Below are 51,747 nucleotides of genomic sequence, written 5' to 3' on the forward strand. Positions count from 1 at the left end.
CTTGTGCACCGTTTCGAGCGGTACAGCTTGTTTCGCTTCGTAGGCTGCCATCAGTGCAAAGACAGTGTTCATCGCGCCCGTTCCCTTACTTTACTGCTCGTCGTTTTCGGCTTCTGCTTTCGCGTCGTCGTAGCCCTGCTGCCACTGTGCCAGCAGTTCCGCGTCGTCCTTCACGTCAGGCGGGACTGCCGTGCGAGGCGAGTTGCGGCGGAACGCCGTTTTCCCGCGATTGTACGGGCTGCGCTTTTCGCTGGTGTCCGGCTTCTGCTCGGACTGGCCCTGCTCCTCCTGCTTGCCCTCGTCGCCGCCGTCAGCGCTGCCCTGAGCGTCCTTCTCGCCCTCGGTGGTGTTGGGCTGCTCCGGCTCCGACTTCGCGTCCTGAGCCTGCTTCTGCGAGGTCTGGGCCTTTTGGGTCTCTGCCTCGTGTTCCTGAGCCAGCTCCTCCAGTCGGGACGCGGTGCCGCGCGCAGCGTTGGCCGCTGCCTTGGCCGACTTCATCGGCGGGAAGAACTTTTCGAGCATCGACGGTGTGTCCTTCACCGTGTTGACGATGCCGCGCAGGAGCAGCAGTTCCTCCTCGGTCACCTCGTCAATGCTTTTGACTTCCAGCGAGGCGAAGATTTGGTCCTCGGTAACACCCATTCCAAGGAAGTACTTGATGGCGACTTCGCGGCGCTCGGTCAGCGTCTTGAGGTCGCCACGAGAGGCCGCGAGGGCGTTTTCGTAGGCAGTGTCCCAGAGTACCTTCGGAACGCCGGCGAAGATGGCATTGCGGAGTGCGATAGAACATGCTGCGTTGCCCGTCACGTTGATCATGTCCGCATTGAACACTTCACCGCGCTTATTGAGGATCGAACGCTTGGTGCGCTTCACGATCTGGACGTTGTTTTCGAGATCGTGGAACACACCCTCGGCTTCGACGAAGCCTTCGACGCGATCGACATGAACCACACGGGCGCCGACACGGGAGTTCGGGTAGTTCTGAACCACAATCTCTGCAAGGCGGACAGATGGGCCGAGGATCGGCTTGCCAGAGCGGGGCAGGGCATAAAACATCGTTTCGGCAGCTTTGTTGCTGAACGTGGCGAGCTCGGTGATGGCGTGCGCTGCGACTTTCAGCTTCCGAGGGAACTTGCGCGCTGTGGCGATGGCCTGATCAATTTCTGCGCGGTTGAGCTGGACCGCGAGGCTGCCGCCTGCGTCCATCTGGGTCAGGGTGTCGGTGTCCTCGCCCTCGTAAATATCGACGTTGGTGTTCATGTGGTTACGCCTTCAGTTCGACGGACTCGCTGGGGAGTACGCGTCCGTATTGGTGGGAGAATTTGTGGACGGTGCCGTGTTTGCTGAGTTCAGCCTTCAGCTCGTCCATCATCTGCGTCGCCTTCACCACCTGGTCGGTGCTGGAAGTGTCGAGCGCGATGGAGTGGCGCAGTTGCATCCGGCCCGAGGTGATGATCGTTTTGCAGTCAGCGCCGAACAGATCGGCCATGAAGGCCGATGCTGTCTCGGTGTTCGGGGTCCAGCTGATCCCGATGCGAACGCCGGAGGTGGTTTTCTCGGTCATGCCGCGTCTTTTCCTTTCGCGTAGTGGACTTTCGGGGGAAGCACGTTGCCGTCGCTGATGAGGATTTTCAGAAGCTCGGTTGCGGCTTCGGCATCAGCCATGGCGTCGTGCGGGTTGTCGTTAATGACGCCGTGGAACTCGCAGGCTGCGGCCAGCGAGATATACGTGCCGCGCTTCATCATGATGCCCTGCGACTCGTAGGCTTTCTGGGCGCGCATGATGCAGGTCTGCTTGGTCTGCTCGAACAGATCGTCGCGGCCGGCACGGCGGAACTCGGCCCGCATCATCTTTGCGTCGAACTGGGCGTTGAATGCGGCCATGTAGTGACCGTCGTTCACGTAGCCTTCGTAGAGGTCGAGGACTTCGGAGACAGGCACGCCGTTTTCGGCAAGGAACTCGTCGGTCAGACCGTTCACCGCACGCGCCTCGTCCGGCATCGTCCAGCCGTCAGGCTTGATGTAGAATTTGTGGCGGGTCACTTCCTGACCGCTGTCATCAAGGATAATGGCAGCGATGGAGGCAAGGCGGGGCTGGGACGGATCATCGGCGGGCAGCTTGTAGTTAAAAATGCCGGTGGTTTCGGTATCGAACGAGAAATAGGGCATGGGTCATCCTGATTGGGTTTGAGGGAAAAGCCCCGCCACCGAAGTGGCGGGTAGTCACAGGGAGGTCGCGGCGAAAACCCGCGCCGCTCGGGATCTGATCAGCCGCGGCGACGGACAGCGGTTGCGATGTCCTCGTAGAAGCGGACGCCCGGCCATTTGGCGTTGTTCTTCTGGGCCTTCACCATCACGCCCAGCGCCTTCTCGATAGCGGCGGATTCAAGGAAGCCGCCGAGTGCGCCGAGAGGAGCGATGCATGCCTGATAATCGGTGATGACGAACTTCCAGACTTTCTTCGAGGACAGGGAGCCGCTAGTGCCGGTGATCTTCGCCTTCGCTTCCGATGCGGTGGCCGTTGCGATGGCCGAGGTATCGGCCTGCGCTTCGTACTGCTCCGCACGGGCCGCGTGATTGGCTGCGGCCTGCGGCGTTTTCGCATTGGCCTCGCGCTCACGGGCGAGGCGGGCTTTCTCGTCGGCTTCCTGCTGAATGCGGCGCTGCTCGGCGGCTTTCTTGGCGGCCTGTTCGCGCATGAAGGCCCTAACTGCATTGTCATTGTCAGCGATAGGTCCATCCAGAAGGGACCCGCCGAGGGCTTTGAAGAAGCCGTCGACTGCACGCTTGGCGTCCAGCATGGGCTTGCCTTCGGTGCTGCGTACATTCTCGACCTTATTCGTCAGGCGACGGGCATCTGCGATGTAGTCGACGGCTTTGCTGGCCTGTTCTTCGGTGGTGATCTGCTTCGGCATCGCCTTGCCGCGCGCCTCCATCAGTTCGACTTCTTCTTTCAGCTTGGCGAAGTCGGCGTTCAGCACCACATCGACGGGGGCCTTGTTATCCCCGAAAATCTGGTCAGCGACCGGTTTGCGTTGTTCCATCCTCAGTTCTCCATTTTGGGAAGTCGAAGCACGCGGGAGTGTCCGTGTGCCGTTTTCTGCCTGCGCCAAGTGGCGCGGCGTCCGCCGGCCAGAATGGCTAAGGTTGCGTGACCGAGCTTGGCCTTGATGGCGGTCTCGGCGCGGAGCTTGTTGGCGGCTGCTTCCTTCGCGGCCGCGACAGCGTCGTGCCGCTGGCCGATTAGCTCCAAAATCTCGCCGTCTTGTGTGAGGTCGGCCACCTCCTCGTCGTCGCCGTGGCGGTAGATCGCGTCGACGGTTTCCGCGTCTGCGATCAGGTCCAGCTCGGGACGGGTTCCATCCTCGACGCCTTTCCAAAACGCGGCGGTGCGCTTGGTGATGTTGGCCCACAGGCCATCGTGCAGTTCGACCTCAAGCTCCGGCATGGTGAGGCCAAAGCCGACCACGAGGGGAGCGACTGCGGCCCATGATGCGCCGACCAGCTTCGCCTCGATGCTGGCCTGAATGGCGATCCAGAGCGGCGGCTCGACGGCATCCTCGGTGCACCATTTCGCGCGATACGCATCCTCCGCGACGCTCTTGATCTGGATGATGCCGACGCCACGGGTGGGGCAGTCAACGATCACGTCCGGGGTTGCGCCTATGCGATGCTCGGGGGAGCGGTAGTATCGGTTTTCGGCGGCGTTGTGTTCGATGGTCCATTCAGGGTGACGATCGCGGAGGATCTGAACCGCGACCGGTTCGAGGTAGCGCCCGCGCATCATCGCAGGGCTGTCTTGATCGAGGCGGGGTGGCAGCAGCTTGGACTTTTCCGCCCAGAGGCTTGCCAGTGTTGTGAAGGGATGCACCCCAAAGAGCGCACCAGCGACCGAGGCCGTGACGTCCTGACCGCGTAGCTTGTGCCATTGGCGGTCGTCGCGTGGGGTGATGACCTCGACCTTCATTCGTCGGTCAGCTCACGTAGCTCGGCAAGCTCGCGTGCCTCGGCCTCCAGGGTCGCCGCGTTGGCGAGAGACCGGACTGATTTATTGGTCATCGGGCCGGAGTTATGCAGCACGGCGACGATGGAGGCAGTCACCTCTTCGACGCCGTGGCGCTGGATCAGGTCCAGCAGTTTTACGGTGGCTGTAGCCATTACTCGTACCCCAAGCTGTAGACCGCTCGGTCGTATGCGGCCTGTTCGATGGCGCGGGTCAGACAGTGACCCGCGAGGATGAAGATGAAGATCATCAGGAAGGTTGCGGGGATGAAACGGAGGCGCATCACGCTGCGCCGCCGGTGTTCATCACGCTCCGCCAGTTGCGGATCGCGTCTCGCGACAGAGTGGCAATCGTGCGGCTCCCAAAGCCCGCACCCACCAGCACGGCCCGCGCTGTGTCATCCGTCGCATCATCCGTGAGTGGCGATTTGCTTAACGATGCGACCATCTGATTGATGACCAAGCGGGATACTGCGCTGACAGCGCGGGCCGACGAATTCTGAGTTTGCATTGTGTCTCGTTCCACCAAGTGAGAAATTGTTCCGTGAGGGAGGGGTGGGGCCAGCCGTTCTGGCTGGCCTCCTGCTCGATCAGGCAGCTACTTTGTCCAGCAGCTTGCGGGCCTGCATTTCCATTTCGAGACGGGTGTCGGTGTTCTCGGTTTTCCGAGCTACCGCCGTGATGCCCTGCGCCATGTCCCAGACAGTGCGGGCCTTGGTCTGCTCCTCACGCTCCACCGCTTCGAGGACCAGCGCCGCCTTTGCCTTGCTGAAGCTGCGCGCTTGCAGGAATGCGAGGGCGTCATCGTCGTCCGATGCGACCTTCGCGGCCTTGGCTTTCTGCACACCTTCGATGAGGGTCTGAGACGAGCCTTGCGCGTAGCTCTCCAGAGCGGGGCGTGCCTCTTCGAGGAAGCGGTCCGGTGCGTAGCGGCTGTGGCGCATCGCGACCTCTTGGAAATTCTCGACGCCCCAAAGGATGCGATTGCAGCACACGGCGCGGAGGTAGAACGCCGCGATCCGGAGGGAGCCGGAGCCGACCTCGGAGTTCGATACGTAGAAGCCACGGAACATCAGGTCCGGTGATCCATCGGGCAGCTTGCCGACCTCGATGGGATGCAGGTCGTCGACGAGGAACATGAACACGTCACGGTCCGAGGCGAAGAGCGTGGTGGTTTCAGCGGTGACTGGGGTATGCGGGTTGTAGGTCATGCTGGACCAGTCCAGCGTTCCCGGCACCTTCCAGTTCGAGTCGCCAGTGCCGTTCCCTGCGATGTTCTGCACCGCCTGCACCACATCTGCGTCGAAAATCCGTCCGTAGGTGGGGGAAGTGATTGCGCGCGCTGTGACGCCATCATCCAGCAGCATCATCTGCTCTCGGGGCGCGGTGAAGCGCAGCGAGTAGTTCAGCGCGTCCGCGCCGATTTGCGTGGGCAGTTGGCGCAGGTACTTGGTCGGTGCGCCTGCCTGCTGGCAGAGCTGGCCGAACGTCCAGTGCGAGGGCGAAACCTCGCGGCCATCGGGAAGGCCGAGGCTCAGTTTGTGGGTATCGTCTCGGGTCTGAATCTCGGGGGCGATGACCTCGACCGACTTCAGAGTGATGGTGCTTTCGATGGACTGTTCGCGGCGCGCGTTCACCGATTGGTGCAGGTCGTCCAGCGATAGGAACTTCTGGTCGGGTGTGCGGCTCAGCCACTGCTTCGACACGGTGGTCACGGTCTGCCCGTTACCGAAATTCCCGACTTTGTGGGGGCTCAAATCTAGCATACTTATCTCCAACAACAGCCGCAGCTTCTGTGCGGTCCTGTAGGAAATAATCCAACAATCGTATCCAATGCAATAGGAAATTTTCCAACAGTGTTGGCGACCCTATCCGTAGGTCTAGTTGTTGGTGCTCAAAAAATCCTCGCGCGTATAATATATATAATTAACCTATAATAAGGGACACATACCCCCCAAGGGTATGTGTCCCGTTATTTATTAACCCAAGGTTGAGAATCCTCAGAACACCCGGATGTTCCTTAGCGCGACTCCGAAAGATTCTTCGTTCGGGTCTGCCGGTGATTCTTCGTATCGCTTTAGCGCAAACTCGACCTTGTTCTGAAATTCGTTTTTCGTAACTGCAATGTCGCCTTGGCGCGGTTTTATCCCCTCAACCGCGATGACTATTGATCCGTCGAGAATGTCCAAGTGCTCAAACGAGTCGCCTCTTACGAGAAAAGCGCGTTGCATTTCGTAGGGGTAGCGTGGGTCGCTATGGACGTCTAAATCGGCTCCGACGTTGGGCTGCGCTTCGCGCCATGCGCCTCTTTCCAGCGTTCCAAATAGGGGCAGGGTCCGTGGGCGCAGCTCTTCACTGAGGTGGTCGTTCGAGCGGCCATTCAGCCAATCTACGGTTGTTTCTAAAACTTCGGCCACTTTGGCCTGGCGCTTCTCTGGAATGGATGCCTTCTTTCCTTGCACAAAGTCGTAGATGTAAAAACGGTTTAGTTCAGGGTCTCGCTCTGCGGCTGCTGTTGCAGAAATTCCTAGTGCAGATAGGCGCTCAATGATGCGCTGGCGCATGACCTCGGTCATCGTATTTTCTCCAATATCAACAAATTACAGTTTCACTCTGTACGCCCCTATTGGTCTATATTTAAGTCTAGGAAACAAGCGGCCCTATCCTTTTTTCCTAGACCGTTGGAAAATTTCCAACTAAGCATAGGGCATGGAAAATTCGCATACCCCTCACGAAACCCTTGAAAACAAGGTTCTAGGCTGGCTGGACACCCTTTTTGCCGTCGTTCGCGGCAGGCACGGTATTCCAGACAGTGCTATCAGCTCGATTGTTGCCAACGACCGCGCGTTTTTCAGCCGCATCAAGTCCAAGAAGTCGGGAATCACGGTTTCGACATTCGACGTTGTGGCTGGTCGATTCCGCAAAATCTGGCCCGAAGATGTGGCTTGGCCCGTGGGTGTTCCCAACGTGCCAGAGGTCGACCTGATGGAGTTTGGGCAAGTCGAGTTCCAGACCCGGATGGAAAAAGCCAAGGAGAAAGTCGATGGCTGACAAGCTGAAGCCGACCACGAAAACGAAGTTCGATGCGGCCGCCCTCAAGTCGGCGGTCGCGGCGGTCAATCGCAAGAAGGAAGAAGCCTCCGAGGCAAACGGCGAGGCCGGCAGCCTGACCAAGCAGTACTGCGACGACAACAACTACAACAAAAAGGCGTTCACCTTCGTCGCCACGCTCAAAAAGAAAGAGCCGCAGCAGCAGCAGGAAGTGATCGCCTCGCTCGTCACCTATGCCCACGCCCTCGGCATGTTCGACCAAATCGACATGTTCAACAACAGCATCGACGCCATGCGCCAGATCGTTGCCGATGCCGACAAAGGCCAGAGCGGCAAGAAGCCCAGCGCCACCATCAGCGGCATCGTTTCGGGGGAGGCTGTCACCGCTATGAACTAAGGGATTGCGCCTCGCTTTTTCTGGGGCTTGAGGCGCGATCGGTGTGGGCGACCTGCTCCGCCCACCCACGGGGGTCTGAGGTAACTCAGACCCCCAATTTATTGAGAGACCTTGTTTTTTGGAGTACCCCTGATGATCGTTAAAATCACGCAATCCATCTATGAGCCCGAGCGAACTCGGCAGATTTGGTATCTCTTCGAAACCAACGAGTTCGACAGCATTGACGACCTCTCAGCTGCGATGCGTAACGGACCCGTCGCCGGACTGCGGTACAACACCCAAGCCTACGGCCACACGAACCGCGAAGTCATCGACAGCGAGGCAGTTGCGGTCGGCGGTTCCAGCATCAACCGCGTCAGTGCCTTCGAGGGGATCATCTACACCGCGAACGGCACCATCCTGCGGGACTGCCGCGAATGAGCGCCGTCGGTCCCATCCTGTTCCTAGACCTCGCGACCACGACCGGATGGTGCGACGGTCTCCCAGTCAAAGGCGAGAAGCCGCAAAGCGGATCGGTCCGTCTGGCCTATCAGGGCGCTACGCCCGGTGAGAAGTACGATGCGCTGGTGCAGTTCATCGGGGCTCGGTTTGCGGTGACGCGGTACCAGTACCTCGTCTGGGAAGCTCCGCTCGATCCGCGTTCCATGGGCGGCAAGACGAACGTCAACACAGCGCGGACATTGATCACCCTCGCTGGAATTTGTGACCTGCTGGCGACGTCATACGGTGTACGTCCCTACGAGGTTCACGTCAGCACGGTCAAATCTTTCATTCTAAACGGTCGCCGTGTGACTGGCGCGCAGAAGAAAACGGCGATCATCGAAGCCGTGACCGCAGCGGGTTATTCCCCCAGCGACGACAACGAAGCTGACGCGATTGCGGGTTGGCTTTTCGCGGCCAATAAGCTGGCGGGTCGTCCTGTGGACGAGCTGTTGCCGCTCCTGCGTAAGTAGGTGGTGGCATGGCTGATGGAGGAAACCAATTTGCGGATATGGCCGAGGCCGTGGCGCGCGAACTTCTGGGCGAGCCGAACAAGCAGCTCAGCCAAGCCACCGAACTGCGGTGGGGCAAGCACGGCAGCATCTCGCTCGACCTGAAAAAGGGTACGTTCTACGACCATCAGGAAAGCGAAGGCGGCGGTGTTCTGTGGCTGGTGGAGCGCGAGACAGGCTACACGCAGCAGGGCGGGCAGGCCGTCGAGTATCTGAGAAACAAGGGCTTCGATGTAGAGGACAGCCGTCCGCCTCGCGACTACCAGAGCAGCGGGTCATCATCGGCTGGCGGATCTGGCAAGAAAGAATACCGCACCGACAAAGACGGGAACTGGTTGCCGGATCGCGTCCCGCCTCATGCCGAGCTGACAAAGACCTACGACTACACCGATGCCAGCGGCCAGCTGATGTATCAGGTGCTGCGCTACGACTGGACCGAGGACAATGCGAAGGGTCGCGGGAAGTCATTCGTGCAGCGCCGCCCCGATACCAGCAAAAAGGGCGGCTGGGCCTATAAGACGCAGGGCATCACCCGCTTTCCCTACCGACTTCCCGAGTTGCTGGACGACATTTCGCAGGGTCGGCAGGTGTTCATCGTCGAGGGCGAAAAGAAGGTCGACATGCTGCGCGAGATCGGCGTGCCTGCGACCTGCAACGCCGGAGGCGCTGGCAAGTTCGAGGCCGAACTGGTTCAGTGGTTCAAGGGAGCCGATGCTGTCATTCTGCCCGACAACGATCCGCAGGCGACGAAGCAGAACGGCGATCTGAAATTCCACGACAACGGCGATCCGGTCTATCCGGGCAAGGATCACGCTGCGCTAGTGGCGCGCAGCATCAAGGATGTGGCGAAGCGGGTCCGCATCCTCGAAATCCCCGACCTACCGCTAAAGGGTGGCGTCGATGACTGGCTTCCTGCTGGTGGCACGAACGAGAAGCTATACGACCTGACCGACGAAATCGCGGTCGACTTCAAAGACACGCCACCGGAGTTCCAGTCGTTCAAGTCCCGCTTCGGTGCGGTGGGATGGGCCGACTTCGATCAGCCCGGTCCGACCTATGAACACCTCATCAAAGGCGTGCTGACCGAGGGCGAGGTTTCGATGCTGCTCGGGGAAAGCCAGAGTGGCAAATCGTTCCTCGCCATCGACATTGCCATGTCGGTGGCGCGCGGCGTCCCGTTCTTCGGCCGGAAGGTCCACAAGGGCGGGGTGATCTATCAGGCAGGGGAAAGCGCGGTCGGCGTGCGCCGCCGTCGCTTTCCGGCCTACGCCACGCACCACGACTGCAAGAGCGAACCGCTCGACCTCGTGCTGCTGGAAAAGCCCGTCGACCTGTTCAACAGCGACGAGGACTGCGAGGCGTTCATCGCGGAGTGCCGCCACTGGAACAGCGTGTTCGACAACGATCTGAAGCTGATCATCATCGACACGTTTAACAAGGCAACCCCCGGCGCGAACGAGAACGACGGCAAGGATATGGGGAACGTGCTGAAGCGCTGTGACCGCATCCGCCGTGACACTGGCGCCCACGTCATGCTGGTCCATCACCTCAATGCCGGTGGCACCAAGGCACGCGGCCACACCAGCCTATTCGGCAACGTCGAAAACGTCGTCACTGTGCGGCGCAAGTTGGACAGCAGCGACAGTGATGGTCGTCAGGTGCGCGAGTGGATCATATCCAAGCAGAAGGACGGCGAGGATGGCATCCATCAGAATTTCGTTCTGGCGGGTGTCTATCTCGGCTCTGATGCAGACGGGGATCGGATCACGTCCTGCGTCGTGCAGCCTCCGGCTGGTGCTACCATCGACCAGCCCGAAAACGACAAGGGGATCACGGCCAGCGAGCCCGGTAAGCGCGTACTTCGTGACATGCTGCACCTGTTCGAGGAGAACGCCGTGCTGGCGCCAGCAGAGCTGAAGCTGCCGCAGGGGTCGATCGTCATCAACCGGAAAGACCTTTGGGAATATTCCAAGGCCACACACCTGACCTCGGAGGACATTACCCCGAAGGATGGGGAGGACGAGAAGCAGGCACTAGACCGCGCCACCGACACGCTCCGCAAGCAGATCAAGCGTGGCAGCGACGGACTCTACAACAAGGGTGTGATCCAGAAGCTCGACGACTGGATCTGGTTCACAGGCAAGCGGGTCAAAGGCTTCGGGCCTCTACCGACCCACCGTGAAGATCCCGCTTACGCTCCAGCGCCAACGGAGGTCGACACCTCAGGCGATGACATGCCGTTTGATATGGGAGACTACAGATGAGCGTCTGGACGATTAAGGTCGTCGAAGAAACCATTGTCGACGCCCTGCGCTACGCCAGCCGCCATGCCGGTCGAGTAGGTCCGCAGGGCATCAAATCGGGCGCGCTGCCGTTCGTGATCGGTTCTGTCGAAGAGTACATCGAAATCTGGGGGGAAATCCCCGAACGGGCGGGTGACGATGATGGTGATGAAATGCCTGTGGAGTACCTGCCGCCGTATCGCGTGACGCTCTACACGGAGGCGCTGCAATGGCAGTGTCGGTATCTGCCGGAGAAGGCGAGCCCGACCGAAATGCGGGTGTTCGCTGCCCATCTTGCGGCAGCGCTGCGAGGCACCCCCACGGATAAAGCTGCTCGCAGGCTGAACCTGACACGCCCCCGATTTTACCAGCTCAAGGACCGCGCCGCGGGCCGCATCGCGGTCGGGCTGATGCGCGATCGGATTGGATCAAACGGACTGCCGGAGGACGAGGACGATGAGTGACGAGGTGAACGCCAAGCCGACCCTGAGGGAGATGTCCGAGCTGGTCACAAACCTCCACATCAGCGCGACCAGGCAGATGTATGACGGACGGGAACCGAAAGAGATTTTCGTCAGGCTGGAGCCGCGTCAGGCGCGGGTGCTGGAGGGCATCTTCGGCCTGCTCGAACTGTGCATCGAGCATCGCGCCTTGGACTATCTGAGCAAGATGGCGAAGAAGGCGCGGCTGGAGCGCGAAAGGCGCTGATGTTGGATAATTTCCAACAGTAGGTGTTGCAGAATTGGAAAATCTCCTATAAGGAAAAAGGGCGGACTTCGGTTCGCCCTTGTTTGTTGTTGGAGATGAAAGATGGCGCACCGTACTGCCAGCCCTCAGATCGCGACCCACACGGGAACCCCCGACGATCAATCGACGAACCACCTTAAAATCATGAACGAAATGACGGCCAGCACCGCGCTGTGCCGGACGGAGACCTACGCGTAATGGCCGGATCGGTAAACAAAGTCATCCTGATCGGGAACCTCGGGAGAGACCCTGAGGTTCGCAATTTCAACAACGGCGGGAAGGTTGTGAACCTCCGCATCGCGACCTCGGAAAATTGGAAAGACCGCAACACGGGCGAGCGCCGTGAGCGCACCGAATGGCACTCGGTCGCCATCTTTAACGAAGCGTTGGGCCGCATAGCAGAGCAGTTCCTCCGCAAAGGCTCGACGGTCTACGTCGAAGGCCAGTTGGAGACCCGCAAGTGGCAGGACCAGTCGGGTCAGGACCGCTACACCACCGAAGTCGTTCTTCGCCCATTCAGCGGCAACCTAACCATGCTGGGCGGTCGCGGTGATGGCGGGCAGGGCGGCAACTCCGGCGGTGGATATGGCGGCGGCAACTCCGGTGGCAACTCAGGCGGTGGCTACGGAAACAGCGGCAACTCGGGCGGATCGGGTGGCGGCGGTTACAGCGGTGGCTCCTCCAACGAAATCGACGACGAAATTCCGTTCTGATGGCTGGTGGCATGAAACTCGGACCCCAGCAGAAAGACGCCCGCGATGCCGTGATGGCGTGGCGAAAGAAGGCGGTGCAGGGCGATGCCGCCCCGTTCTTCTATCTCGCTGGATACGCAGGCACGGGCAAAACCTTCCTTGCCCGAGATTTGGCGAAAGGGCTGAAGGCGGAGTTCGCCGCCTTCACCGGCAAGGCCGCGCTCCAGATGAGCCGTGCGGGCTGCTCCGGCGCCAGCACCATTCACTCCGCGATCTACAACGTGGAGGAAAAGAACGGGCAGACGCGGTTCAAACTGAACCCGCAGTCCGCCTTCGCCTCCGCTGACCTCATCGTCATCGACGAGGTGTCGATGGTAGGCACAGAACTGGGGCAAGACGTTCTGAGCTTCGGCGTCCCTGTCCTCGTCCTCGGTGATCCGGCACAGCTGCCGCCCGTGGGGCAGGACACGGGCTTTTTCACCAAGGGCAAGCCCGACTTTTTCCTCTCCGAAATCCGGCGTCAGGCGCTGGACAATCCCATCATCCAGATGGCGACGGAGGTACGCCAGCAGCGCAGTCTGAAGCTGGGGCAGTACGGCGAGAGCCGCGTGGTGCGCGATGGTGTCCTCACGCAAGGGGAGTTCAAGGCCGCTGATCAGGTGCTGTGCGGAACGCACCGCACCCGCCGCAATGTGAACCGCAAATTCCGCCGCATCCTCGGCTACGACAAGTGGCACTTGCCGCAGGTCGGTGAGCGGCTGGTGTGCACGAAGAACTGCAAGCTGACCCGCATTTTTAACGGCGGAATGTTCGAGGTCGTGGAAGCCGAATACGGCTCCGGCGACGAGTTTTCCATGATCGTGCAGTCGCTCGACTTCACCAACCGAAAGCCGATCGAAGTCAAGAGCCTGACGGGTCTCTACACCGGCGAGTTTTCCAACCTCAACGACCAAGAGCTGTACCGCAAAACTCGCGGCACCCAGTCGTTCGACTTCGGCTACGCGCTGACCTGCCACAAGGCGCAGGGCAGCCAGTGGGACAACGTCATCACCTTCGACGAGAGCCGTTCGTTCACCGACTGGCACCGCTGGCTCTACACCGCGATCACCCGCGCCGCCGAAACCACATCCATCATCAATTTCTGACAGGAAGATAGCCCCAGAATGCTCCAATCCTCCCCACCAAAACACAGGGTCATCGAGTTCACCGCAGCGGAAATGGCAGCGATCCGGCTGGTGTCCAAGCCCTACAAAATCGCGGCCCATCAACTCGGCATCAGCGAGGCAGCATTCAAGCTCCGCATCAAGAATGCCCGCGCCAAATGCGGCGCAGCATCGGCGGTCGATCTGGCCGTCATCGCAACCCGCTCCGGCATCCTCATCGACCTGCCCGACAACATGCTGGCGATGCGGTGCAAACAGAAAACCAAGGCGAAAAGGAAGTCCAAATGAACGCCATTGTTCAAACACCTCTGGGTCGGCTCACGCTGTCACCCATCAATCCGCGCCAGACCGCCGCAGAGGACGGCATTGCCACGCTGGCAGCGTCCATCAAGGTCTGCGGCCTGATCCAGTCGCTCGGCGGCTATAAGCCCGCCGATGCGGCTGAGGACGAGCCTGTGCAGATCGTGGCCGGTGGTCGCCGGCTACGCGCTCTGCAAAGCCTGGTCGAGAGCGGCGACTACACCGACGCCATTCTGGTGCCGGTCATGATCACGGACGACGAGGCCACGGCGCGCCAGTGGTCCATCGCGGAAAACGAAATCCGCGAGGGCGTCGACCTCGCCCATCAGGTCCGCGCCTATCAACGGCAGTACGAGCTGACCCCCAATATCGAGGCCATCGCGGAGGCGTTTGGCGTATCGAAGCGGAAGGTGAAGCAGCGGCTCAAGTTGGCCGACCTCGGGGACATGGCACTGACCGCGTGGGCCGAGGGAAAGATCGACGATGAAACCGCTGGAGCGCTCACTTTGTGTGAGGCAGGGGAGCGTCAGGACGAGCTCGTGACCGGCCTTCTGAACAAAGACTTCAATGGTTGGGAGCTTCGTCGCAAAATCACGAACCAGAGCATCGACGGCACCGAACGCATCGGAAAGCTGGTGCTGGAACAGTACCGAGCGCGCGGCGGCGCTGAGACGGCCGACCTGTTCAGTGATGAAATTTGGCTCCACGACACCGAGCTTGCCTTCGATATTGCGAAGGAAATTCTGGTGGCGAAGGCGGACGAACTTCTGGCTGAAGGTTGGGCCAGCGTCGAGGTCGCATCCCTCGAAGTCTCTAGCCGGTGGCAACTACAAGACGGCACCATTTTCGTCCGAGGTGATACATCGCCCCTCACCGAAGAGGAGCAGGACGAGCTCGCGAGCCTCAAAGCCGCCGTCGCTGAAAATGACGGTCCTATCTCCGATGAAATTCGGGAAATGACGAACCAGATTTGGAAGCTCGAAAATAAGCCTCCGGCGTACAGCGATGAGCTGAAGTCGCAGACGAACGCCACGATCTACATAGGCTATAAGGGCGTCGAACTGTACCCGTGGGTCGCGCCCAAAGGCGGCGGCGAAACTATCTCCCAGAGCAGCGCAGCGACACAGGAACAGGCCGCCGGTCCTGTCTACTCTCAGGCGGTGGTAAATGACCTCCGCGCAGTGCGCCTCGCAGCGATGCAGCACGCGTTGATGAAGAACCCGAACCTCGGCTTGGAACTGCTCGCGCTCCTGATCGGCGGCGACACATACGGTGCAGCTGTCACCATTAACAGCCAGACCAACACGCCTAGCACCAAGGATGACGGATGGGTCCAGCCCGATATTAAACGCAGCCTCGACAGCGCTTCGCATCGGCTCAAGGACAAGGTCGCGGCCTTCACCGAGAACAACACGCAAGAACGCCACATCGAGCTACTGCTGTCGGCCCTGCTGCCCGCGCTGCAATACGCCCTCTGTCACACCTTGGGGGAGACGGAGGAGCGTCAGAAGCTCTGGAACCTCTACGGGCGTCAGGCGGGGATGAACCTGCGCGAGTTCTGGACCCCGACCGACACCAATTTCTTCAAACGGATCACCGCCGACCAGCTCCACGGGATCTGGTCCGAACTGGTCGGGTGCAAGCCCGGAGAGCCGAAGCAGCTCGCCTTCGAGAGCCAGAAGAAGGGCGCGAAGGTGAAGCAGCTTCACGCGCTGTTCCACGACGAAGCCACCCGCAAAAACCTCACCAAAGCGCAGCTCAAGCGCGTCGAAGCATGGGAGCCTGAAATTGTCTGAACAGTCCACAAGTCCGCTCGGTGCGGAATGGTTCGATCACGTCAACGGCTCAAAGCTGAAAGCGGCGAAAGAGGAGGGCTTCGCCATTGGCATCGGCATCGCGGTGATGCTGCTCCAGCATTGCCGGACCACCTACGCCAACACCGCAGCGTCCAAGGGGATCGACCCCCGTCTGATCGAACACGCCACGGCCATTCTGGCCGATGCGGAGGCCGGGGTCGCGGCGCTCAAGCTGTCGAATGACGCCCCTGCGGCGATCCGGACCGACAGCCCAGTTCTCGAGGTCCACAATGGGTAACGTTGCCGAAGTCGTAGCGTTCTGCTCCTCGCTATCGGCATTCATTCTGGTGCTGTGGTTCTTCTGCTCCTCGCGCTCGTTCGGCCTGCCGCGCGAGGACGCAATGCTGGTGCTGCTGCTGATCGTCAGCATCATCGCTGTCATCGCCAATGCGCGGCTGCTGGTCGCGCATCAATGCGCGCCCAGAGCCTGTGAAATGCCCCTGATCATGGAGCGGTGGTCATGAGCAGGGGAAAGGGCGAAGGCGAGGGCAAGCTGAACCGAGACCGGCGCCACATGCCGCCGCCCCACGTTCATCGCCGCACCGTCAACACACGGTCAATCAAGGCCCGTCAGGACGCGGCGATCTACGGCATCATCCATGGCCGTGGGCCGCGCCCTGTCTCCCTCTCTCGCCCGCCATGGGTCAAGGACGAGGAGAGCGACAAGTGAGCAGTCGGAGCGGCATCACACCACGCAACTCCATCGCCACCATGTCTCGTCGGCACGAGGCGCTGGACTCGCTGGATGACTTCCCAACGCCGCCGTGGGCCACACGCGCTGTCATCGACCACCTCAAGCGCCGAGGTGTTCCGGTCGGCGGTGTCGTGGCCGAGCCTTGCGCCAATCGCGGCTACATGGTGCGCCCGCTCTGGGAGGCATTCGACACGGTGATCGCCTCGGACGTCCACGACTACGGGATGGGCTACGAGGTCCGGGACTACCTCGACGGAAAGCCGAAGCCGCCAGTCGATTGGACCTTCATCAACCCGCCGTTCAACGAGGCGCTGGCGTTCATTCAGGAGGCTCTGCTCACCAGCACGGTCGGCGTAGCTGCCTTCCTCCGCCTCAGCTTCCTTGAAACGCAGGAACGCTACCGCGACTTGTACGCGGCCAATGCCCCGAGCCGCGTGATCATCCATTCGGATCGCGTCGTGATCCACAAGGGCCGTGTCCCGAGCCCCAACGTCAAAGAAGCCGTGATCGACCCCAAAACCGGCCAGACCGTCATGCGCGCCCCGACGACTGCCACGGCCTACTGCTGGCTGATCTTCGAGCGCGGCAACACCCGACACACCACCCTCGAATGGCTGCCGCCCTCACGGCGGCTGTTTGAGCAACCCGACGACTACACCCCTCACGGAGAACAATGAAATGAATAAGCCACTCAAACTCGACGCCCAAATGACCGAGGTGACGCAGCGCAACGCGCTGCTGGTGGAAACCCTTGAAACTGACATGGCGACCTCGAATGCACTCGGCGCTGTCCTCGAAACTCTGCGCGGGTATCAGGAGAAGGCCAACATCGAGATCGAGAACGTGTACGGCTACGCGGTTATGGTGAAGTTCACTTTCCGTGGCACAATGCCGGATGTAGAGGACGACGGCCCGTTCCTGATCGAAGATGAGGTCGAGGACAACATCCCGACCGAGCCGCCTCTTGCCATCGAGACGCTGAAACAGAGCGTCACCGACTGCCGCGAGACGTCCAGCCAGTTCATCGCGACCCAGAATGATCCGGTCGAGGCCGAGGCCCAGCTTGAGGCCGAAGCGCCGAAAGCCGAAGATCCCGCTCCAGCGGAACTCAAACGGGGGCCGTACACCGAGGACGAGGACATTGCCGTGCTGGACCTCACCGACGAAGGGCTGTCGGTCAAGGAAATCGGCGCGAAGCTCAATCGCCACCCCTCCGGCGTGGCGAGCCGCCTGCGCCTGCTCCAGAAGGTCGCTGCGGCGGATCGCGCCGAAGAGGAGGAAATCGAGACCGCGCCGCAACTGCCGCCCGCAAAGCCCACTAAGCCCACGGCTGGGTCGTACCAGATGCCGGAAACCGGCTCGATCACTCTGGCCGAGGCCAAGCTGCACTACGAGGCTCTGGAGCCTGACCCGAATTGGACCGTGAAGGATGACTTCATCCTCCTCGGTCGCCACTGCCGCGGCGAGTCTATGGGCAACATCGCGAACGACCTCAGTAAGACGAAGCAGGAGGCGGTGAACCGGTTCCGCAAGATCATGCCGAACACCAGCAACCCCCATAACCCCGGAAAACTCTACGCGGTCCTCAAGGCCATGCCCGAGGCGCTGTGACCTACTCCCGTCGTCCCTCAGCGATGGGAGGGAAAGAGCTGCCTGACGACTACGTGGTTCTCGCCGCAGGGCGTCCCATAGGTCGCACGTACCTCAACACCACCATCGCTGCGGATCGCCCGTATCGCTGGTTCTGGCGCATGGACGCCGGAACCCACCGAGAGGGCCAAGCGGACGGCCTCGCCACCGCGCTCAAGTCCATCACCGCCGCATTCGAGGAGAAGTGAATGCCCCGCAAACATCCCCGCCCGAAGGCCCGCAAGATGCTGGCTCAGAAGCGTGACCGCATCGCCCGCAAAACCGCCAAGCAGATCGCTAAGACACCGCGTTATGTGGTGGTTGTGCCAAACGACAGAGTTCCTCAGGTGACGGCCTTCGTGGCCGCTGCTCTGGGGAAGTTCAGCAAGAGGCGCTGAGCCATGCGCAAGCCTAAGGCCCGCCGTCTGAAATGCGGCTCCATCGTGCACAGCCGGAGCATTCACAGCCAACAGGGCGTCCTGCCCGGTGATGGGATCACGACCGAGGAGTACCAGCGCATTTCGGCACAGCTGGCCGAGGAGCGCAGCGCGATCCGCCGCAAAGGATACCTGCTGTGTGAGGTCGCCACGAGCGACCTCACCGCTGAGGAGTTCAACGAGCTCGCCGCCGCAGAGCGGCGCGAGGCAAAGACCAACACGAAAGCAAAGCCATGATCGAACAACCGGATTGGAAGCCAGAAAACCTCGACTGCAAATGCCTGCTCTGTGGCGAGAACGAGGCGGTCGGCAAATTCAACGGCGAAGAGGTCTGCACCTATTGCAGCAACGACCGCTTCGCCACTCATTGGGAGGAGCAGGCCCGCTGGCACGACGAGCGCGCCGACAAGGCGCAGCAGAAGCTCGATGCGATCAACGCCCCGAGCGAGGCATCGCTCCGCGTCATCACTGACATCAGCAACAAGCGGAACAGCTTCCTGACTGGTGGCTTCTGGGGTCGGATGAGCGGCAACAGATTCGATAATGGGGAACTGAGCAAAGCGGCGGCGTGCTATGCGCTGCAAGCCGCTGAGGGGCACTATGATCGGGCGCAATGGGCGATGCCGATTTTCTGGCCCTTCCACCCGACACAATGGAGGCCCGAAACCCGCCGCAATGACCTCCTGACTGCGGCTGCTCTGCTGGTCTGGGAAATCGAGCGCGCGGACACGACCCCAGCAAACGAAATCAAGTTCAAGGCGCTTTCCTGATGGGGCGGCACCTCAGCGAACGCTCCCGTCAGATCCGCGAGCTGCACCAGAAAGGTCTCAAGCGCCGCGAGATCGCGGCCCAACTGTCGGTCAGCGTCAACGTCATCCGTCAGGCAGTAGAGCAGGGGAGGGAGGTCGGCGCCCTCGAACCATTCCGCCCGAAAATCAAAGAGCGGTGTCAGGAGTATATCCGACGCCGAAACTTGCGGCTCGGGAGCGTCAATGACGTGCTTTCGGCACTCAGCGAAAACCAAATCCTTTGGCTGATCAACAAGACCCAAAAGGCCGAGGAGGAGACGATCGCCGGATACCTGCTCGAACTGGTCCGTGACGCCCACGCCAGCGCCACCGGCGCTGCAAAATCCAACATCAAACACTGAGGCTAAGATAAAAATGGCTGAGAACAGCAATATCGAATGGACCGACCACACGTTCAACCCGTGGATCGGTTGCCAGAAAGTCGGGCCGGGCTGCGACAACTGCTATGCTGAAACGTGGGACGCGCGGGGCTTGCAGCAGAGCGAAAGCCGCTGGGGGCCACATGCGATCCGCACCCGTACCAGCGCCGCGAATTGGCGTAAGCCGCTGGCGTGGGACCGTGCCGCCGCCGCTGAAGGCATCCGCAAGCGCGTGTTCTGCGCCAGCTTGGCCGACGTGTTCGACAACCATCCGTCAATCCAGCAGGAGTGGCGGGACGACCTATGGGCGCTGATCGAGGCGACCCCGCACCTCGACTGGATGCTGCTGACCAAGCGCCCGTCGAATATCGCCAACATGCTGCCCGTGCCGTTTGACTTCGATAAGCAATATCCGAACGTCTGGCTGGGCTGCACCGTGGTCAATCAGGCAGAGGCTGACCGCGATATTCCCAAGCTGCTGGCCGTGGATGCGGCGGTGCGGTTCTTGTCGATGGAGCCGCTGCAAGGGCCGGTGGATTTGACGCAATCGGTGCGTGGCATCCTGCGTTACCCCGAATACGTGAACATCAAGCTGCAATTGGTGATCGTCGGCGGAGAGAGCGGCCCAAAAGCCCGTCCGATGCACCCTGATTGGGTGCGCGGCCTGCGCGACCAGTGCAGCAAGTACCATGTCGCGTTCCACTTCAAGCAGTGGGGGGAGTGGGGTCCGTGTGACCACATGGGCGACGAAATCGATGGCGCGCCCTTCGGGTGCTTCAATGATGCAGGGGAATGGTGCGGCAAGGTCAGCGAGGATTTTGCTAACGCTGGCCGTCAGATCATGTTCCGCGTCGGAAAGAAGGCCGCTGGCCGGACGCTCGACGGCAGGACGTGGGATGAAACGCCCACCCATCTCTCCACATCTGAGGCCGAACTGTTGGGTGACGAAAAATGACCGACAATCTTGATGACCCCCACGGCTGCCCAGATCCGCATTGCGCCTGCGAAGGCGCGACTGCGGCCAGCCTCATCGCGAAGCTGGAGCAGAAGGTTGAGACCCGCAGCCAGTTCGACAACGACGAATGGCATGTGATCGACGGTGCCGATCACCCGTGGGAGGAATGGGTGTTCCTTTACGCCGAGTGGCGGAAGCCATGCGGTGATCATGCCAGCCTGGTCTGGGCCGACTGCTTCTACGAGGGCAGGTGGCAGGTTTGGAATCAGCAGGACGAAGCCGCCATCACTCGAATGATGTACCGCCGCATCCCGTCCGACTTTTTCCCGCAACCGTTGCACGCGTCGACTGAGACCACGAAGGAAGGAACCGCCAATGACTGATCAGACAGTGAAGGGCTCACTACGGGATCACGACGTGCAGCAAGGCGACGTCGTGCGCGGGAACAACTGCCAGTTCACCGTCAGCAGCGTCAACGAGTCTGTGGATAAGGCGTTCGGTCGGACTGACTACGATGATGGCACCACCGTCGAAGATGACTGGTGGCATTACGATGACGATCCAGATTGGGTCATGGTTTCTTGCGCCACTCCGAAGGCTTGGTATCAGATGACCGACATAGAAAGGCGCGACATATCGTTTGCCGCTATGTCGGGACAGACCATCGAGCTGCTTGCTGAGGTGCCGGGGCACAGCGCTTGGCTTGTGTGGGATGGTAAGACGCCGCTTTGCGAAGTTGAGCAGAAAGTCCGCATAAAGGCCGCCCCTAGGATCGAGGTGGTGAAAATGTTCGGCAACTACCACAATGGCGTGTGGGCCTTTGATAGCGCGAGGTGCATTCCCGCACATACTCACTTCCTGACCATTACTACCCGTGACGGTAATCCCATCGCCGGCACGTTCCGCGATGAGGACGGCAACGAAATCACTCTGGGCCTTGTGGAGCATGCCGACGCGCCGCAGCCGGAGAAGGTCAGTGGCGATAACGTCGAGGCGCTTGTCTGTTGCGGCTGTGGGAAGCCCTCCACGCACGGATGCATGGCGGACTGCGGCATCGCCCTCTGCGGCGCACCCCTCTGCGACGAGTGTGTCCACATCGACGAAAAAGTCGGCTGGCGGCACGGGCGGCGCGAGCAGTCGTCCATCACCACCGGCAGTGGGGGTGAGAAATGACGGACAGCAAGCACATTACTGACGCCATATTTCAAGCGCCACGCAAGCGGCACTTCGAAATCAAGTGCCTACCGAATACAGCGGAGAGGCGGAGGCAGAAGCTCTGCGAAGCCTTTTCCGCGCTGAACTACAACGATGTGATGATGCTCGTGCATGACATCAATCTCGCCCGCGAGGATCGGTCGAAGGAGCACGCCAACCCGTTGCTGGCTATGGCTGAGGCGCTGAACGACGTACTGCTCGTAGAGGAACACCGGGGGGGATGAGGAATGATGCGCGTCGTCGACACCTTATTGCTGCTGACCTGCGTCTTGATCTTCCTCGTGTTCGTCATCGTCATCGAGCCGATCCGGTGGGTTGCTCGGGCCTTTGGCAAGAGTGCGAAGTCTGACCGACCATCCAAGCGGTCCAGATAGGAAAGCGGGGGCGGGGCTTCGGCCCCGCTCCACACCGATAACGATAAAAAATGCTGTTCATCGAATTTTCTGCAACCAAGGGTGTTGCAAAATTAAACTAAAAGTCTAATTTGAGCAATGTAGCCGGAGGGATTGGCCCACCGCGCAGGTAAGAAAGACCTTAGACATGAACACCACCGCAGTTAAAGAAACCCTCGCAACCCTGCTGAAGCTCGACACGCTCGAAACGTGGCGCACGATGCTGGCATCGACGGATTGGTCCGCATCCGTTGAGGAGCTGGCGCCGGATCAGTTCCCCAACCTGTCCACCGAAGAAAAGGGCAACGTGCTGGGGGTATTCTTTGTCGAGCTTTCCAACGCATACGACCGCACCAAAGCATCGGCTGACTATCGCATTGAGAACCGGTTCGGCACCGTGAAGTTCTTCAATCGCCGCGACGAGGCATTCGCCACCTTCAACTCCACCTCCAAGAAGGAAGTGAACATGCTCCTCGAAGCCCTCCAGAACGCGGGCAACACGGTATTCGACCAGACCGAACATCGCTGGCTCTAATCAATCACAGGCGGCCCGATCCAGCGCCGCCACCCCACCACCAACGCTCAGAAGGATAAAGACAGATGACTACCGCAAATGACCTTATCGCACAGCTCACCGCCCGCGCCGCAGAGGTGGACGACTGGGACTTCTCCGTAGATCACCAGATCGACGAAGATGGCGACGGATACATCACCCTGAGCGTGAAATATGAGGAGAAGCCCGAAGGCTTCGACCCGTCCGAGCCTTGGGAGGCTTTCGCCATGGATCATCTGATCGACGCTCACAAATTCGAGGCGAGTCCGGGTAACGATCATCAGGGCCATGTCCACGACTGTATCTCGTTCTCCGTCGTAGACGGTTCGGTCGAGTGACGGGCATGACCACCTTCAAAGCAGCACTCGGCATCTGCGGCCTCTCGCAACAGGAGGCCGCGGACTTTCTCGACGTCTCGGTCCAGACGGTCAAGAACTGGTCTCGTGGCAAGGGCGATCCGTCGCTCGGTGTCTGGATATCCCTCGCTGACCTCTACGCCGGCATCGAGGACGAGGCCGAAGACGGCGCCAAGGCGATCGACATAGACGGCATGGACCGTGCCGCACTCAACACCCCAGCGGTGCAGTATCACCACCACACGGGCGGTGTGGACGCCTCCGCGTCCGCGTCCGCCATGGCGCTGCTGATCGCGATCCGGAACAGAGATATGGGAGCAGAGAAATGACCGAGGCACACCCAGCCGCGCCCAAGGAAATGATGGAATACACCAAGGGCTATCGTGACGCCTTGTCCACGCTCCAGAACATCATCAAGCAGGGCGGCGACCCGTCGGCCTACGTCGACTTCGCCCTGTCGTCCATAGAGCCGGAGGAGAGCGGCTGGTACCGCATGGACGATCCGAACAACCCCCCGCCGAAGGATGGGACGCCTATCTTGTCTTATTCTGATGGATGCGACGACAAGCGCGAAGCGTTCTTAGTGGTCTGGTACTGCAAGGACAAGGTCGAGCGGTCCGGCTTTGGGTGGGCGGCATATGAAGTTTCACACATGCTTTCTCCGAATTTATGGGCACCCCTTCCCCCGCCACCTACTGAGGACTGAGATATGACGAAGCTCACCACCAAGGCCCGTAAGGAAGCACAGGAAACCGCATGGAGTATGACCGGGATCGGGGCCGAAATGTTCGCCCTCTCCATCATGCTCGGCGCTGGCTTTCTCATGCAGTGGGCGTTCTGGTTCATCATCGTGGGCTGGCTAATTTCCTCGGTGGTGAACGGCACAACGGGTTTAGTCGACAAGGCGGCTGACGGGGCCTCGCGGTTCAAGTCAGCCGTTCTGCGAAACCCATTTAGGAAGGATTGAGCTATGCGAAAGAAGGTCGTGGGCCGCAACGGTGATCCGGCGGTCGTGGTATCTTGGCCCTCCCAAATCATCCCGGATGCGGGCTTCGTGGATATGAAAGTCGAAGGCTCGCCAGCCGTGGTTCTGACCCGTGCCCAGCTCGTCAATCTGCGGCAGGCGCTAAGTGTAGCGATCCGAGAACTGTCGGTGCCGGATAAGCGCAAGTGAACCGTGGGACCGTCGGTCGATCTGGCGGTGCCACCTTTCTACCGTCACGTGTTGCATATATGAACTAAAAGTCTATATTCATCTCAAGCCGGAGGGATTGGCCCACCGCGCAGGTAAATTGGAGACCTAGAGATGAAAGACCTCATCGCAGAATTCGAAGCCCTGAACTTTGACATCACGAGCCGCGCAACCGGAATGGTTGCTGATGCAGAACGCGGCTTCGACCTCTTCGACAAGAACGTCACCCCCGAGGTCATCGAAGCTCAGAAGGAACTGCTGGCAGCTCTCGAAAAGGTCCGCGACATGGCGGCAGACATCAACCTCAAATTCCGCAAGTAACACGAAGCCCCGCTGGTCCATCCGGCGGGGCTTTTTCGTTTGCGCGCAACCCTCGACTTGATGTAGGAACGAGGTGAGCGTGGCGGGCCCCGTCCTGACCCACTAGCCTACGGGTGAAAGATGGTCGCGTATAACGCGCCTCGCTCGATCCGCTTTCATGCAGGTGCAGACCGGTGCAGCACATAAGACCCGCTGCGCGTTGGGCTGGGGGATTGATCACCTTCACTGCATCTTCATGAGCGCGGAACGGTCGAGGCACTGTCCGGTGTGCCAGCGAGAGCGAACAATACCGGCTATGTGGTCCACCGTCCGCGTACCGCGCTCAGCCCCTCACTCCCCTCGCAGGTATGCGCCCAGCCCAGCGCAAGCGGCCTCGTTGTCCGCGCCGTATGTGCCTACGCGGATCCGCTCGATGTGGTCCCGAGCACGATCCATCGCCCGATCGGTACCAGGCGCATTGATGAACATCGAGGAGGTCTGGAGCAGGGACAGGGGGAGGCCCGACGGGTTGCAGTTCACGACGGTCCATTCCACCGCAGCCACGACTTCGGCGTTGATCTCGGTCTGCGACTTATCCTCTGCCGCAGCCGCTCCGGCGATCACGATCAGTGCCGCCGCTGTGATTCTCCGAATGGTCATACTCATCCCCCATCAGCGTATCGGACACACCTGTCCGATCAGTTTGTCCGATTTGTCCGAATAGGGGCGATGCTGGCAGTATAGCCCGTTTCGGACACACCACATAAAAGCGTAAAACTGTGCAAAATCAATCGGCGGATGTGGAGTTTCGGACGCTTTGTCCGAACGGACAGCCTCTCGTCCCATGAAAATGTCCAAATTTCAGAGTGTAAGTTAGGATTTTCCAACAGGCATTTTTTTTGACCCGCTGCCGCGCTCCACCGCTGCGCCCAACAAAATAACGGCCTCCAAAGCCGAAAAAGCACTCCAAAACGCGCCAATCCTCGCGTCTGCTCGCAAACTTGTGATTGGAGATTTTCCACGAAATCGGCCCAAACCTTGTGCACGGCCCACTCGTGCGCGTATCTCCCAGACCTTCTACGTTGATTAGAGACCTGACCCCCTCAAGGGGTCAGGGTCTCTGAGATCATACGTTAGATCATCTGTTTCCCTTCATCTCTCTATCTCTGACAGGACGTTCCAATGGCGCGCGATCAAGTGCTCTACACCAAGACGCTCGACCCGACGCTCTACGACCTGTCCAACTCGCTGGCGATGCTGGGTGAAAAACAGGGAAAGCTCGCTATGGCCCGAGCGTTGAACCACGAGGGCAAGAAGGCCATGACCGCAGTGGTCCGGCATCTGGCAAAATCCACGTCGGTGAAACAATCCACCATCCGAAAGGGCCTACGGCTCCGGCAGGCATGGACCGAGGAAGGGCGGGACGACTACCTGAACGTCCAGATCATTGCCCGAGGTAAGCACCTATCCCTCAGCGAGTTCAAACCTCGCCAGCTCAAGAAGGGCGTATCCGCTACCGTCTGGGGCAAGCGCCAACGCTTCGATGGTGCATTCATGCTGAAGAAAGCGGGCAGCACCGTGTTCAAGAACACTGGGGAGTGGAACCCACGCTCCGGCCGAAACAACAACATCGAGAAGCTATGGGGTCCGTCCCTGCCGGTGGAGTTGCAGGACGAGGAAACCCGCAAGGTGTTCGAGGACCACTTCGACAACCTCCACTACCGCGTCACCCATGAAGTCAACCGGTTGATGCCTCCAGACATGGGCTTCGAGTAGGTCCAGCAGGGTAGGGGAACGGGCCGTCTCAGCCCCCCCCCTCCCCCCTAAAGGATCGTCCTCAGGACCACCCCTTCGCGGGCACGCAGCACCCCGGGCTTTTCGCGTTTTTTTAGTGCCGATTTTACCGTTTTGATTTTGGAAAATGCCCCCGTTTTCGTGCCTGACAGCCGCGACCTGATGCGGCCCCAATCTCAAAAACGGAAAAATCTACATGACCGCCAAAACTGGTGGCGTAGCGGTGCGCCTTCGCGACTTTCGCGAACTCCAACCGTACAAGAATAACGCTCGCATCCACTCGGCAGAGGGGATCGAGCAGCTGGCCGCGATCATGCAGGACGTGGGCTACACCAACCCGATCCTCGTCGACGGAGACCTGATCGTCGGAGGCCACAAGCGCCTAAAGGCCGTGACCTCGATCTACGCCAGTGGTGGCCGGCTGCGTCTCCCCGATGGAACGGAGCTGCCGCAGGACACGGTCCCGACGATTGACTGCTCCGGCTGGACCGAGGGCCAGCGCCGCGCCTACATCATCGCGGACAATCAGACCACGATGGACAGCGAGTGGGACTTGGACCTACTCAAGATCGAACTGGACTGGCTGAAGGATGTGGAAGGCATCGACCTTTCGCTCACCGGCTTTACCGATGCCTCGCTGGAAAGTGCGCTGACCGCGTTCATCGCGGATGACAAAGAGCAGAACAGCAAGCGCGCGAACTACTCGCGCAAAATCAAGGTGCCGACCTACGAGCCGAGCGATGTTGCTCCGGCACTGGGGGAACTATTCAATCGACAGAAGTCGGATGAGCTGCTGGCCGAGATTGAGGCCAGCGATGCGCCGGATGACGTAAAGCAGTTCCTGCGGTTTGCCGCCGAGCGGCACACCGAGTTCAACTATGCCAAGGTCGCAGACTTCTACGCCGCGGCTGATGCTCCGATCCAGCGGCTCATGGAGAACTCGGCGCTGGTGATCATTGACTTCGATCGAGCCATTGAGAACGGCTTCGTAAAGATGACTAAGGCGTTCACCGAAATGACGGGTGAGCGGTTCGATCCGGAGGCCGAAGATGCGGGATGACTTCTGCGCCTTCATCCTCTCGAACAGGCGCGCCAATACCGTTCTGACGTACCGTGCGGTTCGTCGCTGCGGGTATAGGGGGAAAGTCTTTGTCGTGATCGACGACGAGGATCCGACCGCCGACGACTACTTCGCCAAATTTGGTGACGACGTGCTGGTGTTCCCCAAGTCGGAGATCGAAAAGACCTTCGACCTGGCAGACAACTTCACGAACCAGAAGGGCAGCATCATCCACGCCAGAAACGCCTGCTTCCACCTCGCGAGGGAGCAGGGCTATCGCTACTTCATCGAGCTCGACGACGACTACAACGGTTTCTGGACGCGGTTCGACGCGAACCATTACCACGGCTCGTGGAGGATACCGGACCTTGATCTGGTCTGGAGCGAGATGGTCGAGTTCCTAGAGACCACGCCAGCGATCTGCGTCGCCATGGGGCAGGGTGGCGACTACGTCGGAGGTGCCGAAGGCACGCTGATGAAGTCCATCATGTCGAAGCGGAAGGCGATGAACACGCTGATCTGTGACGTCGAGAAGCCGTTCACCTTTGTGGGCCGGATCAATGAGGACGTGAACACATACGTTCGGGCTGGCATCAAGGGGGAACTGATGCTGTCTGTTCTCAACGTGCATGTCACCCAGCGCCAGACACAGGCTGCGTCAGGCGGGATGACTGAAATCTATCAAGATGGGGGAACGTACATCAAATCGTTCTACACGGTGATGATGTGTCCGTCCTGCGTCAAAATCTCTGACTTCGGTAGTGCCCAGCGTCGGATTCACCATCTGATCGACTGGGAAAAAGCAGCGGTGAAGATCGTATCCGATCAACACCGCAAGCCTGATTAGAGGAGGGGTGGGGGCCGCTTATGCGGCCTCCACTGCGATGAAGTTGTTGCGGCGATCCCAAGCGATGTTCGACTTGGCGTCCTGCTTGGTGAAGCCTTCCTTTTCGCAAGCTGCGATGAAGTCTCCGACCGACTTGTTCTCTTGATAGAGGGCGAAAATCTTGGCCGCCTTCGACCCTTCCTTTTTCGGATTCGGAATAACCGAGGTGATCACCATATCCTCGGTGATCCGGATGCGATCGGTTTTGCCTTCGGCCTTCGGCTTCGGTTCCTTCTTTGCCTTGGCGGGTTTCGCTTCCGGCTCCGGTATCACCTTCGCCAGATCGTCCAGCTTCGACTTGGACTTCTTCGCGACCTTCTTCGCGAATACGTCCACACCCTCGGCTGCGGCCTCGGTGTCTGCGACGACCTGCTCGCGAATTTCTTTAGCCTTCGGGTTGGCGCGAAGGCGGGCGAGGCCGGGGGATACCGTCTCTGCCTTTTCCTTCATGACGCGCTCCTCCATCGCTTCCTCTGCGCGGGCGGTGGCGACGATCTGGAGCGCGTCCTCCACGTTCGTGGCTGCCATGATCGCGTCGTAGACCTTGGCTTGGCGCTCGGCTTTGAAGTTCGCGTACACTGCTTTGCAAACGCGCATCTCAGCCATGTCCTTGGTGCGTGCGGGCTTGGCATCCGACTTGGTGATGTAGCCGGTTACTTCTGCGAGGTTCTTTACTGTGAGGGTGGTCATCTGCTTCTCCAATGTGACTGCAAGTTGTTCTGTCACAATTAGGAATAGAGTGACCTAACTGACGGATAAACAAAGAAAATTGGAAATTTTCCAATTCAGTTCAATGGCTCGTCAGAGCCATCGGTGACGATCTGTTGTTTCGTCACTCAGTGTTCCTAGTGAGTGGTTGCCAGTGTTTCGGTCGACCTCCGCGTATCGAGTAGCGAGGTTTTGGCCGTGGTAGCCGTAGCAGGACTCCCGAAATTTGACCCTGAAACGTGGGATTTTATGAGCAACGAGCAACTGATTCCAGTCGAGGTCGCGGCCAAGCTCCTCGAAATCAGCGCCGAGCGGCTGCGCCAGCTCAGGAAAGAGGGATACGTCGAGTTCCCCGAACGCGGCAAAACCACGCTGGTGTCTGCGGTGCGGGGATACATCCGGTTCCTCAAGGACGCCGCCGCGAAAGAGACGAAGACCTCGGCCAGCGCCAGAACGCAGGACGTTAAGACGAGGCTGCTCGAAATGCAGCTTCAGGAGAAAGAGCGCGAGCTGATCCCACAACAGGATGCACAGCTCGCGATGCAGCTGCTGGTCGGCAGCGTGAGTACCGTTATGGACACCCTGCCAGCGCGCATTACTCGCGACATGGAGCTGCGGGTGAAGGTTGAGGATGAAGTCCGTAAAGCGAAAGCCCAAATCTCCGAAGCTGTCGGCCGATTGTCAGGCGCTGTTGCAGATGGCAGCGACATTGATGAGGCCGGCTCCAAAGCTCGAACCTGACGAGTGGGGCGCTGCGAACCGGACCTATCCCCCGACCTCGGGCGTGCCTGGTCCGCGCGATCCGGGCCTCACCCCGTACATGACGCCCTTCTCGCGTGCTGTTGCCTCGCGCCTATATCCCCGAGTGGTCAACGTCACCGCCGCGCAGTCTGGCAAAACCGAGACCCTGCTCGATGTAATGGGGTCGCGCCTCGATCAGCAGCCCGTTCCCATCATCTACGTTGGACCGAGCCGCGACTTCGTAAAGGATATGTTCGAGCCGCGCGTGTCCGCGCTATTCGATGAAGCGCCTGACCTTGGAGCGAAGCTGCTGCGAGGGCAGGCCGACACCAAGTACGTCAAGATCGTCAGCGGCGTTAAGCTCCGTCTCGCCTATGCCGGTTCGACCACCTCCCTGAAATCGGACCCGTTCGGCCTCGGCCTGATCGACGAATACGACGAAATGAGCGCCAACGTGCGCGGGCAGGGCGATCCTCTCGGCCTGACCGAAGCGCGCGGCGACACCTACGCCGATACCGTCACGGCTGTCATTTCGACGCCATCGCAGGGCCGTGTTGATACTGAGGTCTGCCCAATCACGGGTCTGATCTACTGGACCAAATCCGACGAGGAGATGGTCAGCAGCCCGATCTGGCGCCTGTTCGATGGCGGCACGCGTCACCACTGGGCGTGGAAGTGCCCTCACTGTGAACGGCGCTTCATTCCGCGGTCGGACCTGCTCCAGATCGCAAAGGGAGCCACGCCGACACAGGCCAAGCGGGACGCCTTCCTGATCTGCGGCCACGAGGATTGCGGCGAGCCGATCCTCGAACACCACAAGACAGCGATGAATGCCACGGGCATCGCCATCGCACCGGGCCAGACCGTCGAAGAGGCTGAGCGCGGTGTGCATGTCGAGTCCGATACGTGGTCTATGTGGACCTCGGGCCTTTGCTCCCCGTTCAAGACATTCGGGGAACGAGCGCAGCGCCTCGTTCGGGCTCGCCTCAGCGGCGACCCGAACAAGGTCCAGACCGTAATGAACAGCCAATTTGGCGAGATCGCCATGCCGGTTGGTGACAGCCAAACACCCGCTTGGGAAGCGATCATGAAGCGCGTCTTGCCATATCGAGAGGGTGAATTTCCGGCCGAGGCGATCCGCCTGTTCGCTGCTGTCGACGTCCAGAAGCACTCGCTGCCGTTCGTCATTCGGGCCTTTGGCGAGAAGGGCAAATCGTGGCTGGTGCGGCACGGCGAGCTGTTCGGTCCTACCGACCAGCCTGAGGTCTGGGATGACCTATTCGCGCTGATGACTGGCGAGACCTACGGCGACGGCATGGCGGTGGAACACTGTTTCATCGACTCCGGCTTCCGACCAGACAAGCCAGACGGCGTGAACGTCCACGCGGTCTACGAGTTCTGCCGCCGGATGCCCTATCTGTTCACCCCGACCAAGGGTAAAGATGTGCAGTCCAAGCCCTTCACGATGTCGACGATCGACGTGAAGCCCGACGGCACGAAGCGCCTGTTTTCGATCCGCCTTGCTATCCTTCACACCGACTATTTCAAGTCGCTGGTGTTTGCTCGGATCGCGCTCGAACCGAACACGCCGGGGGCTTGGCACGTCCACTCCGATATTGATGAGGACTACTGCCGTCAGGTCACATCGGAGGAGCGTGCCGTCGTCGACGGTAAACCGAAATGGACCCGCCGCAGCCGCAACAACCACTTCCTCGACTGTGAGGCCATGGTCGAGGCTTGCGCCTTCTCGCGTGGCGTCAGCCGTCTGCCCTCTGGGCGACGTGAGGATGACTACGACGATGAGGAGGCGGCACCGCCACGCCCGCAGGGCGGGGCGTTGTCGGAGCGCGCCAGAGCGCGCGCCCCTGCTCACGAAACTGAACCAGATCCCGTTGAGGAGGAACGCCCTCGTCGGCGGGACCGAGGCTCGACCAAGGACCGCTTTGCGCAGCGGGGACGACGCCTCCGCCAATAAAGGACCACCCACATGGGCATCATTGACCGACTGGTCGGCAGCATCGCTGCTCCGGCCGTCAATAACGGCGTGTCTGCACCAAAGCCGCAGGCCGGTTACATGCGGAACAACCGTCACGTCGGCTTCCTGAACTGGCGTCCCGCGCTGCGCTCCTCCCAATCGGAGGTCAGTGAGGCGTGGGACATGGCTGCGGCCCGCGCCCACGAGTCCATCATCAACAGCGGGTGGCTCTCCGGCGCCGTCGAACAGGCTGTTGCTGACACCGTGGGTGAGGGCGTTAAGGTCAAGCCCGCGCCTGAGAATGCCGCCTTCGGTCAGGATGTGGCGTGGGCCCGCTCATGGGGACGGATGGTCAGCGCGAAGTTCGACCTTTGGGCCTCGACCCCTGCGCTCTGCGATGCAGCTGGCCGGCGCACGCTCTACCAGATGCAGGCGGATTCCTATCTCGGCTGGATCGGTATGGGCGAAACGCTCTCCATGGTTAAGCACCGAAGGGAAGCGTTCTATCCGGTCGGGACGAAGTTCAAGATGTTCTCGCCTTCGCGCCTTTCGCGTCACAGCGATGAGGCACAGCGGATCGTGAACGGCGTTAAGATCGACGCCGATGGTCGCGCACTGGCCTACTCGTTCAATGCGAAAACGGCGGCGCGTGAGGATGGGTGGAACCTCGACTACGACAACCAGACCGTCAGCGTGAACGCGCGAGACCGATACGGTCGTCCGATTGTGAACCACGTTTTCACGGGGCGCGCCGAGACCTATCGCGGCATCGGTCCGATGGTACCGGTATTGCTGCTGCTGCGGCAGTTCGACCAGCTCAACGACGGCACGCTCAGCGCGGCCCTGCTGCAATCCCTTTTCGCGGCTGTGATCACGTCCAGCAGCCCGACTGAGGAAGTTCTCGAAGGTCTGATGACCCAACAGGAATTGAGGGAAGTCGGACGCGGCGAGATGAGCCGCGCCGAGGTGTTTCTGGACGCTCAGGCCGGATACTATTCAGGCCAGCCCATCGACGTTGGTAGCACTGGCCGTATCGGTCATCTGTTCCCTGGCGATGAACTGAAGTTCCTCACCACTGAGGCCACTGGGCCTGATCGCGATGCGTTCAGTCGCGCCATTCAGCGGGAAATCTGCCGCTGTCTCGGCGTGAGCTACAGCAGCGGCACCGGCGACTATGCTGGGACGACCTACTATTCACTCGGCAAGTCGAATGATGACATCTTCGCCATCACGAAAAAGCGCCGTGCCGATGTAGTCGCCCCCGGCACCCAGCCGATTTACGACGCATGGCTCGAAGAGGCGATCGAGGTCGGATATGTCGAGTTCCCCGGCGGGATCGAGGCGTATCACTACCACCGCCATGCGGCCTCGCGCTCCATCAAGCGCGGTGATCCGAAGCCCATCTCGGACGTGCTGAAAGCGATGAAGGCCAATGAGGTTGCCCGCCGTTGCGGGTGGGTCTCTGACAGCCAGATCGCGGAGCAGTTCGGCTGGGACTACGAGGACGTGTGCCAGCGCCTGTCGGACGACAAGGCGCTGCGCGAGGAATACGGCATTCCCGAGCCTGTTTTCATGAACGCGGGCGGCGGCACTCCCACCGAACAAGACGAAGAAAAGGAGGGCGGCGATGACCGAGATGCCTGAAGACCCGTGCGCGGTTCTCGCTGAACTGCGCGCGGCCCACCGAGCGATCATCACCGGTCAGCAGGTCCGTGAGGTGCGCCACAACAGTGGCGCATCCGGCACCGACCAGCAGGTCACGTATGGCCCCGCCGACGTGGCGGCGCTGAACCGTGAAATCGCCCGATACGAAACACTGTGCACGGCGAGCTGCGGGAAAAAGTCCCGCTTCGCCATTTCAACAGGAGGTCGTCGATGACCAATCATCTGCTGAACATCGCGTCCCGCGTCGTGGGTCGCCCGCTGCTGCTGGAGCAGGGCAAGGCCGAGGTCATTCTGGACGTGCTTTCGGGCCGCATGGGTTACGCCTTCGAGCATGAGCCGATGCAGCCCGAGGCCAGCCGGTTCTTCGGCAGCCACTACGACAGCAACGGCAATTACAACGCAATCGAGCGCGAGGGGAGCGTGGGCATCATCCGTGTCCTCGGCTCCCTCGTGAACCGTGGCGCATACGTCGGAGCCTCCTCTGGGGTGACGAGCTACGAGGGGCTGGAACACCAAATGCGGGAAGCCGCGGCGGATGACAGCCTCACGTCGGTCATCATCGACATGAACAGCTCCGGCGGTGAGGCCGCAGGGATGTTCTCGGTCGCCAAGGCTGTGGCTGACCTGCGGGCGGTCAAGCCCGTGGTCGTCGTGGTGAATGAGACTTGCGCCTCAGCGGCCTACGGGATCGCGTCTCAGGCGTCCGAGATCGTCATTTCCGAAACCTCGTTCGTCGGTTCCATCGGCGTGGTCATGACCCACGTCGACGCCTCGGCCAAGCTCGAAAAAGACGGGCTAAAGGTGACGATGATCCACGAGGGAAAGCACAAGGTCGACGGCAACCCGTTCGAGCCGCTGGCGGACGGCGTGCTCGAACGGTTCAAGGCCGACGCCGGATACTTCTACTCGATGTTCGTTTCGCTCGTGGCCCACGGTCGCGGCGACCGGACCACCGAAGAACAGGCCCGCGCCACTGAGGCGCGGGTCTACATCGGCCAGCACGCAATCGATGCTGGTCTGGCCGACCGCATGGCGAGTTTCCGTGAAGTGCTTGCCGAACTCACCACCACCACCAACGCGGGCGATGCTCGCTCTAATCTAGGGAACGTCAGTATGACTGATAACACCACCACTCCGACCGCGAGCATCACTCAGACCCAGATGGATGCCGCTGTTGCCACCGCAAAGGCCGAAGGCGTGAAGGGCGAGCGTGACCGCTTCGCCGCGATCCTCGGCTCCGACGAGGCCAAGGCCAACATGTCCCTCGCGATGCACCTCGCGTCGAATACCGACATGGATGCAGACGGCGTGAAGGCTGCTCTGGCTGCGGCGGGTCCGGCTGCTTCGGCCTCCACCGGGACCGGATCCCGTATCGAGTCGGTTGCCGACCGCGCCGAGCACGGCATCGACGCCAACACCACCGGCACCAAGACGAAGGCCGAAGAGGTCGACGCCATGTGGGACTCGGCGCTCGGCTAACGCCGCCCCGATCCATCTGAACATCAATAAAGGAACGCAAAAAAATGGACAAATATACCGAGCCTAAGCTCTCGCTTGGTGCGCTTCTGACCGAAGGCGAAGGCCAGATCAGCCGTGAGGAAGTGACTTTCCCTGATGGCACCGACATTCCCGCATCGGCGGTCGTCGGCAAGATCACCGCGAGCGGCAAATACGTCGAGCTGGACCCCACTGCATCGGACGGCAGCCAGACCGCGGCAGGCTTCACGCTCTACCCGATCAAAGCTGACGGTGCCGACGTCAAGGGCGTCATCATCGCTCGTCTGGCCGAGGCGAAAGGCCCCGCGCTGGAATGGCCCGCAGGCATCACCGAAGCGCAGACGGCCACCGCCATCGGCCACCTCGCCAACCTCAACATCGTCGTTCGCTAACGCGCGTCGGACGTAAAGGATTTACACATGAACGAACTTCTCGACGCTGACATGTTCAGCCTGCACAAGCTCACTCAGGTTGTGCAGAAAACCAAATACCAACCGGCCCGTCTGGGTGAACTCGGTATCTTCGAAGCGGACTACATCGACCTGACCACCTTCATCGTGGAAATCACCGAAGAAGATGGCATCATGGTGCTGTCGCCGTCGGCACGCGGCGGTCCGGGTCAGACCTTCGGGGACACCGAGGGCCGTGGCGTGGCCTTTCAGGTCGCCCACTTCCAGATCAATGACTCCATTCTGGCCGACGCGGTGCAGGGTCGCCGTGCCATCGGTACCGCCGACAAGCGCCGCAACCTCGCGAACGAAGTTGCGAAGAAATGGCGCCTCCATCGCCAGCGTTTCGAGCTGACCGAAGAAAGCCAGCGTATGGGCGCGCTCAAGGGCATGGTCGTTTACTTCAAAAAGGATGGCTCGGTCAGCCACACCATCGACCTGTTCGACCGTTTTGACGTGACGCCCAATCCCCTCATCACTCTGAACTGCAAGTCCAGCCAGCCGGGCGCTCCGATCCTGCGTCAGCTCGACGAGATTAAGCGCCAGACCCTCGACAAGCTCGGCAATGTCGGCTTCCGCGAGCTGCGCTTCGAGTGCTCTAATGAGCTGTGGGACGCGGTCATCGACTCCGATGAAGTTCGTGACAGCTACAAGGGCACGAGCAAGGCCGAGTTCCTTCGCACCAGCTACATCGGCCCGAACCGTTCGTCGACCTATGGTGCGTTCGAATATGGTGGCGTGATCTTCGAAAATTATCGTGGGACCAATCAGGTGAATGTCGGCACTGGCAAGGCTCAGATGGTACCGATGGGCATCCCTGGCCTGTTCAAGACGGTTTACGGTCCGGCGGACTACAATGAAACCGTCAACACGCTGGGCGAAAAGCTCTATTCCAAGGTGAAGCCGAAGCCGAACGACAAGGGCTACGATCTGGAAATGCAGTCGAACCCGATGACCTACTGCTCGCGCCCCGAGGTGCTGCAAGAGATCGCGTTCGAGGTCGACGCCTAACGATGCAGGCATTTGAAAAAGCCATCGCCGCGATGACCGCGGCGGTGGCTACGCATTTGGGTCAGGATGCCACGTTCTACCGCGTCGAACGCTCCGGCAGGATCGTGGAGACCGAGACCCTTAGCGATGGGACTGCGCTGCGCGTGGTGCTGACCGATGCACCAGCCGCCGCCTTGGCCGACAACGGCACCCGTATTCGGGCCGTTGGGCAGGCCGCAGACATCACCATCGACGCCGCCAATCTGGCGAAGCTCGACCGGCCGCCCGAGAAGGGCGACCAGTTCCACGTCGTCACCTTCGGTGGCGTCATCAAGAAATTCAAAGTGAACACCACGCCGGCCTCCAACGGGGTCGGCGGTGTCGTCGTTTCGGTTTCCGAAACGACCTAGTGCGAGGGCGCCCCAATGATAACGCGTACAATTATCCGACTTTTGGCATACGACGCGATCAAGGGGCGCACCTCCGCCGGAGATATGGTCGAGGACAGCGCGATCGACAACATGGTGTCGCGGATCACGGCTGATGGCGGCGCCAAACCCGTCATCGTAATCTACACCGAGGAGCAGGCAGACCAAGCCATCGAACTGGTGTTCGAGGTGTTTATCGCCAGCAAAGCGGCGGTCAAGAATGGGGAGGGGGAGGACGAACTCACCATCAGCAGCACCGGCGATGGTTTCGAGTTCTTTCTCGACGTCATCGAGAACCAAATCTGCCGCCTGCTCAAGTCCGATCAAAGCGAAGCGGCGCAGCTGTTCCGGACGGTGTCTGGCCTCGACACCGTGTATCAGCACATGTCGAAGCGCGGCTCCAGCGTGGAGAGTGGCCCGCGTTTCGCGGCTCGTCAGATCACAATAACGCTGCCGAAAACGCTTCCCGCTCCCGCCGCTGGCGGTATCGTAGAGGGCAGCATTTGGGCGGATGTGATCACCTATTTCGAAGCGCACCCCGACCACTCCCCATTCACAGCCGTCATCGCCCACGAGCTTGCGCCCTACGGCGTGCCGATCGGCGTCATGCAGGATCTGATCGCTACGGGTCTCCCGAAGGATAAGGCGGGGCTGCTGAACCTCCTCGTGGCCGGCACCGAACTGACGGGCGAGCTCGCCTCTGAAATCAACGTGGAGCAGGCGGAATGAGCACGCTCCTCGACCTCTTTCGACGTGTCGCTGACCTCGAGCGGCGACTGAACGTCTCGAACCTGCGAGGCACGGTCCATTCCGTAGACGCCGCCGCAGGCACTGTACGGCTCGATCTGGGGCCAGACGACGCTGGGGGTAGGCTCCTATCCCCTCCGGTGCCTTACGCGCAGCAGGCGGGCGCTCTGAAGGTCCACGCGCCTCCTAGCACGGGCCAGCAGATGACCATCGTTTCCCCCAGCGGCGATCTAGCCGCTGGGGTGGCTCAGCCCCTCAGCTGGTCATCATCGGAAAGCAGCCCCTCGCAAAACGGGGCCGAGAACATGCTGACATTTGGCGACGTCAGTATCCTCCTGACCGAGAGCGGCGTGACCATCACGGTCGGCGGCTCCTCGGTTCAACTCACCGCCAACGGGCTGGCCGTAACCAGTAGCGCGATGACGCACAACGGCACGAACGTTGGCGCCACGCATGTTCACAGCGGCGTCCAGTCCGGACCTGCAAAAACTTCCACACCGGAGTGATAAATGTCCACCAAGCGAATTTATGAGGTCACGGCATCGGCGGGTCCGATTGTCGGTGGCGTCAAGAATCCCGGCGACGGTCAGCAGATCACTGTCTCCGAGCGGGCGGCGGAATACGACGTCCAGCAAGGCCACCTGATCTTCGTCGGTGATCCTGAGCCGAACCTCGAAAAGCCGGACGGGTACGTCCGCAAATCCTATCTGGATACGAAAGTCGACCTCGTTCTCGCCAAGGGCGACGAGATGGACAATCGCGTCAATGAAGCTGCGGATCGCGCAACGACCGTAATCGAGTCTGTCGCTCCTCTCGCCACGCTGCAACAGACGGCGACGCAGGTCACGCAGGACGCGGGCCGCGCCGAGGATGCGCGGGTCGCGGTCGAAGGCATGGAAGCCTTTGGCAACGATATGCAGAAGGACATGACCAACACGCATGACCTTGGCGGAAATTTCGCCACTGGACTTGTGAAGTCGGTCTCGGAACAGCAATACATCGACCTTCAGGCATTTGAGGTCGCGGCCCAGATCCGCCGAGGATACGGCCAGTCTGGTATTCGCTTCGGTCGCCACTATGCCGACGGCGGTGACGCTGCCTACCATCGCCCGTCGATGGTGTCGTTTGCCGCTCTGGGTGTGCACAACCATCCCAACTATCGCTTGATGTGCGGGATGCCGGAGCAAACCGCTATCATCAACGGGCATGAGATCAACACGCGACACTGCGATTACCGCATCATGCACGGTGTCGGCGGCGGTGCTTACCTCGAAGTCGAGGACGCTATCCCGCCTGCGGTTCCTCCCTCGGTGGCTACCAAGGCCACGCCTGAAGAGCAGGTCGCGGAAATGCGCGAATATCTGCGGGCATTCGGCGCAAAGGATGCGTCCATTCGAGCCGACTATGCCCAGTATTTCGACACCTACGTGTCGGTGCTGGAATGCTGGCTGGAAAACCTCGACGGTGACACGCTGTCCGACACCTTCCCGTCCTTCCGCCATCAGATCGACAACGGCGGACTGCGGTCGATGAACGACAACTACATGTCGATGTTCGGCTCGGGCCTCAAAGCGCGATTTGAGAACAAGGACTTCAAACCCACTGTCATTCGCGTGATGAATGACGACGGCAGTCCGCAGTTCGCCGTTCTACGGTATCGCATTTCGGCAATGCGTTTGGGAACCTATGCAGACTGGCCGGTTCACCGCATGGTCGAGCTGGTGGACGATCCTGCAACACGTCTGCGTCTTAGCAAAACTGACGACGATATCGACAAGACCCGTCTCGGTCGCTATCGCGTGCTGGGCAGCTTGGATGATCGCGGCTTCAAGCGCCGCACGGGACCGACCCTGCTCGACGACATCATGTCGTCGGTTCCAGGCTTGGATGGTGTCGGAGCGAATATCGAGGAGTCGTACCTTGATACAAATAACGACCACTCGACATTCACCCAGCGCCTGAAGAAATACAAAACCACAACGGCTCTGAATTCGGCGTACTACAACCGGTTTTACTCCTACGAGCAGGCTGGTGCAGCGGGGCGTCGTGACTATCGTCGCGGCTGGAATGATCCGACTTTGTTTGTGGCATCCACGACGAAGAGCGAGGTGGCTCAGCTGTCCGGTATGGGTGGCGGCCACCGTGTCAGTTGGGCCATCCCTCTTGAACTGATCGTTGCCACACCATTGGGTCTGTGGAACCCGTATGACGTTCAGGTGCTCAACGGAAACCCGACCGGCAGCGGCAACACCGAGGCAAGCCCGTATTCAGGTGTCTACCAGAATGGCTACTGGTTCATGACGCCATCGGACCTGTTCGATGTGGAAGGCACTGACATTGATCCGGCCGATACTGACGAGGCCGCGTGGGTTCAGTGTGATGACGGCGAGGTTCGCCTGATGCGCGGGTCCGGCATCTACGTCCATATGCCTGAAATCTCCGGCATTCAAACAGCTCGGCTGCGGTATCCCATCGCACCGATGCACGACGAAGGCTCGTTTGCCTTCGGCTACATGAAGGCGTTCGAAACTGAGCAGGGTGAACTCTCTGCACAGATCGTTGCGGAACTTTTGGAACAGCGTAAGGCGCTGAAAAAAGGAGGGCTGCTGTAATGGCGCTCAATGACTCACTGACGGACATTCTCCGAAACTTCGACAGCTACACCGAAGACCTCGACAAAGCGCGAGATGGCTACGCCGAACTGCAAACCCAAATCACCTCGGGCTTGCAACCACTGTACGGCCTTCTGCCGAACCAGCTGGGATATGACCGTGACGGCGACGGACTACCTGACGGCTGGAGGCTGCCGGCAAATGCTGGCGTTACGTCGTGGGAGATGGTCGAAGCATTTCAGCCGCTACCGAAATCCAACATTACGCCCTCGGCGTTGGAAACGGAGTTCTATAACGCGTTTAATACCTATGAGAGCGGGGACTACGGCTATCGCCTCGAAGGTCTGCATGTGTGGCGCGTCTCGTGGGACATGTCTCAAATGGATGAGGGTGCGTCCCTAAGCAACGGAAAGTTGGCACTCTTTTCGGCATGGCAAATGCCGCGATTTTCGACCATGGCTATGTGGCTGAAAGAAGAGGTGCCAGGCTGCTTTGGCGATCTCGAGGGCGGCACTCGGTTCCATCGTATCGGAGACGACGGGTGGGGACTTTTCACCACGCGCACTGCTGCCGATAAAATTTGGAATTATCCCGGACAATACGCCGATCAGCACCTCCGTTTTCAGCAGGACACTTTCGCCCCTGTCGGCTCCGCTCTGATCGTCGGCCCTCAAGTTGTGTCCTGCTACGTTCCTGTTGAGGCGACTGGCTGGAACATCATTCCTAGCCTCAATCGCCAAACTCTTGGCGACGGATACTCCTACAACCTTGATGGCAATTCTAACCGCTGGGACACCTGACATGAAAATCCTCTACAATTACGCGACCATCCTGAACTACGGCGGCTTCTGCTCCCAGACCGCAGCGATTGCTATGGCACGGGATCAAATCGGCGCTGACTTCGATCCGAACCTTGTCTCTCGTGAAGCCGTCACATCGGTGGAAGCAAAGCTGTTGGTACGGGAAGCCATTGGCGAGATTGCTGGGGACCAGCAGTCGCTGCTCGGGACCACCTCGGATGCTATTGGCCTGCTGTTCTTCGAGGTCGCGAAGTTCGCGATTGCGATGAAGGATCAGAACAGCCTTGCTGACATTCGCAGCGCGGCCACCCCTCTGGCCGACATGATGGCTCCGGTCATTGCGCGGGTCGAGGCCGGCGACACGCTCCTGACCCATCAGGTCAAGGGCGAGGCCAACGTGATCGAAGAGATGGAGCAGCGCGCCACTCAGGTTGCGACTGTCCTCCAGTCCGTACAGTCGGCCTAACTAAGCCTCAAAGACAGTAGCGCAGAGGGCCCGCTTTCGGCGGGCCTTCTGCATTTCATCAACGGAGAAATGACCAATGGCTAAATACAAAGTAACGAACCTCGCGGGCGTGTGGATCACCTCGAAGGAACGCAACCCCGGCGCTGGTTCGATTGTCGAGCTGAACGGCAACGACCCCGAAACCCGGCGTGCTGTCAAAGACGGCGCGATCAAAGCCTGCAAGGATGACCTGAAGGCCGAAAAATCCACCGAGACGGCGGATAAATAACGATGGCACCAGCCGTAGGCATCAACGTTGAGACTGGCGCGGCGCTTGCGGGCTGGGACCACGTTCAGCAGTCGCTCGCCATTATCCTGCGCACACAGTTTGGCGAGCGGCCCAAGCGTGAGTGGTTCGGTTCCTTCGTGCCGGACCTTCTCGGTCGCTCCATGACCACGACCGATCTGAGCCGCTTCATTGCGGCCCTCACGTCGGCCATCGAACAATTCGAGCCACGCTTCGACGTGGCATCCATCACGACCGAGGCAGATCCGCGCGACGGGTCGGTGCAGGTCGTGATGTTGGGACATTACCGCCCGAACGCACTCACTGGTGACTTTGCCGTCGACGGAGACGTCCGGCAGGTCACGGTGGGAAGCGCGGGCCTCATTCGCTGAGGCATTCATGAACATTGTGGACCTTTCCAGCTACCCGAAGCCCGAGGTCATTAAGGCTCTCGACTTCGAGGCTCGTGTGGCGGCTATCAAGGCGACTGCAATCGAGATCATGCCCGACCTCGAGGCCGTGCTGATGGGAACCGAGGCTGAACCGCTGGTAGCAGTCATCGAGGCGTGTGCCTATCACATGACGTTGCAGGATCAGCGCGGGAACGAGGACGGCACCTCGATGCTGATCGCATACGCGACCGGCGCCAATCTCACTCACCTCGCGGTCACTCAGGGCGTCGAGCGGCTGGATGGGGAGACCGACGAGCGCCTGCGCAAGCGTCTTCTGCTGTGGATGAGCGGTCACACGACCGCTGGCTCGGTGTCCTCATACAGATACTGGGGCCACACAGCCGACGTGGATGTTCACGACATTGGTGTAACCTCACCGTCTCCCGGCGAGGTCCAACTTGTTGTGCTGTCGGATAGCGGTACAGGCGCGCCCAGCTCCGCGCTGGTCCAGAAGGTTCTGGCAGCCGTCAACGACGAAACGGTTCGCCCGATCTGCGACTCTATCACCGTCCTCGGCGCATCCATCGTGACGGTGAATGTCGCTGCGACCATCACGGTGCGCTCTGGTCCGGATGCTACCGCAATCGCAGAGGCGGCAGAGGCGGACCTATACGCGTACTTCGAGGAAATCCGGCAGGTCGGGCAGGACGCCACGGAGTCGGGCATTCACGCCGCTCTGCATCAGTCAGGCGTGAAAGAGGTCACACTGACCTCGCCATCCTCGACAGTGGCCGTGTCTGAGCTTCAGTCACCTCGCCTCGGGACGGTGGACCTGACCATAGAGGTTGCGACATGACCGAGCCAATCCTCCCCACCTCGATCGGTCCGGTGGCGCGCGTCATAGAGCGCGCCATCGTGGCCCATCTTGCATCGACGACGGTGCTGACCACGCTCTACGATCCGCAGAAGGCACCCGCTGAGGTGCTGCCGTGGCTCGGCTGGGCCATCGGCATCGACTGGTGGTCATCTGACTGGTCGGAAAGCGAGCGGCGTGACGTGATCGAGCGGGCAACCCTGATCCACCGCCGCAAGGGGACGCCATGGGCGATCCGTGAGGCTATGCGGGTTATGGGCTTTCCGAAGGTCCGCATTTTCGAGGACTACAGCCTGAACCTCTACGACGGGGGAACGGCTCGTGACGGCTCCTCGAACCGCGCTGGCGTCGATCACTGGGCCGACTACCGCATCACGGTTCAAACCACCGTCACCATTGCCCGTGCCGAACACATTCGGCGCGTTCTTGCATCCATCGCGCCTGCCCGATGCAGGCTGCGTGAGCTTAACTTCACCGCCGCGGCCCACATCTACAACGGCACTTTAGCGCGGAACGGCACCTATTCGAGAGGCGTAGCATGACGAACCTGACCAAATCCGCTGGCTGGCCCGAGGTCCGCCAGCTCGAAGAGACCGACCCGGTTCTCGGCGGCGCCCCGAACCCTGAAACGGGCGAGGGATTGGATAACGTCCCGCACCTTCAGCTGCTGCAACGCACTGAAAAGCTGAAACTCAAGTTCGACGAGCTCGGGATTTGGGATGATGCCAACATTGAGGACGTGACCGACCTCGATGCGATTGAAGGCACGAAGTTTTTCCGCTTCGATGTGAATGCACAGTCAGCCCCTCCCAGCAACAACAGCTACGTCGCAGTCGGCCATCAGATTGAGTCCTCGGAAAAGACTGCTCAGATGGTCCACATCTGGCAAGACACGGCAATATACGTCCGGATCAAGAACTCGGGCGGCTGGACCGATTGGGAGGCTGTTGTCACCAGCCGTCGGAGCGTGAACACGGCTGGCCTTGCGTCTGGTGGTGGCAGCCTCGCAGCTGACCGCACCATCAACGTTCCTGCGGCGTCTCAGTCTGAGGCCGAGGGCGGCACGGTGACGAACCGCGCGATGACGCCGCAGCGCACCGCGCAGGCCATCGACAAGCGCGTTGGGGATATGTTGCTGACGCCGCAGTCGCGCTCGATCAGCACCACTGGCTTGCTGACAGGTGGTGGAAATCTCAGCGCCAACCGTACTCTGGATGTGAAGATTGCAACGCAGTCCGAGGCCGAGGCCGGATCGTCCGACAGTCGCGCAATGACACCCTATCGGGTGAAGCAGGCGTTTAACCGCTTCTTCTCTGACGTGAAGGGCGTTGTGCAGGGCCGCAAAATCAATACTGCTGGCCTTGCATCTGGCGGCGGTGATCTTGCCGCTGACCGCACGATCACGGTCGAAGCTGCGTCTCAGTCCGAAGCGGAGACAGGCACCATCAACACTAAGGCCATGACGCCGGTGCGGGTGAAACAGGCCATTGAAAAGTTCATGAAGCCTCAGCTGCTCAGCCTCAGCACCAATGATGGCTACATCCGCCTGCCGAATTTCCTCGGCGGCCTGATGATAGCTTGGGGGAATGTAGGCGGTGTCAGCTCTGGCACTGACGTGTATTTCGGGACGCCGTTTCCGAACTACATTTTCACGGTCATCGTAACGGATCAGGCCAACGATTTGTCAACCATACGCAGCCACGTAGTCAGCGTTTTTCAGACTACGCTGCAGTCGTTCAAATGCCTTGTCGTCCGCACTGACGGCGGGGGAGCCGAGGATCTGACAACGAACATTAGCTACATCGCAATCGGTCGGTAATCACGCCCGAAACCACGAACCGAAAGGCCCGCCATAGTGCGGGCCTTTTTCTTTATCCAAGGAGAAAACGTCAATGACGACCCCGACTTTCGGCGTGAGCATTCAGCCGACCAACGATGAGGCACAGGCCCCGATCTGGAGCGACTTTTCCGTTGTCGCCATGATCGGCACCGCGCCCGATGCCGACGCGACCGTGTACCCGCTCGACACTCCGGTGCTGGTCTACACCAACGAAACCGAAAAGCTGGCGAAGCTCGGTCTCGACGGCTCGCTACTTCCCGCTCTGATGTTCATGAAGGCACAGCTCGGCGGCGGCGCTGCCAAGGTCGTGGTGCTGCGCATCGCGGATGGCGGCACCCCACTCGAAACCGTCAACAACGCCGTCGGTGACGGCATCTCGACGGGCATCAATGCGCTGCTGGATGCAGGCCCGCTGCTCGGCGTCACGCCGCGCATCGTTGTCGCTCCGGGCCTCTGCGGCATTCGTGCCTCGCTTGGTGAGGCCAACGCTCTTGCCGCCGCCCTGCCGCCCGTCCTCGACAAGCTGCTGGCTCACGCCATCGTCGACACCCCAGGCGTGGACGAGGCCAACGACCTCGACTGGCGCGAGTCTCACTCGCACATGCGCCTCATCCCCGTTACCCCTGCGGTGATCCGCACGGATGGTGGGGAACAGATCACCGTGCCGGCCTCGGCTGGTATCGCTGGCCTCGCGGTTTACGTCGACAACCTCAACGGCGGCCTGCCGTTCCGCTCGTGGGCCAATCGTCCCATTCAGGGCATGGAGAAGCTGACCCGCACCATCCGGTTCGACTTCTTCGATGGCGCCAACGAGGGGCAGACGCTGCTTGCCAACAACATCGGCATCATCGTTCGTTCCGAGCGTGGCGTTGATGGTCAGGGGCAGGGTGGCTTTATCTACGTCGGCACCGACAACCTCTCTGACGACCCGCTCTGGCAGTTCTACAACGTCAGCCGCGGCCGCGACTACATCAACAACATGGTCCGCAACACCGTGTCGACCTATCTCGGTCGCTACTCGCTGACCGGACAGGCGGTGCAGGCCATCTTGACCACGATCCGCATGGGGCTGGATGAACTGATCGCTCAGAACATGATCCTCGACGCCGAGGTCTCGTTCAACGCCGTCGACAACTCTGTCGCGGAACTTCGTCGGGGTCACGTAACCGTCCAGTTCCGTGGCGAGGAAACCCCCGTCATTCGCCGTGTCACCGTCAAATCCGGCCGCATGGTCGAGGCTGTCAACGACCTCATCAGCGACCTCGCCGCGCTCTAACGCGGCCCGCTTAAAAAGGGATAATCCACATGACTCAATTCCTGCTCAAAGAGGAAATGAACCTCTTCGTGGGCGACGATCCGGACGCGTCGAACCACCTCACTCTGTCCGAACTGGCTCTGCCGAAGCTCGAAGAGATGAGCTTCGACTTCCAAGGCGGCGGCGCAGCGTTCGGGCTGAACATGAAAGGCGGCGGTTTCAAGCCGCTCGCCGCTTCGTTCAAACTGGCTGGCGTGAACCTCGACGTCATGAAGTATTTCCAGCTCGACGAGACGAACACGCCGTTCACCGCGCTCAGCGCAATGCGTGACCAGCTCACCGGCGCCCTCAAACCGGCTAAGGCCATCATTAACGGTCGCCTTGGCACCATCGAGGAGGACGCTTTCAAAAAAGGCGAGATGAGCCAGCACGACTACGGCATCACCGGTATCGTTCACTACGAGCTGCACATCGACGGCAAGGAACTGTACTACTTCGATTGGGCCCGTGGCATCGTCCGCGTCGACGGCGTGGATAAGCGCGCCAAGGTCCGCTCGATGCTGAACATTCCGGGGGCGTAACGCATGGCACGTCTCACAGAGAAAGAGCGCACGCTAACCCTGATCGAGCCGATCGTCGTCGAAATGCCGACGTTCGACGCTGACGGCAACTTGGGTGGCACGGAGGTCGTGACGATTGACACCATCACGGCCATCTATCCCAAGGGGCGCCACATCAAGCGCATCTATCGCATCGAAACCGAGACCGAGGACCGCTTCGAACAGGCTCTCGGCGCTATCGGTGTCCTGTTCAACTTGACCGAGGCTCAGGTCGATGAACTCGACGCCGACGACCTCGAAGCCGCGACCGATCTGATCGAAAAGGTCATGCCGGAAAAAAAAGCGGCGAGCGGGCGAAAATCAAAAACGCCCGCCAAGTAATCGCAGAGGTGTCAGCGGTGTTTTCCACACCGCTGCCCTTCCTGTTCGACATGGATTGGGTCGAGCTTTGCGAGTGGCACGAAGAGGCCCGCACAATCGTTAAACATCGGAGCATCTAATGGCTATCCGCACCTCCCGTATCGCGGTCGAGCTCGTCGACCGCGCCTCCTCTGTCGCTGATCGTGTGTCCAGCCGCGTGCGCAACCTGACACGCTCGGTCACAGAGGGCGGGTATGGTGGATATTCGACCACGGCCCGCCTGACCTCGGCTGTCGAACGCAACCAGCAGGCACTTGCTGGCGCTCGCGCCGGTGTCGCTGATGCCGTCGCGGGTTACTACATGCTGCGCGAGGCCATCGGTGGTCCGGTGCAGGCGGCGATGGACTTCGAGTCCGCAATGGCGGACGTCAAAAAGGTCGTCGACTTCGGCAGCCCGCAAGGGCTTGCCGACTTCGAGAGCGCTCTGAAAAACCTTTCCACCGAAGTTCCCATTTCCGTGGCTGGTCTGGCTGAAATCGCCGCCGCTGCTGGTCAGGCTGGTATCGCTGGCGAGGAGCTGGTGAAGTTCACCGAAGCCTCGGCCAAAATCGCCACGGCCTTCGACGTGTCCGCCGATGTGGCGGGCGAGTCCATGGCGAAGATGATGACCGGTCTGGGCCTGACGCTCGACGAAACCATCCTCCTCATGGACGCGATGAACCACCTGTCGAACACGCAGGCATCGTCGGCTGAAGAAATCCTCGACGTGGTGCGCCGCGTCGGCGCATCTGCCAAGCAGTTCGGCTTCACGGCAACCGAAGTCTCTGCCTTCGGCTCGGCAATGATCGCGGCTGGTTCAGAATCCGACGTGGCAGCGACTTCGTTCCGCAACATGGGCCGCGCCCTCACCATGGGCGAAAGCGCGACCGCGCGTCAGTCCGATGCACTCAAGGCATTGGGCCTCGATGCTGGTCAGGTGGCTCGTGACATGCAGGAGGATGCGGTCGGTACCACCATCGACGTTATGGAGCGCATCAGCCAGCTTCCAGCCGAGATGCAGGCCGCTATCTCCAACGACCTTTTCGGCTCTGAGGCCCGCGCCCTAGGCCCGCTCCTCACGAACCTCGACCTGCTGAAACGCAGCCTCGGTCTCGTCGGGGATGAAGGCGACTACGCCGGTTCTGCGTTCGACGAATTTGCGACGCGGAACGATGTGTTTCAGTCGCGGCTCCAACGGTTCCTGAACCGCTTCGAGCGTCTAAAGATCGCCATCGGCAACGGGCTTCTGCCTGTTCTGTCGGACCTCATGGGTGCAGTCGAGCCGGTGATCAGCAGCCTGACCCTCTTCGCTGAGAGTCACCCCAAAATCACGGCTGGCGTCTTTGCCATTGCTGCGTCCCTTGTTGCCCTTCGGGTCGCGACCAGCACTCTGCGGTTCGCGGGCCTGCTGGGGCGGGGCGGGGCGCTTGACCTCATGGCGTTCGGCTGGAACCGCGTGGGTCGTCGCATCCAGCGTGCCGCTGGCGCGAATATCGCGTTGCAGTCCTCCCTTGCGGCCATGAATGGGGTCCGCCTCGGGCGTCTGGGGCGCATCCGCGCCGGACTGTCTGGGATCGCTCGAACCGCTGGACCGCTGCGGATACTGTCGTCCGTCGTCGGTGTCATCAGCGGTGTGATCGCTGGTCTCTCGGCTGGACCGATCGCGGCGGTTCTCGCAGTGGTCACTGCCCTCGCATTGACGGGTGGCTGGCTGTGGCGGAATTGGGACAAGGTGTCGTCTACGCTCAGCGGGATCTGGCGATCCGTCAGGGAACGACTCCAGCCAGCATTCGAGACCCTACAGCCTGTGATGGACGGGTTCGCGGCTGTCGGTGACAAGGTTTGGGGCGCGTGGGAAAAGGTCAAGGAACTGTTCTCCGGCCTCGCTGGTCTCTTCGTCAGGAACACCCTGACCGAAGAGGAGAAAGCGGAGCTCGAACAGAACGCCTATGACGCCACCGAGGCCATGTTCACCAAGTTCGAGGATTGGGTGCAAAGCATGGCTGGCCTCGCGACCGACCTCTATACCGCTGGTGCCGATTGGATCACCTCACTTTGGGACGGTGCAAAGGACAAAGCCGCCGAAATGATGGAATGGTTCACGGGCCTACCCGGGCGCATTGCTGACGCTGTTGGCACGCTCGATATGAGCAAGCTGTGGTCCGACGGTGTTCCTGAGGATGCCGTTGCCCTCGACCCCAACCAATCGGTTTTCGGCACGGCTCTGCCTCCGCCTCCGACCGACGGCGCGCCTGATGGCGCTCGTCGCTCCGGCGGTCCCATCACGGCTGGCAACAGCTACGTGGTGGGTGAGGACGGCCCTGAGGTCGTGACCCCGACCCGCAATGGGTATGTCCACCCCAACCGGAGCCTTGACGCTGAGGCGGGCGCTCCGCGCCGCTCCGAACGTGAAAGCGGCGGGGTGACGGTCGGCGCTCTGCACTTCGCGCCACAACTCTCGTTCCCCAATGCGGGGCCGGAGGACGCGCGCCGCATAGCTGAAGAGGCAGTGCGGCTCATGGAGGAAAAGCTGCGCGAGCTTCAGCGCGGCAGCTTTGCTGATGGAGTCTACTGATGCTGATGACAATCGGACTGCTGCAATTCAAGGTCCAGCCTCTGGCTTTGGCCGAGTTCAGCAGAACCTTCGGCGCTGACTACGCCAGCAAGCCCGTGGTCGGCGCAGCGCCCGTGCTGGAATATGTCGGGCCTGCGGCGACCACCTTTTCCCTGAGTGCGAAACTCTATCCCCACAATTTCGGGGATGGGGCCAGCATCGCGATCCTCCAGCAGATCGTGGCGAGCGGGAACCCGCAATACATGATCCGAGGCGACGGCGCGCTCTTCGGTTGGGTTGTCATCGACAACGTGACCGAGGGGCATAGCCAGCTCGCGGAGAACGGCGTGGGCCACATCGTTGATGTGGATCTGAGCCTGATCAAATCAGGACCGCCTGACGGGGGTCTCTACTACAGCGTTATGAGCCAGCTATTCGGATGACGGACAAAACTGAAACCATCACAGTGAGGACCGACCAGACCACCGTTTCGATGCTGGTCTGGCGTCGATACCGTCGCCCGATGCCAGGTCTGGTGGAGCGCATCCTCGCTCTGAATATCGGGCTGGCATCCTCGCCCTTCATCCCAGTCGGGACCGAGGTCGTGATGCCCATCGAGGAGGCGACGCAGCAGAATAGCGTCAAACTGGTGACGCTATGGTGAAGCGGTCAGTCGCACAGATCACCGTTGGCGAAACCGTCCTCACGATGGAAAGCAAAAGGCTGATGCGTATCCGCGTCAACCTGCCAGCCGAGGGGGAGGCGGCGAACGCCACCATCACCGTGGACTCCACTGGTCTGGCGATGCCGTCTCGCGGCGATGAAGTCACCATCGACCTCGGCTGGGATGGGCAGGGGCTTGCGCGTGTGTTCAAGGGCCGCATCGACGATGTGACCGACAACCTGTCGCGCAGCGCGGGCCAGACCTTCGAAATCACCGCCCGCGGCACCGACACGCTGGGGGAGGTCAAGACGACCCGTCGCCGGCACTGGGACAACGCCACGGTCGGCGCGATCGCCGCCGACCTCGCGTCCATGTCAGGGCTGACCTCGAACGTCGCTCCGGACCTCGCGGGTGTCTCGGTGCCGTACTTCGCCGCCATTGACGAGAGCGTATTCCAAGCCGGAACGCGCCTCGCGTCTCAGGTCGGAGGGCATTTCCGCATTGAGGGCGACGAAATGCTGATCGCCTCGAAAACGGCGAACTACGCCGCCGTGGCTGCGGCCACCTACGGCAAAAACCTGATCGAATATTCCATCAGCACCATCCGTGCTCGGAACCGCTTCGGCGTGATCGTTGGTCAGTATTTCGACAGGGGCTCGTCCTCCATCAAAACGGTGGAGGTCGAGACCGAACTGAATAGCACCGCGCGCTACACCATCCAGCCTCCGGCCGCCTCGAAAGAGGACGCCCAAATGAGGGCCGAGGCCATGGCTGCGACGTGCGCGCGGGACAGCTCGTCGGGGACAGTGACCATCGACGGGGGAGTGGTCATCTGTGATGGCCGTATTGTTGTCTCCGGCACCAAGTCGGACGGCGAGTATCGAGTAGTGGGAGTTACACATGAATGGTCAAGATCAGGCTGGACGACCAATGTGTCGATCGGTCTCGCGTCGCAGGACGGTGGAGGGGAAAGTGCCGACAATTGATAACCAAATGGCGCGGTATCTGAATGAGCCGCGCCGCCGTGCAGAGGTGAACGCTGCGCTCTGCGCATTGTGGTTCGCGGGTGTGAACCTCTACTTTTCACAGGCATACGGCGACCCCTTGCGTTGGGCCGGTGGCACCGAGCATCAGCACTTTTTGCTGAACCTGTCTGTGCTGATCGCGTGCATGGTTCACAGCCTCGGCATTTGGATGAACGGTCGCTGGAAACACGGCGTCTATTCCACGGCCCTCCGAATGATGGCGATGGCCTATCTGTGCGGTGTGGCTGGCACTATGAGTATCAGCGGATTTATCGCGCACAACAGCGCCTTCGCGATCTATCCGCCGTGCGTTTTTTATTTTTTCCAAGGGGCCAGAGCCGCGTTCAATGATTGGCGGATGGCAGTGAACGGGTACCGATATGACTGACGAAATCGAAATGCTGCCGCTGGATCAAATCTCGGATGCTGGGCCTGCCGCCGTTGTCGTCGCTATCTGTCTGGTGCTGATCGCGTATCGCTCGGTATTCGCGCGCTTCATGAAGCCCGTTGAGCATCCCGCAGAAACGGCATTGAAACAGTCCCAGAGCCAGTTCGGCACGATGATGCAGGACCTGAAACACGTCGTTCGTATCGCTGACGAAATGAAGCGGGATCAGCGCGACCTGTTGGAAAACGACGCCGAGATTAAGGCCAGCATGAAACGGATCGAAAAGGACGCCGCCGAAATCCTGCTGCACATGCGATACGCCACCCAGCACATCGCGCCC

76 protein-coding genes (2 of these 76 cut by a window edge) are annotated in these 51,747 nt (G+C 60.5%); 63 read left to right on the forward strand and 13 right to left on the reverse strand.

All coding sequences use genetic code 11. The features are described 5' to 3' along the window. The 11 genes from IF204_RS03050 to IF204_RS03095 form a co-directional block, all read right to left on the reverse strand. Positions 1–72, reverse strand: partial view of a pyocin activator PrtN family protein gene (locus IF204_RS03050; protein WP_194094559.1) — the 5' end (the start) only. It extends 189 nt beyond the left edge of the window; only the first 72 of its 261 coding nucleotides appear in the window; its start codon is at positions 70–72; the stop codon falls past the left edge of the window. Between the two features lie 18 nt (positions 73–90). Then, on the reverse strand, positions 91–1,260 hold the full coding sequence (locus tag IF204_RS03055) for a hypothetical protein (protein ID WP_194094561.1): 1,170 nt from the start codon (positions 1,258–1,260) through the stop codon (positions 91–93). Between the two features lie 4 nt (positions 1,261–1,264). Further along, positions 1,265–1,564: a hypothetical protein gene (locus tag IF204_RS03060; protein ID WP_194094562.1), complete on the reverse strand. Its 300-nt coding sequence runs from the start codon at positions 1,562–1,564 to the stop codon at positions 1,265–1,267. After that, positions 1,561–2,169, reverse strand: coding sequence for a 3'-5' exonuclease (locus IF204_RS03065; RefSeq protein ID WP_194094564.1), 609 nt, complete (start codon positions 2,167–2,169; stop codon positions 1,561–1,563). The genes IF204_RS03060 and IF204_RS03065 overlap by 4 nt, the downstream gene beginning before the upstream one ends. A gap of 98 nt (positions 2,170–2,267) precedes the next feature. Continuing rightward, positions 2,268–3,044 (reverse strand): hypothetical protein, encoded by a 777-nt coding sequence (locus tag IF204_RS03070; protein ID WP_194094566.1) that lies wholly within the window; start codon positions 3,042–3,044, stop codon positions 2,268–2,270. A 2-nt stretch (positions 3,045–3,046) separates the two neighbouring features. Then, a complete protein-coding gene (locus IF204_RS03075; RefSeq protein ID WP_194094568.1) occupies positions 3,047–3,967 on the reverse strand; it encodes a YqaJ viral recombinase family protein in 921 nt (306 codons plus the stop codon). Beyond that, complete coding sequence (locus tag IF204_RS03080) at positions 3,964–4,158, reverse strand: hypothetical protein (protein ID WP_194094570.1); 195 nt, start codon at positions 4,156–4,158, stop codon at positions 3,964–3,966. The genes IF204_RS03075 and IF204_RS03080 overlap by 4 nt, the downstream gene beginning before the upstream one ends. Then, positions 4,158–4,286, reverse strand: coding sequence for a hypothetical protein (locus IF204_RS20185; protein WP_265588439.1), 129 nt, complete (start codon positions 4,284–4,286; stop codon positions 4,158–4,160). Before IF204_RS20185 ends, IF204_RS03080 begins: the two co-directional genes overlap by 1 nt. Continuing rightward, positions 4,286–4,513 carry a hypothetical protein gene (locus IF204_RS03085; RefSeq protein WP_194094572.1) on the reverse strand — a complete coding sequence of 76 codons (228 nt, stop codon included), beginning with the start codon at positions 4,511–4,513 and terminating at the stop codon, positions 4,286–4,288. Before IF204_RS03085 ends, IF204_RS20185 begins: the two co-directional genes overlap by 1 nt. A 79-nt stretch (positions 4,514–4,592) precedes the next feature. Beyond that, positions 4,593–5,768, reverse strand: a complete 1,176-nt coding sequence (locus IF204_RS03090; protein WP_194094574.1) for a DUF932 domain-containing protein — start codon at positions 5,766–5,768, stop codon at positions 4,593–4,595. Between the two features lie 234 nt (positions 5,769–6,002). Continuing rightward, positions 6,003–6,578, reverse strand: a complete 576-nt coding sequence (locus IF204_RS03095; protein WP_194094576.1) for a LexA family transcriptional regulator — start codon at positions 6,576–6,578, stop codon at positions 6,003–6,005. A gap of 133 nt (positions 6,579–6,711) precedes the next feature. Here IF204_RS03095 and IF204_RS03100 point away from each other — a divergent pair, with 133 nt between their 5' ends. From IF204_RS03100 to IF204_RS03255, 33 genes are all read left to right on the forward strand, one after another. After that, positions 6,712–7,053, forward strand: coding sequence for a hypothetical protein (locus IF204_RS03100; protein WP_194094578.1), 342 nt, complete (start codon positions 6,712–6,714; stop codon positions 7,051–7,053). Then, a complete protein-coding gene (locus tag IF204_RS03105) occupies positions 7,046–7,450 on the forward strand; it encodes a hypothetical protein (protein ID WP_194094580.1) in 405 nt (134 codons plus the stop codon). The genes IF204_RS03100 and IF204_RS03105 overlap by 8 nt, the downstream gene beginning before the upstream one ends. A 132-nt stretch (positions 7,451–7,582) precedes the next feature. Next, a complete protein-coding gene (locus tag IF204_RS03110) occupies positions 7,583–7,870 on the forward strand; it encodes a hypothetical protein (RefSeq protein ID WP_194094582.1) in 288 nt (95 codons plus the stop codon). Then, positions 7,867–8,403 carry a hypothetical protein gene (locus IF204_RS03115; protein ID WP_194094584.1) on the forward strand — a complete coding sequence of 179 codons (537 nt, stop codon included), beginning with the start codon at positions 7,867–7,869 and terminating at the stop codon, positions 8,401–8,403. Before IF204_RS03110 ends, IF204_RS03115 begins: the two co-directional genes overlap by 4 nt. A gap of 8 nt (positions 8,404–8,411) precedes the next feature. Continuing rightward, positions 8,412–10,706: a helicase RepA family protein gene (locus IF204_RS03120; RefSeq protein ID WP_194094586.1), complete on the forward strand. Its 2,295-nt coding sequence runs from the start codon at positions 8,412–8,414 to the stop codon at positions 10,704–10,706. Next, positions 10,703–11,188 (forward strand): hypothetical protein, encoded by a 486-nt coding sequence (locus IF204_RS03125; protein ID WP_194094588.1) that lies wholly within the window; start codon positions 10,703–10,705, stop codon positions 11,186–11,188. The genes IF204_RS03120 and IF204_RS03125 overlap by 4 nt, the downstream gene beginning before the upstream one ends. Further along, complete coding sequence (locus tag IF204_RS03130; RefSeq protein ID WP_194094590.1) at positions 11,181–11,432, forward strand: hypothetical protein; 252 nt, start codon at positions 11,181–11,183, stop codon at positions 11,430–11,432. Before IF204_RS03125 ends, IF204_RS03130 begins: the two co-directional genes overlap by 8 nt. 102 nt (positions 11,433–11,534) lie before the next feature. Beyond that, positions 11,535–11,669, forward strand: coding sequence for a hypothetical protein (locus IF204_RS20190; protein WP_265588440.1), 135 nt, complete (start codon positions 11,535–11,537; stop codon positions 11,667–11,669). Then, on the forward strand, positions 11,669–12,184 hold the full coding sequence (ssb, locus tag IF204_RS03135; RefSeq protein WP_194094592.1) for a single-stranded DNA-binding protein: 516 nt from the start codon (positions 11,669–11,671) through the stop codon (positions 12,182–12,184). Before IF204_RS20190 ends, ssb begins: the two co-directional genes overlap by 1 nt. An 11-nt stretch (positions 12,185–12,195) precedes the next feature. Further along, the gene (locus IF204_RS03140; protein WP_194094594.1) at positions 12,196–13,308 is read left to right on the forward strand and encodes an ATP-dependent DNA helicase; all 1,113 of its coding nucleotides are present in this window, start codon (positions 12,196–12,198) and stop codon (positions 13,306–13,308) included. 18 nt (positions 13,309–13,326) lie between these two features. Beyond that, positions 13,327–13,614 carry a helix-turn-helix transcriptional regulator gene (locus IF204_RS03145; RefSeq protein ID WP_194094596.1) on the forward strand — a complete coding sequence of 96 codons (288 nt, stop codon included), beginning with the start codon at positions 13,327–13,329 and terminating at the stop codon, positions 13,612–13,614. After that, positions 13,611–15,422 carry a ParB/RepB/Spo0J family partition protein gene (locus IF204_RS03150; protein ID WP_194094598.1) on the forward strand — a complete coding sequence of 604 codons (1,812 nt, stop codon included), beginning with the start codon at positions 13,611–13,613 and terminating at the stop codon, positions 15,420–15,422. The genes IF204_RS03145 and IF204_RS03150 overlap by 4 nt, the downstream gene beginning before the upstream one ends. Further along, entirely contained in the window at positions 15,415–15,720 is a 306-nt protein-coding gene (locus tag IF204_RS03155) for a hypothetical protein (RefSeq protein ID WP_194094600.1), read from the forward strand. The genes IF204_RS03150 and IF204_RS03155 overlap by 8 nt, the downstream gene beginning before the upstream one ends. Next, positions 15,713–15,946 (forward strand): hypothetical protein, encoded by a 234-nt coding sequence (locus tag IF204_RS03160; RefSeq protein ID WP_194094601.1) that lies wholly within the window; start codon positions 15,713–15,715, stop codon positions 15,944–15,946. Before IF204_RS03155 ends, IF204_RS03160 begins: the two co-directional genes overlap by 8 nt. Then, positions 15,943–16,152: a hypothetical protein gene (locus IF204_RS03165; RefSeq protein ID WP_194094602.1), complete on the forward strand. Its 210-nt coding sequence runs from the start codon at positions 15,943–15,945 to the stop codon at positions 16,150–16,152. Before IF204_RS03160 ends, IF204_RS03165 begins: the two co-directional genes overlap by 4 nt. Then, positions 16,149–16,853: a hypothetical protein gene (locus IF204_RS03170; protein WP_228069045.1), complete on the forward strand. Its 705-nt coding sequence runs from the start codon at positions 16,149–16,151 to the stop codon at positions 16,851–16,853. Before IF204_RS03165 ends, IF204_RS03170 begins: the two co-directional genes overlap by 4 nt. Before the next feature lies 1 nt (position 16,854). Further along, positions 16,855–17,787, forward strand: coding sequence for a helix-turn-helix domain-containing protein (locus IF204_RS03175; protein WP_194094604.1), 933 nt, complete (start codon positions 16,855–16,857; stop codon positions 17,785–17,787). Then, entirely contained in the window at positions 17,784–18,014 is a 231-nt protein-coding gene (locus IF204_RS03180) for a hypothetical protein (RefSeq protein WP_194094605.1), read from the forward strand. The genes IF204_RS03175 and IF204_RS03180 overlap by 4 nt, the downstream gene beginning before the upstream one ends. Continuing rightward, entirely contained in the window at positions 18,015–18,203 is a 189-nt protein-coding gene (locus tag IF204_RS03185; RefSeq protein ID WP_194094606.1) for a hypothetical protein, read from the forward strand. It abuts the gene before it with no gap. 3 nt (positions 18,204–18,206) lie between these two features. After that, a complete protein-coding gene (locus IF204_RS03190; protein WP_194094607.1) occupies positions 18,207–18,479 on the forward strand; it encodes a hypothetical protein in 273 nt (90 codons plus the stop codon). Next, positions 18,476–19,012, forward strand: a complete 537-nt coding sequence (locus tag IF204_RS03195) for a hypothetical protein (protein ID WP_194094609.1) — start codon at positions 18,476–18,478, stop codon at positions 19,010–19,012. Before IF204_RS03190 ends, IF204_RS03195 begins: the two co-directional genes overlap by 4 nt. Then, a complete protein-coding gene (locus IF204_RS03200) occupies positions 19,012–19,392 on the forward strand; it encodes a hypothetical protein (protein ID WP_194094610.1) in 381 nt (126 codons plus the stop codon). The genes IF204_RS03195 and IF204_RS03200 overlap by 1 nt, the downstream gene beginning before the upstream one ends. 13 nt (positions 19,393–19,405) lie before the next feature. Beyond that, on the forward strand, positions 19,406–20,365 hold the full coding sequence (locus tag IF204_RS03205) for a phage Gp37/Gp68 family protein (protein WP_194094611.1): 960 nt from the start codon (positions 19,406–19,408) through the stop codon (positions 20,363–20,365). Further along, complete coding sequence (locus IF204_RS03210) at positions 20,362–20,748, forward strand: hypothetical protein (protein ID WP_194094612.1); 387 nt, start codon at positions 20,362–20,364, stop codon at positions 20,746–20,748. Before IF204_RS03205 ends, IF204_RS03210 begins: the two co-directional genes overlap by 4 nt. Beyond that, positions 20,741–21,538 (forward strand): hypothetical protein, encoded by a 798-nt coding sequence (locus IF204_RS03215; RefSeq protein WP_194094613.1) that lies wholly within the window; start codon positions 20,741–20,743, stop codon positions 21,536–21,538. The genes IF204_RS03210 and IF204_RS03215 overlap by 8 nt, the downstream gene beginning before the upstream one ends. Next, positions 21,535–21,804 (forward strand): hypothetical protein, encoded by a 270-nt coding sequence (locus IF204_RS03220; RefSeq protein ID WP_194094614.1) that lies wholly within the window; start codon positions 21,535–21,537, stop codon positions 21,802–21,804. Before IF204_RS03215 ends, IF204_RS03220 begins: the two co-directional genes overlap by 4 nt. A 316-nt stretch (positions 21,805–22,120) precedes the next feature. Beyond that, complete coding sequence (locus IF204_RS03225; RefSeq protein WP_194094615.1) at positions 22,121–22,507, forward strand: hypothetical protein; 387 nt, start codon at positions 22,121–22,123, stop codon at positions 22,505–22,507. Positions 22,508–22,572: 65 nt separating this feature from the next. Next, positions 22,573–22,863 (forward strand): hypothetical protein, encoded by a 291-nt coding sequence (locus IF204_RS03230; RefSeq protein ID WP_194094616.1) that lies wholly within the window; start codon positions 22,573–22,575, stop codon positions 22,861–22,863. 5 nt (positions 22,864–22,868) lie between these two features. Continuing rightward, on the forward strand, positions 22,869–23,210 hold the full coding sequence (locus tag IF204_RS03235; RefSeq protein ID WP_194094617.1) for a helix-turn-helix transcriptional regulator: 342 nt from the start codon (positions 22,869–22,871) through the stop codon (positions 23,208–23,210). Continuing rightward, positions 23,207–23,587, forward strand: coding sequence for a hypothetical protein (locus IF204_RS03240; protein ID WP_194094619.1), 381 nt, complete (start codon positions 23,207–23,209; stop codon positions 23,585–23,587). Before IF204_RS03235 ends, IF204_RS03240 begins: the two co-directional genes overlap by 4 nt. Positions 23,588–23,590: 3 nt before the next feature. After that, the gene (locus IF204_RS03245) at positions 23,591–23,848 is read left to right on the forward strand and encodes a hypothetical protein (protein ID WP_194094621.1); all 258 of its coding nucleotides are present in this window, start codon (positions 23,591–23,593) and stop codon (positions 23,846–23,848) included. A 3-nt stretch (positions 23,849–23,851) separates the two neighbouring features. Further along, on the forward strand, positions 23,852–24,055 hold the full coding sequence (locus IF204_RS03250; protein ID WP_194094623.1) for a hypothetical protein: 204 nt from the start codon (positions 23,852–23,854) through the stop codon (positions 24,053–24,055). A 132-nt stretch (positions 24,056–24,187) separates the two neighbouring features. Next, positions 24,188–24,394 carry a hypothetical protein gene (locus IF204_RS03255; protein WP_194094625.1) on the forward strand — a complete coding sequence of 69 codons (207 nt, stop codon included), beginning with the start codon at positions 24,188–24,190 and terminating at the stop codon, positions 24,392–24,394. 330 nt (positions 24,395–24,724) lie between these two features. On the opposite strand, the gene IF204_RS03260 is transcribed toward IF204_RS03255, so the two are convergent. Beyond that, positions 24,725–25,033, reverse strand: a complete 309-nt coding sequence (locus IF204_RS03260) for a hypothetical protein (protein WP_194094627.1) — start codon at positions 25,031–25,033, stop codon at positions 24,725–24,727. Between the two features lie 522 nt (positions 25,034–25,555). Between IF204_RS03260 and IF204_RS03265 the strand changes: the two genes are divergently transcribed. The 3 genes from IF204_RS03265 (at position 25,556) to IF204_RS03275 (ending at position 28,074) form a co-directional block, all read left to right on the forward strand. Next, positions 25,556–26,149 carry a phage tail protein gene (locus tag IF204_RS03265; RefSeq protein ID WP_194094629.1) on the forward strand — a complete coding sequence of 198 codons (594 nt, stop codon included), beginning with the start codon at positions 25,556–25,558 and terminating at the stop codon, positions 26,147–26,149. Between the two features lie 214 nt (positions 26,150–26,363). Then, positions 26,364–27,227, forward strand: a complete 864-nt coding sequence (locus IF204_RS03270) for a ParB/Srx family N-terminal domain-containing protein (protein ID WP_194094631.1) — start codon at positions 26,364–26,366, stop codon at positions 27,225–27,227. Further along, complete coding sequence (locus tag IF204_RS03275) at positions 27,217–28,074, forward strand: GREB1-related protein (protein WP_194094633.1); 858 nt, start codon at positions 27,217–27,219, stop codon at positions 28,072–28,074. Before IF204_RS03270 ends, IF204_RS03275 begins: the two co-directional genes overlap by 11 nt. Positions 28,075–28,092: 18 nt before the next feature. Here the strand turns inward: IF204_RS03275 and IF204_RS03280 are convergent, their stop codons facing one another. Further along, complete coding sequence (locus tag IF204_RS03280) at positions 28,093–28,803, reverse strand: hypothetical protein (protein WP_194094635.1); 711 nt, start codon at positions 28,801–28,803, stop codon at positions 28,093–28,095. A 267-nt stretch (positions 28,804–29,070) separates the two neighbouring features. Between IF204_RS03280 and IF204_RS03285 the strand changes: the two genes are divergently transcribed. The 27 genes from IF204_RS03285 to IF204_RS03415 all read left to right on the forward strand — a co-directional run. Next, positions 29,071–29,562, forward strand: a complete 492-nt coding sequence (locus IF204_RS03285; protein ID WP_194094637.1) for a hypothetical protein — start codon at positions 29,071–29,073, stop codon at positions 29,560–29,562. Then, complete coding sequence (locus IF204_RS03290) at positions 29,534–31,537, forward strand: terminase gpA endonuclease subunit (RefSeq protein WP_194094639.1); 2,004 nt, start codon at positions 29,534–29,536, stop codon at positions 31,535–31,537. Before IF204_RS03285 ends, IF204_RS03290 begins: the two co-directional genes overlap by 29 nt. A gap of 12 nt (positions 31,538–31,549) precedes the next feature. Continuing rightward, the gene (locus IF204_RS03295; RefSeq protein ID WP_194094641.1) at positions 31,550–33,181 is read left to right on the forward strand and encodes a phage portal protein; all 1,632 of its coding nucleotides are present in this window, start codon (positions 31,550–31,552) and stop codon (positions 33,179–33,181) included. Next, a complete protein-coding gene (locus tag IF204_RS03300) occupies positions 33,165–33,416 on the forward strand; it encodes a gpW family head-tail joining protein (RefSeq protein ID WP_194094643.1) in 252 nt (83 codons plus the stop codon). The genes IF204_RS03295 and IF204_RS03300 overlap by 17 nt, the downstream gene beginning before the upstream one ends. After that, positions 33,413–34,681, forward strand: coding sequence for a S49 family peptidase (locus IF204_RS03305; RefSeq protein ID WP_194094645.1), 1,269 nt, complete (start codon positions 33,413–33,415; stop codon positions 34,679–34,681). The genes IF204_RS03300 and IF204_RS03305 overlap by 4 nt, the downstream gene beginning before the upstream one ends. 44 nt (positions 34,682–34,725) lie before the next feature. Next, positions 34,726–35,091 (forward strand): head decoration protein, encoded by a 366-nt coding sequence (locus tag IF204_RS03310; protein WP_194094646.1) that lies wholly within the window; start codon positions 34,726–34,728, stop codon positions 35,089–35,091. Positions 35,092–35,118: 27 nt separating this feature from the next. Continuing rightward, positions 35,119–36,159, forward strand: a complete 1,041-nt coding sequence (locus tag IF204_RS03315; protein WP_194094649.1) for a major capsid protein — start codon at positions 35,119–35,121, stop codon at positions 36,157–36,159. Between the two features lie 2 nt (positions 36,160–36,161). Then, complete coding sequence (locus IF204_RS03320; protein WP_194094651.1) at positions 36,162–36,548, forward strand: hypothetical protein; 387 nt, start codon at positions 36,162–36,164, stop codon at positions 36,546–36,548. A 15-nt stretch (positions 36,549–36,563) separates the two neighbouring features. Further along, complete coding sequence (locus IF204_RS03325; RefSeq protein WP_194094652.1) at positions 36,564–37,295, forward strand: hypothetical protein; 732 nt, start codon at positions 36,564–36,566, stop codon at positions 37,293–37,295. Further along, entirely contained in the window at positions 37,292–37,819 is a 528-nt protein-coding gene (locus IF204_RS03330; RefSeq protein ID WP_194094653.1) for a phage baseplate assembly protein V, read from the forward strand. Before IF204_RS03325 ends, IF204_RS03330 begins: the two co-directional genes overlap by 4 nt. A gap of 3 nt (positions 37,820–37,822) precedes the next feature. Beyond that, on the forward strand, positions 37,823–39,925 hold the full coding sequence (locus IF204_RS03335) for a hypothetical protein (protein WP_194094655.1): 2,103 nt from the start codon (positions 37,823–37,825) through the stop codon (positions 39,923–39,925). Beyond that, positions 39,925–40,725, forward strand: coding sequence for a hypothetical protein (locus IF204_RS03340; protein WP_194094657.1), 801 nt, complete (start codon positions 39,925–39,927; stop codon positions 40,723–40,725). The genes IF204_RS03335 and IF204_RS03340 overlap by 1 nt, the downstream gene beginning before the upstream one ends. Position 40,726: 1 nt before the next feature. Next, positions 40,727–41,191 carry a hypothetical protein gene (locus IF204_RS03345; protein ID WP_194094659.1) on the forward strand — a complete coding sequence of 155 codons (465 nt, stop codon included), beginning with the start codon at positions 40,727–40,729 and terminating at the stop codon, positions 41,189–41,191. 76 nt (positions 41,192–41,267) lie between these two features. Further along, the gene (locus tag IF204_RS03350; protein ID WP_194094661.1) at positions 41,268–41,459 is read left to right on the forward strand and encodes a hypothetical protein; all 192 of its coding nucleotides are present in this window, start codon (positions 41,268–41,270) and stop codon (positions 41,457–41,459) included. Positions 41,460–41,461: 2 nt separating this feature from the next. After that, a complete protein-coding gene (locus IF204_RS03355) occupies positions 41,462–41,848 on the forward strand; it encodes a GPW/gp25 family protein (RefSeq protein WP_194094663.1) in 387 nt (128 codons plus the stop codon). Between the two features lie 7 nt (positions 41,849–41,855). Further along, entirely contained in the window at positions 41,856–42,704 is an 849-nt protein-coding gene (locus IF204_RS03360) for a baseplate assembly protein (RefSeq protein WP_194094665.1), read from the forward strand. Next, positions 42,701–43,264, forward strand: coding sequence for a phage tail protein I (locus IF204_RS03365; RefSeq protein ID WP_194094667.1), 564 nt, complete (start codon positions 42,701–42,703; stop codon positions 43,262–43,264). Before IF204_RS03360 ends, IF204_RS03365 begins: the two co-directional genes overlap by 4 nt. Beyond that, positions 43,261–44,541 carry a pyocin knob domain-containing protein gene (locus IF204_RS03370; RefSeq protein WP_194094669.1) on the forward strand — a complete coding sequence of 427 codons (1,281 nt, stop codon included), beginning with the start codon at positions 43,261–43,263 and terminating at the stop codon, positions 44,539–44,541. Before IF204_RS03365 ends, IF204_RS03370 begins: the two co-directional genes overlap by 4 nt. A 73-nt stretch (positions 44,542–44,614) precedes the next feature. Beyond that, entirely contained in the window at positions 44,615–45,838 is a 1,224-nt protein-coding gene (locus IF204_RS03375; RefSeq protein ID WP_194094670.1) for a phage tail sheath protein, read from the forward strand. A 29-nt stretch (positions 45,839–45,867) separates the two neighbouring features. After that, complete coding sequence (locus IF204_RS03380; protein WP_194094671.1) at positions 45,868–46,398, forward strand: phage major tail tube protein; 531 nt, start codon at positions 45,868–45,870, stop codon at positions 46,396–46,398. Between the two features lie 3 nt (positions 46,399–46,401). Further along, entirely contained in the window at positions 46,402–46,758 is a 357-nt protein-coding gene (locus IF204_RS03385) for a hypothetical protein (protein WP_194094672.1), read from the forward strand. A 118-nt stretch (positions 46,759–46,876) separates the two neighbouring features. Then, entirely contained in the window at positions 46,877–49,351 is a 2,475-nt protein-coding gene (locus tag IF204_RS03390; protein ID WP_194094673.1) for a phage tail tape measure protein, read from the forward strand. Next, positions 49,351–49,773 (forward strand): phage tail protein, encoded by a 423-nt coding sequence (locus IF204_RS03395; RefSeq protein WP_194094674.1) that lies wholly within the window; start codon positions 49,351–49,353, stop codon positions 49,771–49,773. The genes IF204_RS03390 and IF204_RS03395 overlap by 1 nt, the downstream gene beginning before the upstream one ends. Then, positions 49,770–49,994 carry a tail protein X gene (locus IF204_RS03400; protein ID WP_194094675.1) on the forward strand — a complete coding sequence of 75 codons (225 nt, stop codon included), beginning with the start codon at positions 49,770–49,772 and terminating at the stop codon, positions 49,992–49,994. Before IF204_RS03395 ends, IF204_RS03400 begins: the two co-directional genes overlap by 4 nt. After that, on the forward strand, positions 49,988–50,980 hold the full coding sequence (locus IF204_RS03405) for a phage late control D family protein (RefSeq protein ID WP_194094676.1): 993 nt from the start codon (positions 49,988–49,990) through the stop codon (positions 50,978–50,980). The genes IF204_RS03400 and IF204_RS03405 overlap by 7 nt, the downstream gene beginning before the upstream one ends. After that, entirely contained in the window at positions 50,967–51,407 is a 441-nt protein-coding gene (locus IF204_RS03410) for a hypothetical protein (RefSeq protein WP_194094678.1), read from the forward strand. The genes IF204_RS03405 and IF204_RS03410 overlap by 14 nt, the downstream gene beginning before the upstream one ends. Next, positions 51,400–51,747, forward strand: partial view of a hypothetical protein gene (locus IF204_RS03415; protein WP_194094680.1) — the 5' portion only. 18 nt of this gene lie beyond the right edge of the window; the window shows 348 of its 366 coding nt (coding positions 1–348); the start codon lies at positions 51,400–51,402; the stop codon falls past the right edge of the window. The genes IF204_RS03410 and IF204_RS03415 overlap by 8 nt, the downstream gene beginning before the upstream one ends.

This window comes from Marivivens aquimaris (assembly GCF_015220045.1).
Lineage (GTDB): Bacteria > Pseudomonadota > Alphaproteobacteria > Rhodobacterales > Rhodobacteraceae > Marivivens > Marivivens aquimaris.

Bases quoted from the DNA above. Each gene is read 5' to 3' on its own strand.
- IF204_RS03395 (WP_194094674.1), top strand. From the start codon at position 49,351: ATGCTGATGACAATCGGACTGCTGCAATTCAAGGTCCAGCCTCTGGCT.
- IF204_RS03375 (WP_194094670.1), top strand. From the start codon at position 44,615: ATGACGACCCCGACTTTCGGCGTGAGCATTCAGCCGACCAACGATGAG.
- IF204_RS03125 (WP_194094588.1), top strand. From the start codon at position 10,703: ATGAGCGTCTGGACGATTAAGGTCGTCGAAGAAACCATTGTCGACGCC.
- IF204_RS03310 (WP_194094646.1), top strand. From the start codon at position 34,726: ATGGACAAATATACCGAGCCTAAGCTCTCGCTTGGTGCGCTTCTGACC.
- IF204_RS03085 (WP_194094572.1), bottom strand. From the start codon at position 4,513: ATGCAAACTCAGAATTCGTCGGCCCGCGCTGTCAGCGCAGTATCCCGC.
- IF204_RS03405 (WP_194094676.1), top strand. From the start codon at position 49,988: ATGGTGAAGCGGTCAGTCGCACAGATCACCGTTGGCGAAACCGTCCTC.
- IF204_RS03355 (WP_194094663.1), top strand. From the start codon at position 41,462: ATGGCACCAGCCGTAGGCATCAACGTTGAGACTGGCGCGGCGCTTGCG.
- IF204_RS03130 (WP_194094590.1), top strand. From the start codon at position 11,181: ATGAGTGACGAGGTGAACGCCAAGCCGACCCTGAGGGAGATGTCCGAG.
- IF204_RS03185 (WP_194094606.1), top strand. From the start codon at position 18,015: ATGCCCCGCAAACATCCCCGCCCGAAGGCCCGCAAGATGCTGGCTCAG.
- IF204_RS03100 (WP_194094578.1), top strand. From the start codon at position 6,712: ATGGAAAATTCGCATACCCCTCACGAAACCCTTGAAAACAAGGTTCTA.
- IF204_RS03390 (WP_194094673.1), top strand. From the start codon at position 46,877: ATGGCTATCCGCACCTCCCGTATCGCGGTCGAGCTCGTCGACCGCGCC.
- IF204_RS03315 (WP_194094649.1), top strand. From the start codon at position 35,119: ATGAACGAACTTCTCGACGCTGACATGTTCAGCCTGCACAAGCTCACT.
- IF204_RS03110 (WP_194094582.1), top strand. From the start codon at position 7,583: ATGATCGTTAAAATCACGCAATCCATCTATGAGCCCGAGCGAACTCGG.
- IF204_RS03255 (WP_194094625.1), top strand. From the start codon at position 24,188: ATGAAAGACCTCATCGCAGAATTCGAAGCCCTGAACTTTGACATCACG.
- IF204_RS03095 (WP_194094576.1), bottom strand. From the start codon at position 6,578: ATGACCGAGGTCATGCGCCAGCGCATCATTGAGCGCCTATCTGCACTA.
- IF204_RS03330 (WP_194094653.1), top strand. From the start codon at position 37,292: ATGAGCACGCTCCTCGACCTCTTTCGACGTGTCGCTGACCTCGAGCGG.
- IF204_RS03245 (WP_194094621.1), top strand. From the start codon at position 23,591: ATGACGAAGCTCACCACCAAGGCCCGTAAGGAAGCACAGGAAACCGCA.
- IF204_RS03275 (WP_194094633.1), top strand. From the start codon at position 27,217: ATGCGGGATGACTTCTGCGCCTTCATCCTCTCGAACAGGCGCGCCAAT.
- IF204_RS03305 (WP_194094645.1), top strand. From the start codon at position 33,413: ATGACCAATCATCTGCTGAACATCGCGTCCCGCGTCGTGGGTCGCCCG.
- IF204_RS03145 (WP_194094596.1), top strand. From the start codon at position 13,327: ATGCTCCAATCCTCCCCACCAAAACACAGGGTCATCGAGTTCACCGCA.
- IF204_RS03065 (WP_194094564.1), bottom strand. From the start codon at position 2,169: ATGCCCTATTTCTCGTTCGATACCGAAACCACCGGCATTTTTAACTAC.
- IF204_RS03365 (WP_194094667.1), top strand. From the start codon at position 42,701: ATGACCGAGCCAATCCTCCCCACCTCGATCGGTCCGGTGGCGCGCGTC.
- IF204_RS03090 (WP_194094574.1), bottom strand. From the start codon at position 5,768: ATGCTAGATTTGAGCCCCCACAAAGTCGGGAATTTCGGTAACGGGCAG.
- IF204_RS03265 (WP_194094629.1), top strand. From the start codon at position 25,556: ATGGCGCGCGATCAAGTGCTCTACACCAAGACGCTCGACCCGACGCTC.
- IF204_RS03270 (WP_194094631.1), top strand. From the start codon at position 26,364: ATGACCGCCAAAACTGGTGGCGTAGCGGTGCGCCTTCGCGACTTTCGC.
- IF204_RS03080 (WP_194094570.1), bottom strand. From the start codon at position 4,158: ATGGCTACAGCCACCGTAAAACTGCTGGACCTGATCCAGCGCCACGGC.
- IF204_RS03400 (WP_194094675.1), top strand. From the start codon at position 49,770: ATGACGGACAAAACTGAAACCATCACAGTGAGGACCGACCAGACCACC.
- IF204_RS03215 (WP_194094613.1), top strand. From the start codon at position 20,741: ATGACTGATCAGACAGTGAAGGGCTCACTACGGGATCACGACGTGCAG.
- IF204_RS03360 (WP_194094665.1), top strand. From the start codon at position 41,856: ATGAACATTGTGGACCTTTCCAGCTACCCGAAGCCCGAGGTCATTAAG.
- IF204_RS03350 (WP_194094661.1), top strand. From the start codon at position 41,268: ATGGCTAAATACAAAGTAACGAACCTCGCGGGCGTGTGGATCACCTCG.
- IF204_RS20185 (WP_265588439.1), bottom strand. From the start codon at position 4,286: ATGCGCCTCCGTTTCATCCCCGCAACCTTCCTGATGATCTTCATCTTC.
- IF204_RS03260 (WP_194094627.1), bottom strand. From the start codon at position 25,033: ATGACCATTCGGAGAATCACAGCGGCGGCACTGATCGTGATCGCCGGA.
- IF204_RS03160 (WP_194094601.1), top strand. From the start codon at position 15,713: ATGGGTAACGTTGCCGAAGTCGTAGCGTTCTGCTCCTCGCTATCGGCA.
- IF204_RS03285 (WP_194094637.1), top strand. From the start codon at position 29,071: ATGAGCAACGAGCAACTGATTCCAGTCGAGGTCGCGGCCAAGCTCCTC.
- IF204_RS03115 (WP_194094584.1), top strand. From the start codon at position 7,867: ATGAGCGCCGTCGGTCCCATCCTGTTCCTAGACCTCGCGACCACGACC.
- IF204_RS03385 (WP_194094672.1), top strand. From the start codon at position 46,402: ATGGCACGTCTCACAGAGAAAGAGCGCACGCTAACCCTGATCGAGCCG.
- IF204_RS03205 (WP_194094611.1), top strand. From the start codon at position 19,406: ATGGCTGAGAACAGCAATATCGAATGGACCGACCACACGTTCAACCCG.
- IF204_RS03220 (WP_194094614.1), top strand. From the start codon at position 21,535: ATGACGGACAGCAAGCACATTACTGACGCCATATTTCAAGCGCCACGC.
- IF204_RS03200 (WP_194094610.1), top strand. From the start codon at position 19,012: ATGGGGCGGCACCTCAGCGAACGCTCCCGTCAGATCCGCGAGCTGCAC.
- IF204_RS03230 (WP_194094616.1), top strand. From the start codon at position 22,573: ATGACTACCGCAAATGACCTTATCGCACAGCTCACCGCCCGCGCCGCA.
- IF204_RS03290 (WP_194094639.1), top strand. From the start codon at position 29,534: ATGAGGCCGGCTCCAAAGCTCGAACCTGACGAGTGGGGCGCTGCGAAC.
- IF204_RS03195 (WP_194094609.1), top strand. From the start codon at position 18,476: ATGATCGAACAACCGGATTGGAAGCCAGAAAACCTCGACTGCAAATGC.
- IF204_RS03345 (WP_194094659.1), top strand. From the start codon at position 40,727: ATGAAAATCCTCTACAATTACGCGACCATCCTGAACTACGGCGGCTTC.
- IF204_RS03225 (WP_194094615.1), top strand. From the start codon at position 22,121: ATGAACACCACCGCAGTTAAAGAAACCCTCGCAACCCTGCTGAAGCTC.
- IF204_RS03070 (WP_194094566.1), bottom strand. From the start codon at position 3,044: ATGGAACAACGCAAACCGGTCGCTGACCAGATTTTCGGGGATAACAAG.
- IF204_RS03165 (WP_194094602.1), top strand. From the start codon at position 15,943: ATGAGCAGGGGAAAGGGCGAAGGCGAGGGCAAGCTGAACCGAGACCGG.
- IF204_RS03280 (WP_194094635.1), bottom strand. From the start codon at position 28,803: ATGACCACCCTCACAGTAAAGAACCTCGCAGAAGTAACCGGCTACATC.
- ssb (WP_194094592.1), top strand. From the start codon at position 11,669: ATGGCCGGATCGGTAAACAAAGTCATCCTGATCGGGAACCTCGGGAGA.
- IF204_RS03235 (WP_194094617.1), top strand. From the start codon at position 22,869: ATGACCACCTTCAAAGCAGCACTCGGCATCTGCGGCCTCTCGCAACAG.
- IF204_RS03060 (WP_194094562.1), bottom strand. From the start codon at position 1,564: ATGACCGAGAAAACCACCTCCGGCGTTCGCATCGGGATCAGCTGGACC.
- IF204_RS03380 (WP_194094671.1), top strand. From the start codon at position 45,868: ATGACTCAATTCCTGCTCAAAGAGGAAATGAACCTCTTCGTGGGCGAC.
- IF204_RS03150 (WP_194094598.1), top strand. From the start codon at position 13,611: ATGAACGCCATTGTTCAAACACCTCTGGGTCGGCTCACGCTGTCACCC.
- IF204_RS03295 (WP_194094641.1), top strand. From the start codon at position 31,550: ATGGGCATCATTGACCGACTGGTCGGCAGCATCGCTGCTCCGGCCGTC.
- IF204_RS03370 (WP_194094669.1), top strand. From the start codon at position 43,261: ATGACGAACCTGACCAAATCCGCTGGCTGGCCCGAGGTCCGCCAGCTC.
- IF204_RS03190 (WP_194094607.1), top strand. From the start codon at position 18,207: ATGCGCAAGCCTAAGGCCCGCCGTCTGAAATGCGGCTCCATCGTGCAC.
- IF204_RS03120 (WP_194094586.1), top strand. From the start codon at position 8,412: ATGGCTGATGGAGGAAACCAATTTGCGGATATGGCCGAGGCCGTGGCG.
- IF204_RS03335 (WP_194094655.1), top strand. From the start codon at position 37,823: ATGTCCACCAAGCGAATTTATGAGGTCACGGCATCGGCGGGTCCGATT.
- IF204_RS03105 (WP_194094580.1), top strand. From the start codon at position 7,046: ATGGCTGACAAGCTGAAGCCGACCACGAAAACGAAGTTCGATGCGGCC.
- IF204_RS03250 (WP_194094623.1), top strand. From the start codon at position 23,852: ATGCGAAAGAAGGTCGTGGGCCGCAACGGTGATCCGGCGGTCGTGGTA.
- IF204_RS03320 (WP_194094651.1), top strand. From the start codon at position 36,162: ATGCAGGCATTTGAAAAAGCCATCGCCGCGATGACCGCGGCGGTGGCT.
- IF204_RS03325 (WP_194094652.1), top strand. From the start codon at position 36,564: ATGATAACGCGTACAATTATCCGACTTTTGGCATACGACGCGATCAAG.
- IF204_RS03240 (WP_194094619.1), top strand. From the start codon at position 23,207: ATGACCGAGGCACACCCAGCCGCGCCCAAGGAAATGATGGAATACACC.
- IF204_RS03300 (WP_194094643.1), top strand. From the start codon at position 33,165: ATGACCGAGATGCCTGAAGACCCGTGCGCGGTTCTCGCTGAACTGCGC.
- IF204_RS03140 (WP_194094594.1), top strand. From the start codon at position 12,196: ATGAAACTCGGACCCCAGCAGAAAGACGCCCGCGATGCCGTGATGGCG.
- IF204_RS20190 (WP_265588440.1), top strand. From the start codon at position 11,535: ATGGCGCACCGTACTGCCAGCCCTCAGATCGCGACCCACACGGGAACC.
- IF204_RS03055 (WP_194094561.1), bottom strand. From the start codon at position 1,260: ATGAACACCAACGTCGATATTTACGAGGGCGAGGACACCGACACCCTG.
- IF204_RS03075 (WP_194094568.1), bottom strand. From the start codon at position 3,967: ATGAAGGTCGAGGTCATCACCCCACGCGACGACCGCCAATGGCACAAG.
- IF204_RS03340 (WP_194094657.1), top strand. From the start codon at position 39,925: ATGGCGCTCAATGACTCACTGACGGACATTCTCCGAAACTTCGACAGC.
- IF204_RS03175 (WP_194094604.1), top strand. From the start codon at position 16,855: ATGAATAAGCCACTCAAACTCGACGCCCAAATGACCGAGGTGACGCAG.
- IF204_RS03210 (WP_194094612.1), top strand. From the start codon at position 20,362: ATGACCGACAATCTTGATGACCCCCACGGCTGCCCAGATCCGCATTGC.